We start from the raw sequence: 55339 nt of genomic DNA, 5'->3' as shown, positions 1-55339 counted from the left end.
GGTGACGTGCTCGCCGGTCCGGGGGTCCGGGACTCCGGCGTCGGCGGGGACGGAGGGTGTGGGTGCGCTCATACCCTCCAGACTAGAACGTGTTCCTGTTGTAGGTCCAGGTATTGACTCGGAGGACTATTCTCATCCCATGTCCGCTGACCCCTCCGGGGCCCGGGCGATCCGGGCCACCGATGACGACCGCACCGCGGTCATCACCGCGCTCGACTCCGCGTTGGCCAGCGGCCAGCTCGACCAGTTCGAGCACTACGAGCGGGTGCGGGCGGCCACGTCCGCGCGCGACGTCGACGAGCTGCGCCCACTGTTCGCCGACCTCCAGGGTGTGAGGGTCCGACTCCACGGCGACGCCGGTCCGACCTCCGCGTTGTCGCCCACGGGGGGCGTGACCTCGCGGTGGTCCGCGCCTGAATCGCGTCGGCGCCGACCGTGGGGCGCCCTCGCGGGGGCGCTCGTGGTGGCCGCACTGTTGACCGGGGCGTTCGTGGCGTTCTCCGCCTCCGACGACCCGGACCCGGCCGGACGTGAGGTGACGTCCGTCGACCGCCCGGGCCGTGACGGACAGGGCGAGGCGCGCGTTCTGGACGCTCCCGCCCCACTGTCCCCCGAGGGTCTCGAGCGGATCTTCTCGAGCGCCGGTCGGGCATCGGGGTCGGAGCTGGCGACGAGCCTCGTGGTGCACCCCGAGCACGCGGTACTGGCCTGGACCGACCCGGAGCACCCCAGTCGGACGCTGCGCCAGATCTACCGTGGCGGCTGGTCGGGGTGGGCCGACAGCCCCAGCACCCGCGAGCAGCCGTTCCGGCTGGCCGACCTCGATGCCACCGTGATCGCGCCGGTCGTCGCCGGAGCCGCCGAGACCCTCGGGATCGCCGGGGAGACCGACGCCTTCCTCAGCGTCGCCGCGGACGACGCCGGCCGGCCGAGCTACACCGTCCACGTGCGCAACGACGTTCACCAGACCGGGTTCCTCGTGGTGGATTACGCCGGCGAGCCGGTGCGCATCACGCCGCCCGGCTGACAGACCGGATCAGTCGATAAGCCGGCTCAGTGACTCGATCTCCTCGACCGAGCGGGCCGTGACCACGAGCATGGTCACGCCCGCGGCCTCCCAGTCGGCGATCTGGGAGCGCACCGAGTCCTCGTCACCGATGATCGCGGTGGCCTCGACCATCTCGTCGGGCACCGCCGCCGCGGCCTCCTCCTTGCGCCCGGAGCGGAACAGCTCGGTGATGCGGTCGACGTCGTCCGCGAAACCCATCCGGCGGAACGCCTCGGCGTGGAAGTTCTTCTCCTCGGCGCCCATGCCGCCGGCGTAGAGAGCGGTGAACGGCTTGTAGGCATCGAGCACCGAGCGCCTGTCGTCGGTGATGTGGAGCTGGCACAGGAACGCCACCTCGAAGTCCTCCCGGGTCCGCCGGGCCCCGGGGCGGGCGAAGCCCTCGTCGAGCCATGCGTTGAACTCGTGGGCGGTCCGCGGTGAGGCCAGGAACCCCAGCCACCCGTCGGCGATCTCGGCCGCGAGCGCGACGTTCTTCGGCCCCTCGGCCCCCAGCCAGATGGGCACGTCCTCGCGCAGGGGGTGGAGGATCGGCTTGAGTGGCTTGCCCAGGCCGGAGGCACCGGGGCCCTGGTACGGCAGCGCGTAGGCGGGGCCGTCGGAGGTGACGGGCGCCTCGCGGCGGAGCACCGCACGGATGATGTCGATGTATTCCCGCGTCCGGGCCAGCGGCTTGGCGAAAGGCTGGCCGTACCAGCCCTCGACCACCTGCGGACCGGAGACGCCCAGGCCCAGACAGAAGCGGCCGCCGGAGAGGTGGTCCAGGGTCATGGTGCTCATCGCGGTGGCCGTTGGCGTCCGGGCGGACAGCTGCACGACCGCCGTGGACAGGCGGATGCGCTCGGTGAGCGAGCCGTACCAGGCGAGCGGGGTGAACGCGTCCGAGCCCCAGGCCTCGGCGGTGAAGACGGTGTCGAACCCCGCCCTGTCCGCCGCCACCACGAGGTCGGCGTGGTTGGTGGGCGGCTGGGCGCCCCAGTATCCGAGCTGCAAGGCGAATTTCATGGGCCCCAGTGTGACCCACGCCGCCGCGGCGTGGGGCGAGCCCGCGAAAAGCAACACGCACCGCACTGGAACGTGTTCTACTTGTGGGGTGACATCCAGAGAGATCGTTGTGGACATCATCCCGCCCGACGAGCCCGTGCTCTCGGCACCGCTCGCCCCGTCCTTCGACTACACCCGATCGACCGGGCCGGTCCTCGGCGCGTTCTTCACCGGCCTGCGTGAGGGCCGCCTCGTGGGGACACGCGACTCCCGCGGCGCCGTCCACCTGCCGCCCGTGGAGTTCGACCCCCACACCCACGAGGCCCTGACGGAGTTCGTCGAGGTGGGCTCGGGAACCGGGATCGAGGGCGTCGTCGTCGTCTGGACCTGGGTTCCCGAACCCGCCGACGTCGCCCCGCTCGACTCGCCCTTCGCGTGGGCACTGGTCCGGTTCGACGGCGCCGACACCGCCATCCTGCTCCCCCTCGCCGCGGACGGTCCCGGGTCCGTGAGCTCCGGGATGCGCGTGCGGTTGCTCTGGTCGGCCGAGCGGACCGGGACCATCCACGACATCGCGTGCGTGGTCCCCGCGGACGCGGCGGGCGACACAGGTTCGGGCGACGACCAGCTGGCGCAGTCCTCCGGAGACGAGGCGGTCTCCATGCTCGTCACGCCGATCGGACTCTCGGTGACCCACACCGCCTCGCCCGCCGAGAGCGAGTTCCTCCGGGCGATCGTGCAGGGCCGGATGCTCGGGCGCAGACGCTCCAACGGGCCCGAGGTCTACGTCCCGCCGCGGGACTACTGCCCCTCGGACGGAGTGGCGATGGGTGAGTACGTGGAGGTCTCCGACGTCGGGACCGTCACCACGTTCGGCATCGTCAACGTGCCGTTCGCGGGCCAGGAGATCACACCTCCGTACGTCACCGCGTACATCCTCCTGGACGGGTCGGACGTCCCGATCCAGCACCTCGTACTGGGCTGCGAGGCGTCGGAGGTGCGCATGGGGATGCGCGTCCGTGCGATCTGGACGCCCGAGGCGGACCGCCCCGCCTCGATGAAGGCCATCACGCACTTCGAACCCACCGGCGACCCCGACGCCGACCCCGACTCCTACGCCCATCACCTGTAGAGGACACCCGTGACCCCCACCGCACCCCGGGACGTGGCCGTCGTCGGTTTCGCCCACGCCCGACACACCGAGTCCACATTCGGTACCACCAACGGCGTCGAGATGCTCGCGCCCGTCTTCGCCGAGTGCTACCGCCAGACGGGTCTGGACCGGACCGACATCGACTTCTGGTGCTCCGGCTCCTGCGACTACCTGGCCGGGCGGGCCTTCTCCTTCATCTCCGCCGTCGACACCATCGGCGCGGTGCCCCCCATCAGCGAATCGCACGTGGAGATGGACGCCGCCTGGGCGTTCTTCGAGGCCTACCTCAAGATCGCCACCGGACAGGCCGACACCGCACTGGTCTACGGGTTCGGCAAGGCCTCGGCGAGCACGGACCTCGACTCGGCCATGGCACTGCAGCTCGACCCGTACACGGTCGCGCCGCTCTGGCCGGGTCGGCACCACATCGCCGCGCTCCAGGCCCGCGCGGGGATCGACGCCGGCACGTGGTCGGAGGGCGCGATGGCCTCGGTCGCCGCCCGCGCCACCGGCAGGGACGAACGTGAGCTGCTCGCCGAGCCGTACGTGGCCGACCCGCTGCGCCGTCATGACTGCCCGCCGGTCACCGACGGAGCCGGCGCGATCATCCTCGCCTCCGGCGACCGGGCCCGCGAGCTGGTCGACACCCCGGCGTACGTCACCGGCATCGAGCACATCGCCGACTCCGCCGAGTTCGGCGCCCGCGATCTCACCGACTCCCCCTCGGCCCGCGCCGCCGCCGTACGCGCCACCCGGTCGTCGGGTGACCGGCCCGATCTCGGGGGCGTGACCGTCGCCGAACTGCACACCCAGTACACGCACCAGGAGCTGCTCCTGCGTTCGGCACTGGGCATCGGCGACCACGTGGCCGTGACCCCGTCCGGCGGATCGTTGCTGGCGGACCCGCTGTTCTCCGCCGGGCTCGAGCGCATCGGGTACGCCGCCAACGACGTCATGGAGGGCCGCACCGAACGCGCCCTCGCCCACGCCACCAGCGGACATCTGCTTCAGCAGAACCTCATCTGCCTCCTGGAAGGACGCCCCGCATGAGCGCCCACAGCCCCGGACTGCCCGCGGCCGTTCTCGGCACCGGCCAGACCCACCACGTCGCCCGTCGCACGGACGTCTCCATGTCCGGCCTCTGCCGCGAGGCGATCGACGCCGCCATGGCAGACGCCGGGGTGGGGTGGGACGAGATCGACGCGGTGGTCGTGGGCAAGGCCCCCGACCTGTTCGAGGGCGTGATGATGCCCGAGCTCATGATGGCCGACGCGCTCGGCGCGGTGGGCAAACCGCTCCTTCGCGTCCACACCGCCGGCTCCGTCGGCGGTTCCACGGCCGTGGTGGCCGCCTCGCACATCCAGTCCGGCCGTTACCGCCGTGTCCTGGCCGTGGCGTGGGAGAAGCAGTCCGAATCCAACGCCATGTGGGCCCTGAGCCTGCCCGTGCCGTTCACCGCCCCCGTCGGCGCGGGAGCCGGCGGGTACTTCGCCCCCCACGTGCGATCCTACATCCGTACCACCGGCGCCCCGGAGCACGTCGGCGCCATGGTGGCGGTCAAGGACCGACTCAACGGGTCCATCAACCCCCACGCCCACCTCAAGCAGCCCGACCTCACCGTGGACAAGGTGCTGCAGGGGCAGATGCTGTGGGACCCCATCCGCTTCGACGAGACCTGCCCGTCCTCCGACGGCGCGTGCGCGATCATCCTCGGGGACGCCGCGGCCGCCGAGGAGGTCGAGTCCACCGGCCGCCGTGTCGCGTGGGTGCACGCCACCGCGCTGCGCACCGAGCCCGGAACCTTCGCCGGCCGCGACTACGCCAACCCGCAGGCCAGTCGGGACGCCGCGGCGGCCCTGTGGGCCGAGGCCGGGATCACCGACCCGGCCGAGGAGATCGACGCCGCCGAGATCTACGTCCCGTTCTCGTGGTTCGAGCCCATGTGGTTGGAGAGCCTCGGGTTCGCGGCTCCGGGCGAGGGCTGGCGCATGACCGAGTCCGGCGCCACCGCCCGCGACGGGTCGCTGCCCGTCAACCCCTCCGGCGGGGTGATGTGCTCCAATCCGATCGGCGCGTCCGGAATGCTGCGCTTCGCCGAGGCCGCCCGGCAGGTCATGGGCCGCGCCGAGGAGCACCAGATCCCAGGGGCGCGCAAGGCCCTCGGCCACGCCTACGGTGGCGGGTCCCAGTTCTTCTCCATGTGGGTCGTCGGATCGGAACGCAGGCGATGAGCAACCCCTACCTGGACGAGGACGGCATGTACCGGCCGCTCGAGATGAGCGAGGCGGCGTCGGCGAGTCCCGCCTACGCCGCCGCGCGCCGTTCGTGGGCCGCGACCAACGCCGGCGACCGCGACGCCTGGATCGCCGGATGGAACCCCGAGGGCACCATCGAGGATCCCGTGGGGCCGTCGATGTTCGACGCCGAGGGCATCGGTCACACCGGTACTGAGCGGCTCCTGGAGTTCTGGGAGAAGGCCGTGGCCACCCCGGACCACATCGAGTTCCGGTTCGACCGCGGGATCGCCGCGGGCGACGAACTCCTCTGCGTCGGCACCATGCGGACCCACATGGGCTCCAGCATCATGGAGATCGACATCGCCGTGGACTACCGCGTCGACTCCCAGGGGCAGCTCGTGAACCTCCGCGCCTTCTGGGAACAGGACGTGGCCATGGCCTCAGGACTACGACCGCTGACCGACGACGACCTCGCCGCCATCGCCGGTGCCGTCAAGAAGGACGTCTGACATGCCACGTGTAGTGGACGCCGAGTTCTCCGTCCCCATCTCCTTCTCCCCGGTCGACCAGATCATGGACATCGCCCGCGGGGCCGAGGCCGCCGGTTTCGACCGGATCGTCCTGCCCGACTCGCTGTTCCACCCGCGGCGCCAGGACGAGGACTATCCGTACACCCCGGACGGCTCGCGGATGTGGGACGCCGACACCCAGTGGGTCGAGCCCCTCGTCGCGTCCGCAGCCATGGGCGGGGCCACCTCCCGCATCCGTTTCTGCCCGCAGGTGCTCAAGGTCGGCCCGCGCAACCCGCTGCTGCTCACCAGGCAGGTGGCGTCGGTGGCGCTGCTGACGGGGAACCGGCTGGATCTGGGCGTGGGGATCGGCTGGGACCCCAACGAGTTCGAGTGGTGCGGCGCGCCGTTCAAGGGCCGCGGCAAGCGCACGGACGAGTCGCTGGCGATCGTGCGCGAGGCCCTGCGGGGTGAGTGGATGGAGTTCCACGGCGAGCACTTCGACTTCGACGAACTGATCTTCACCCCCGCCCCCAGCGAGCAGGTGCCGTTCTACGTGGGCGGTCACACCGAGATCGCGCTCAAGCGGGCCGCGAGGGTGGGCCAGGGCTGGACCAGCGCCATGATGGGCTACGACGAGATCGTCACCACCGTCCGGCGGCTGGGCGAACTGCTCGAGGCCGACGGCCGCTCACTGGCCGACCGCGGCGACGGGAAACCCTTCGCGATCCAGGTGGTCTGCCTCGACCGCTTCGGCACGCGGGGTTTCACGGAGTTGGCCGAGGCCGGGGTCACCGACATCATCGTGATGCCGTGGATGATCGACGGCCACGGATTCGACTGCTCCACCCAGCAGAAGCTCGACTCCATCGCGGCCTTCGGGGAGAAGTACGGCCTCGGCTCCTGAGCTACTGACGGTCTCGTCAGCCCGCGGCCAGGCTGCCTGGCGGACATGCCCCCACGGTTGGCGGACTTGCCCCCGCGGTTGGCGGACATGCCCCCGGGGTTGGCGGACTTCTCGTGCGATTCCGGGCCGGTTTTTGGCACCTCCTGCCCGCCAGCTGAGGAAGCATGTCCGCCAACTCGGGGGAGCGGGTCCGCCCGGTCTGCAGGACCGCCACGTGAGCCAGGCGGACTGAACTCGTCGTGGTTCCTGTGAATCGTCGTCAACCCCGTCCACATTGACGTCGTCACCCGCCGGTCGACACGTGATGACCGGTCAGGATTGCCGACATGAGACGCGACCGGCGATTCCGAGACACCCGGCCTCCCACCCCGCTCCCCGCCTCGTTGGCGGATGCGGTTGCAGACGGGCAGCCATTCGCGGCGAGCCCGGCCCTCGAGACCGGACTCGTGACGAGATACTCGCTCCGATCGGCGTTCAGAATGATCGTTCCCGGTGTGTATGCCGCGAAGGGGGCACGGCTGAGCAGGTGGGACTTCATACGTGCAGTCGACATCTGGGCGCCTGCAGACGCGGTGATCGGAGGGTGGTCCGCCGCGTATCTCCACGGGGAACACTGGTACTCGACAGAGCGGGGCAACGGCGTCGTCGATGTCTTCACCTCAGCCGAGCCCCGCGTGCCGACCGGGGTTCGGGAGCGCAGGCTGCGGCAACCCATCCCGGCCGCGGACGCGTGCGAGATCGGCGGAATACGAATTACCGCACCAGCCCGAACCGCGGTCGACGTGGCAAGGTGGTCCACTGGCGCTGATCGGAAGATCTGCATCGTGGACTCCGTGTGCTCCGCCACCAACACCAGCGTTCGCGCGGTTGCCGACGCTGCAACGCGGATGCCCGGCCAACACGGGGTCTCGAGGGTGGTTCGACTGCTCGACGCCTGCGACGCGGACGCGCACTCTCCGCAGGAGAGCCTCCTCCGGCTCAGAATCGAGCGCTCTTCACTGCCTCAGCCTGTCTCGCAGTTCGAGATATGCGAACCGTCGGGACATCTCCTTACGATTGCCGACCTCGCGTACGCCCGCGAGAAAGTCGCGATCTTCTACGACGGCAAGCACCACGGAGATCCGGAACAGTGGCGCCGGGACCTCCGGATCACCGCTCGGTTGGCGGACCTTGGCTGGCAGGTCGTCCGTGTGACAAAGGGAATGCGCCCGGAAGAGGTCATCGGCCACATCGCGAGTGCCCTGACCCGCGCCCGACGAGACCTCCGGCACCTGACTTCATCCTGAACGAGCCCTCGCGTGGCAGCTGGCGGACACCCCTCGCAGCTGGCGGACCCGATATGCGAAAACCGGGCCTGAAACGAGCAAAGGGTCCGCCAGCCCGAAGAGCCTGTCCGTCAGCCCGAAGCTCTTGTCCGCCAACCAGGCTCGGAGCAGTCGAGGTGATTGCTGGAGAGGTAGTCGGATGCGAGCTCGGGCGGGGGCGGGGTGACATGCGCCTGCCGAGTGCCTCAGGCAGGAACGGAGGCCGCGATGTCCGCCAGGCAGGTGAGGATCTCCCGGTGGGTGTCCTCCGTCGCCTCCAGGTGCATGAGGTGCCCCGCCGGCGAGGAGATCGCGCGGACCATGCGGACGTCGTCGTGGTGTCGCCCGAGTTTCGAGAGCGGATCCCGTCCGTGGAAGCCCTCGAGGTCCGGGTCGTGCTCGGAGTAGAGGAAGTAGAACGGCACCGGGTTTGTCTGTCGCTTGAACTCCTTACGCGCTGACCAGGACACGTCCATCGCCCGATACCACTGCAACGGGCCGGCGAACCCCGTGCGGGCGTACTCGGCCTCGTAGACGTCCATCTCCTCGACCGAGAGCCAGCGCCACGGTAGCGGCGGCGCCTCGGGCAGCGCCTCGAGATAGGTCGACCCCGGGGGGTGCTGCCACACGTCGAGGTAGTGGTAGTCCGCCGACAGTGCGTAGAAGACCCTGGTGAGGAACTCCCGCTCGCGACCGGCGAGATCGGCCTCGGCCACTCCCGGCTGCGAGAAGTAGTGGAGGTGCAGGAAGTGCTTCTCGGCCATCATCGCCGAGCCCTCCAGCGGCGGGACCGTCCCGGCGGTACCCATGAACGGGTTCTCCATCCCGATCACCGCGCGGACCCGGCCGGGTTCCAGATGGCAGGTGTCGTACGCGACGCCCGCCCCGAAATCGAAACCTACCAGCACGACCCGCCCAGCCCCCTCGGCGTCACACACCGCGAGGACGTCGTCGACCACCTCGCGCGGCGAGTAGGCCTCCACGTCGGCGGGCGCGGCCGACCGTCCCATGCCACGCAGGTCCGGTGCGATGACCCGCCACCCCGCGGCGGCGAGGGCGGGGATCATGCGGTGCCAGGTGAACCAGAAGTGCGGGAACCCGTGGAGGAGGACCACTGTGCCCGGGGAGCCGGCCGTGGGGGCGGGCTCGGGGGCCGGCTCGGCGACGACGTAGTGCAGCCGAACGCCGTCCCGGTCGACGTGGCGGTGGTCGGACACGGAGCCGGACATCAGGACGACGAGCCCCGGGTCAGCGCAGGACCGGGCACTTGTAGTCGACCGTCCACTCGGTGATGCCGTTGAGCCACCCCGAACGGATGCGGGAGGGCTCGCCGAGCGCCTCCAGGTTCGGGAGGTGATCGGCGATGGCGTTGAAGATCAGTTCGATCTGCAGCCGGGCCAGGTTCGCCCCGATGCAGTAGTGCGGGCCGTTCCCGCCGAAACTCAGGTGCGGGTTGGGGTCGCGCAGGATGTTGAACGAGAAGGGGTCGGTGAACACGTCCTCGTCGAAGTTCGCCGAGCCGTACATGATGGCGGCGCGATCACCCTTCTTCATGGTCACGCCCCCGATCTCGACGTCCTCGGTGGCGGTGCGCTGGAACGACGTGATCGGCGAGGCCCAGCGGAGGATCTCGTCGTAGGCGGTCGCGGGACGCTCTGCCTTGAACAGCTCCCACTGATCGGGGTTGTCGAGGAACGCGACCATCCCGTGCGTCGTGGCGTTGCGGGTGGTCTCGTTGCCGGCGACGGCCAACAGCACCACGAACCAGCCGAACTCGTCGGGGGTGAGCCGTTCGCCGTCGATGTCGGCCTGGATGAGCTTGGTCACCAGGTCGTCTCGCGGATCGACCTCACGCTTGGCCGCGAGCTCCTGCGCGTACGACAGGACCATGGCATTGGCCATCTGCGACTCCTCGACCTTGCCGGGGACGTCATAGCTGGTCATCTGGTTGGACCACTCGAAGATCTGGTGGCGGTCCTCCAGCGGGATGCCGATGAGCTCGGCGATCGCCTGCAGCGGCAGTTCGGAGGCGACCTCGGTGATGAAGTCGCCGCTGCCCTTGGCCGCAGCGGTCTCGACGATGACCCGCGCCTTCTCGGCGAGGTGGTCGCGGAGCTTCTCGATGTTGCGGGGGGTGAAACCCTTGGAGATGGTGCGCCGGTACTTCCTGTGCTCCTCGCCGTCCTGGTTGATGAACAACAGGCGGGTCAGTTCGACGATCTCGCGCTCGGTGCCCGGTGCGAAGCGCGGGATCGCGGTGTTCTCGAACGTGGAGAACACCTCGTTGGTGCGGCGGGAGATCTCCTTGACGTCCTCGTGCTTGGTGACCACCCAGTAGCCGTCGTCGTCGAACCCGTCGGCTCCGGGCTCGTTGGCGCACCACCGGATCGGCTCGGTCCGACGGAGGTGGGCCCACTCGGGATGCGGTAGGCGCTTCTCGTAGAGCTCCGGATCCGTGAAGTCGAAACCCTCGGGGATGGTTACTGCCTGCACTTGGTACTCCTTGACCGCGTCGGATGCGTCTCGTGCTCGGCGACCGACGACCCCGGGATACTGCGAACCCGGGATCCGAGCGGTAATCTAGAACACGTTCCACCCACCATACTAGAACACGTTCCTCTCGGGCGCCCGATTCACTGTGCCCGTTCTTCCGGAAGGACCACCATGGGCAATCCCGTCATCGTCGAGGCCGTTCGTACCCCGATCGGCAAGGCGCGCGGCGCACTGTCGGGCCTGCACCCCGCACACCTGTTGGGGGCGTCCCAGAAAGAGGTCATCCGGCGCGCCGGGATCGACGCGTCGCTGGTGGAGCAGGTCGTCGGCGGGTGCGTCACACAGGCCGGCGCCCAGGGCAACAACGTCACCCGCGGCGCCTGGCTCGCCTCCGGACTGCCGTGGCAGACCGCGTGCACGACCATCGACTGCCAGTGTTCGTCGGCGCAGCAGGCCACCCATTTCATCGCCAACCTCATCCACGCCGGCGCCATGGACGCGGGCATCGCCTGTGGCGTCGAATCGATGAGCTGGATCGCGCTCCGCGCAGCCGTCGGGGACGGCTCCAACGGGATGCCCCGACCGGACGACTGGTCGATCGACCTGCCGGACCAGTTCACCGCCGCCGACCGCATCGCCCGGCGCCGCGGGCTGAGCCGGGAGGACCTGGAGGAGCTGGGCGTGCGGTCCCAGGCCAACGCCGCGCGTGCGTGGCAGGAGGGCCGGTTCGATCGCGAGACCTTTGCCGTCGAGGCCCCCGAACGCCTCAAGGACGGCACCTACACCGGCGAGACGGTGACCGTCACCCGGGACCAGGGCCTGCGTGAGACCACCGCGGAGGCGCTCGCCGGCCTGAAGCCGGTGCTCGACGGCGGCCTGCACACCGCGGGGACGTCCAGCCAGATGTCCGACGGCTCGGCGGCGGTCCTGCTCATGGACGAGGACGTCGCGAAGGCCCACGGCCTCACCCCTCGCGCGCGGATCGCACACCAGGCCCTGGTCGGCGGGGAGCCGGAGTACCACCTCGACGGCCCTGTCCAGGCCACCCAGCGCGTGCTCGACCGCTCGGGGATGTCCATCTCCGACTTCGACCTCTTCGAGTGCAACGAGGCCTTCGCCTCGGTACTGCTCAGCTGGGCCGCCGTGCACGGTCCGGACATGGACAAGGTCAACGTCAACGGGGGGGCCATCGCGATCGGTCATCCCGTCGGCAGCACCGGGGCTAGGCTCGTCACGACCGCCCTGCACGAGCTCGAGCGCACGGACGGCGAACGCGCCCTCATAACTATGTGCGCGGGCGGCGCCCAGGCCTCGGCGAGCATCATCGAGAGGATCTGACATGAGCAGCACCACCATCGAGACAGCCGCAGCCCGCAGGAACGAGGTCTTCTCGGCCATCTCCTCCGCCAATGGCACGGAGGACGCGGTGGAGGCGATCGCACACCTGCTGGCCGTGCCCGTGGACCAGGCGCGCGAGGTACTCAAGACCCCGCTCGAGGCATTCGTGGGACATACGACCGACCACCCGGTCGGGTCGGGGCCGCACGGTTTCAGCCTGTTCCCGTTCCGCGACACTGCAGATCACGCCGATCTGTACCACTCGCGGTCCTCTGATGAGACGTCGGCGACGGCCGGCGAGTGGGACCAGCAGAAGACGGAAGAGGAGCGGAAGGCCGGCCTGGCACGGGTCGAGGCCGAGTCCGCGATGTGGTTCGTGGCCGTGGACACCTCGCGCGACCAGCCGGTGGGCCTGGTCTTCGGCGAGCAGATCGACGACGGTGATGTCGACGTGGCCATCTGGATCCACCCCGAGGAGCGCAAGAAGGGCTTCGGCCTGGCGGCCCTGAAGGAGTGCCGGCGCGAGCTGGCGGCGTTCTTCCCGGGCAAGCACGTGATCGTCCGCGCGCCGCTCCCGGGCTCGAGGTGAGCGAGGAGCACCCCGGGGTGGAGACCGGCGTGGACGATCCCCGGCGCTCCAAGCCGTGGGTCCTCGGCATCATCAAGGTGATGTCCCGCGTTAACACCTGGACGTATCGCGTCTCCGGTGGCCGCATCGGCGGCAACTGGAGGGTGGGATCGGCGCTCTCGGCGCCGGTTCCGGTCTGCCTGGTAACGACGACGGGGCGCAAGTCCGGCGAACCGCGAACGGTGCCGCTGCTCCACCTCCCGGATGGCGACCGGGTGCTGCTCGTCGCCTCCCAGGGGGGTCTGCCCAGGCACCCCCAGTGGTACCTGAACATCCTGGCGAACCCGGAGGTCACCATCCAGGTGGGCCGGAGGACCAGGGCGATGACGGCGAGGGAGGCGTCCGCAGAGGAGCGCGCGGCGCTCTGGCCCCGCCTCGTCGAGCGCTACGCCGACTTCGCCTCGTACCAGGCCAACACGAGCCGGGTGATCCCGGTGGTGATCTGCGAACCGACCGGCTGACTTCGCGACTGCCGCCCCGGCCGGGGTCTCTCCACGCGAGAGGCCCCGGCCGTTGTCGTGGCTCTGGGTGTTTTCTTACCTCAGGTGGCCGATCTGACGACTGTTTATCAGTCCATTATCACCTCATTCGTCACTCCAGCACCATTTCCTGAGCAAAGCGTTGACACCCACTCAGCCTTAGAGGATTCTTATGCGCGTTAGATGTCCGGACCTTGGTCCACAGGATCCAGTCGTCCGAGGGGTCATACCACCGAAAGGACCTCCCCCATGAACAAGCCCACCAGGGCCGCCGCGGTCGCGGCATCAGTACTCCTCGCCGCGTCCGGCGTCCACGGCACGGCCAACGCGCAGGACCTGGGCAGCATCATCGATGCGCTCGGCCCGATCACCGGCTCCATCGGTGACCTCGACGGGGGTTCGGCGGGTCTGGATCCGCTCAGCGGTTCAGCCGATCTGCCGGCTCTGAGCTCCGAGCCCCTCGCCGGGTCCACGGCCCTGCCGGGCAGTTCGGACCCGCTCGGCGGATCCTCGGCCCTGCCGGGCAGCTCGGACCTGCTCGGCGGCTCGGCCGAGCTCCCCGGCAGCTCGGACCTGCTCGGGGGGTCGGCCGCCCTCCCGGGCAGCTCGGACCTGCTCGGCGGCTCGGCCGAGTTCGGCTCGACCGACATCGGGTCGCTCGGCATGATGCCCCTGTCGACCGAGCTTCTCGGCGGATCCGCCGAACTGCCCGCCTCCTCCGAACTGCCGCCGTTGTCCACGGACCTGCTCGGCGGGTCTGCGGCGCTCCCGGGCAGCTCGGACCTGCTCGGCGGCTCGGCCGAGTTCGGCTCGACCGACATCGGCTCGCTCGGCATGGCACCGCTGTCCACCGACCTGCTCGGCGGCTCGGCCGACTTCACCTCCTCCGACCTGGCTCCGCTGTCCACCCAGCTGGACCTGCTCGGCGGGTCGGCCGAGTTCGGCTCCACCGAGGTCGGTTCCGCCGGGATGGCGCCACTGTCCACCGACCTGCTCGGCGGCTCGGCCGAGTTCGGCTCCACCGAGGTCGGTTCCGCCGGGATGGCGCCGCTGTCCACCGACCTGCTCGGCGGCTCGGCCGAGTTCGGCTCGGCGGAGTTCGGCTCGACCGACGTCGGCTCGCTCGGCATGGCACCGCTGTCCACCGACCTGCTCGGAGGCTCGGCAACCTTCACCTCCTCCGACCTGGCGCCGCTCGTCGGCTCGGTGGGCATGGCCCCGCTCTCCACCGAACTGCTGGTGGGCTCCGGGGACGTGGGATCGACCGGCATGACGCCGCTGTCCACGGAACTCCTGGGCGGCTCGGCCGAGTTCGGTTCGACGGAGGTCGGTTCCCTCGGGATGACCCCGCTCTCCACGGAGCTCGATCTTCTCGGCGGTTCCGCCGAGTTCACCTCGTCCGATCTCGCGCCCCTCACCGGGTCCGAGGGCATGGGGTCGCTGGGGATGACCCCGCTGTCCACCGAGCTCAACTTCCTCGGTGGGTCCGCGGAGCTCCCCCCGTTGTCCGCCAACTTCCCGGACGGTTCGACGGCCGGCATCGGCGGCTCCGCTGAACTCGTCGGCGAGGGGATCGCCGGTTCGCTGACCAACGGTTCCGCCAATCAGCTCGCCGGCTCGGTGGAGAGCAACTCCGCCGACCCGATCATCGGGTCGATCGCCGAGGGCGGCATCCTGCCCGCGCTGTCCGGCTCCATCGAGGAGGTCTCCGGATCCCTCTCGGGCAACAGCGGCTCCACGGGCCAGAGCTCGGATCTCATCACCGGCTCGACCGGTGGCAGCGCCGAAGTCCTGACCGGGTCCTTCGGCGATCTCACCGCGGTCAACGGGTCGCTCACCGCGCTCACCGGTTCGCTGGAGAACGGGTCTGTCGAGAGCATGGGCTCGACCAACCTCGGATCGATGGTCGGCCAGGCCGGATCCCTGGAGGCCGCGGCCAGCCTGGGTGGCGAGAGCGGTTCGGGGGTCGCCCTCCTTCCGGTCCTCTCGCTGGGCGGCACGCTCGTGCTCGCCGGTGCCGCGATCAATGGTGGCGTGGCGCTGCCGGCCCTGCCGCCCCTGCCGGGCCTGCCGCCCCTGCCCACGATCTGCGACCTCCCGCAGGAGCAGGTCGACCAGCTCGCAGGCGCCGGATCGGTCGACGCTCAGAACTGCCCGGATCCCGAGAACTGAGCACCTGACCCCGGGCGTCGACCCGGGCACAGAGATGGAGCCCCGCACCGTGACGGTGCGGGGCTCCATCTCTTGATCCCGGAGGACGGCCCCGGGCCGAGCGATTCAGCGGGCGCCGTAGACGGGCACCGGCGACGGGGACGCGGTGAGCAGTCGCGGCACCACCGACCCGAGCTCTACCGGGTCCCACTTCGCACCCTTGTCCTCGGACGCTGCCCGCTGCCACCCGTCGCACACGGTGACCTTCCCGCCCTCGACCTCGAACACACGCCCGGTGACCTCGTCCGACTCCGCCGACCCGAGCCACACGACCAGCGGCGAGACATTGGCGGGGTCCATCGCGTCGAAGGAACCGTCCTCGGGTGCCGCCATCTGTGACGCCATGCCCTCCCCGGCGGAGGTGGTCATGCGAGTACGCGCAGCGGGAGCGATCGCGTTGGCGGTGACGCCGTACCCCTTCATCTCCGCGGCGGTCTGGATGGTCAACAGCGCGATTCCGGCCTTCGCGGTGGCGTAGTTACCCTGTCCGACCGATCCGAAGAGCCCGGCCCCCGAGGAGGTGTTGATGACCCTGGCCCGGCGGGGGCGGCCGGCCTTCGATTCGGCGCGCCAGTACTCGGCGGCGTGGCGCAGAGGCGCGAAGTGGCCCTTGAGATGGACGTTGATCACGGTGTCCCAGTCCTGCTCCCCCATACCGACGAGCATTTTGTCCCGGAGGAAGCCTGCGTTGTTGACCAGCACGTCGAGGCCACCGAAGTGGTCGATCGCCTGATGGACGAGTTCGCGTGCGCCCTCCCACGAGGAGATGTCGTTACCGTTGACCACGGCCTCACCTCCGGCTGCCCGGATCTCCTCGACCACCTGCTCGGCCGGGGACTCCCCCACGTCCGATCCGTCGAGACCGGCGCCGAGGTCGTTGACCACGACCCTGGCTCCCTCGGCGGCGAAGGCCAGTGCGTGTTCCCGCCCGATTCCGCGGCCGGCGCCGGTGACGATGACGACGCGTCCGTCGCAGATTCCCATGGTTCTCCTCGGATAGATGTTCGGTGATGTCAGGACGTCGTGTTGGCGTTGGACGCCGACAGGAACGCCGGCTTCTCGCCACCGCCGTGAACCAGGAGCTCGGCTCCGGTGATGTACGCCGCCAGTGGGGATGCCAGGAACGCGGCCGCCTGGCCCACGTCGCGTGGATCCGCCATCCGTCCCATGGGGATGGTGGCGTCGACCGCGGCCACCCCGTCGGCGTCCCCGTAGTGCATCTCGGCGAGCTCGGTCCTCACCGGACCCACCACGACGGAGTTGATCCGCACCGCGGGCGCCCACTCGACGGCCAGGGATCGGGTCAGGGAGTCGATCCCCGCCTTGGCCGCGCCGTAGGACGCCGTTCCCGGCGATGGACGGTGCCCGGACACCGAGGAGATGTTGACGATCGCCCCTCCGGCCGGCTGCATCACCCGGTTCGCCTCCTGGGCCACCGTGAGCGCGGACAACAGGTTCAGCGCGACGATCTTGGAGTGGAAGTTCGGGCTGGCTTCGGCCGCCAGGGCGAAGGGGGCCCCACCGGCGTTGTTGACCACCACGTCGAGCCGGCCGTGCCGATCCACGATGCGGTCGACCATCGCGCGGACCGCGCCGGGGTCACGGAGGTCGACCGAGTGGAACTCGAGATCGGCGACGTCGGACCCCTCGTCGGCGGGGCGCCGCGCGCAGGTGACGACGACGGCCCCGGCTTCGCGGAAGACCCTGCTGATCCCGGCGCCGACACCGCGGACGCCGCCCGTGACGAGGACGACCCTGCCCGCCAGACCCAGATCGATGTGCGACATGCGTGCTAGCCTACCAAGCAAGCGTTTGGTTAGTCACCCGGCCGCTGAACCACACAGCGTCGGCGTGCGAAGGGAGCACCATGGGCATCACCCTCGACAAGGGATCGGACGGCATCGCGACCGTCACCGTCGACTTCCCCCCCGTCAACGCCATCCCCTCCGCGGGATGGTTCGAGCTCGGCGAGCAGATCCTCGCCGCCGGGCGCGACCCGGAGGTTCACGTGGTGATCCTGCGGGCCGAGGGCCGCGGGTTCAACGCCGGCGTGGACATCAAGGAGATGCAGAACTTCGAGGGTTTCGACCACCTGCTCGCCGCCAATCGCGGCTGCTACGTGGCTTTCAACGCCGTGTACGAGTGCGCGGTCCCCGTGATCGCCGCGGTGAACGGCTTCTGTGTCGGCGGCGGGATCGGGCTCGTGGGGAACGCGGACTGCATCGTCGCCTCCGACGACGCGGTGTTCGGCCTCCCCGAGGTGGACCGGGGAGCGCTCGGAGCGGCCACCCACCTGGCCCGCATGGTCCCCCCGCACATGATGCGCACCCTGTACTTCACCTCCCGCAAGGTCACCGCGCAGCAGCTCCACCAGTGGGGCACCGTGTACGAGGTGGTCCCCCGCGACCAGCTCGACGCGGCCGCCCGGGGCCTCGCCGAGACGATCGCCGCCAAGGACACCCGGGTCATCCGCGCGGCCAAGGAAGCCATCAACCACATCGATCCCGTCGACGTGAAGTCCTCATACCGGATGGAGCAGGGCTTCACCTTCGAACTCAACCTCGCCGGCGTGGCCGACGAGCACCGAGACGAGTTCGTGAAGAGCGGGACGAACCTGGACAGACGAACTGATCGAGCCGAGAGGACGGGCGAGAACAAGTGACGACGACCCCCACCCCGCGCGACAAGCGCACCAGTCTCGACGAGGCCGTGTCGCGCCTGCGCAGCGGCATGACCATCGGCATCGGCGGATGGGGCTCACGGCGCAAGCCCATGGCGCTCGTCCGGGCGATCCTCCGCCGGGAGGACCTCACCGACCTCACGGTGATCTCCTTCGGCGGACCCGACCTGGGGCTGCTCTGCTCGGCCGGGAAGGTGTCGAAGGCCTATTACGGTTTCGTGTCCCTGGACTCCGCGCCGTTCTACGACCCGTGGTTCGCGCGTCGGCGCACCGAGGGATCGATTCTCTCCCGTGAGATGGACGAGGGAATGGTCCGGGCCGGCCTCACCGCCGCCGCGCACCGCCTGCCGTTCCTGCCCACCCGCGCCGGGCTCGGCTCGGACGTGTTCCGGTTCTGGGGGGACGAGCTCACGACCGTCGACTCCCCCTATCCGGTGGACGGCCGGACAGAGACCCTCGTGGCGATGCCGGCCCTGCGGATGGACGCCGCCCTGATCCACCTGGACAAGGCGGACAGGCACGGGAACGCCGCGTTCACCGGCGTCGACGGGTACTTCGACGACCTCTACGCCATGGCCGCCGACACCGTCCTGCTCGAGGTCGACGAGGTCGTGGACTCCGCCGACGCGCTGATGAACGAGGTCGGCCCGCAGCGCATGCTGCTCAGCCGCATGTTCGTGGACACCGTCTCCGAGGCCCCGAACGGCGCCCACTTCACCTTCGCCGGCGGATACGGCCGCGATGAGGCGTTCCAGCGCCACTACGCCACCGCCGCCAAGGACGACGCGTCGTGGGCGAGCTTCGTCTCCGAGTTCCTGTCCGGGTCCGAGGAGGATTACCAGACGGCAGTCGCCGCCTTCGCGGAGAAGGTCGCCGCCGAGAAGGCCGCCGCTGCCGCAGACAAGGGAGCCAAGTGATGACCGACCCCACCACACAGCCCGCTACCGCTCAGTCCATCAGCAGGGCCGAGTACTGCGCCATCGCGTGCGCGGAGATCTTCGCCGGTGCCGGGGAGATCTTCGCCTCGCCCATGACCCCGATGGCCACCATCGGGGCGCGGCTCGCGCGTCTGACCTCCGAGCCGGATCTGCTCATCACCGACGGGGAGTACCGCTTCCTCGGCCAGACCCCGCCGCTGGGCAAGGTCATCGATTTCGAGGGGTACATCCCCTTCCCCCGGGTGTTCGACGTCCTGCAGGCCGGCACACGCCACGTGGTGATGGGTGCCAACCAGATCGACCGCTTCGGCAACCAGAATCTATCCGCCTTCGGCGACGACGTTCAGCAGCCCACGCGGCAGATGTTCGGCCTGCGGGGTGCGCCCGGCAACTCGATCAACCACGCGACCAGCTACTGGGTGGGCAAGCACTCCACGCGCGTGTTCACCGAGGAGGTCGACATCGTCTGCGGCGTGGGTTACGACCGCTACACCCCGGGCGATCCGGCGTTCCGGTACCACCACCTGCACCGGGTGGTGTCCAACCTCGGCGTGTTCGACTTCGGCGGGACCGACCACGGCATGCGTGCGCTGAGCCTGCACCCGGGCGTCACCGCCGAGGAGGTCGCGGAGAACACCGGCTTCGAGATCGAGGGCCTGGCGGAGGCCGCGGTCACCCGAGCCCCGTCCGCCGAGGAGCTGCGCCTCATCCGTGAGGTGCTGGACCCCCGCGGGTTCCGCGACCGCGAGGTGCCGTCCGCATGAGTGCGCCGACCATCACCACAGCCTTCACCGAGCTCGTCGGGGTCGAGTACCCCATCGTCCAGACGGGCATGGGCTGGGTCTCCGGACCCGAACTGACCGCGGCCACCGCAAACGCCGGCGGTCTGGGGATCATCGCCTCGGCCACGATGACGTACCAGGAACTCGAGAACGCCATCGTGCGCACCAAGGAGCTGACCACCCGACCCTTCGGGGTCAACCTCCGCGCCGATGCCGAGGACGCCGCAGAGCGGTGCGAGCTGATGATCCGACACGGGGTGACGGTGGCGTCGTTCGCCCTCGCACCCAAGCCCGAGTTGATCGCGCGCCTCAAGGACAACGGCCTCGTCGTGGTCCCCTCCATCGGCGCGGCGAAGCACGCCGTCAAGGTGGCGTCCTGGGGCGCCGACGCGGTGATAGTCCAGGGCGGCGAGGGCGGAGGACACACCGGCCAGGTCGCCACGACGCTGTTGCTGCCGAGTGTCATTGACGCCCTCGGTGGTGCCGGGAACACCTCCATCCCCGTCATCGCCGGTGGAGGCTTCTTCGACGGCCGCGGCCTGGTGGCCGCGCTCGCCTACGGGGCCGCGGGCGTGGCCATGGGCACACGCTTCCTGCTCACCAGCGACTCCCGGGTCCCGGACGCGGTGAAGAAGCAGTATCTGGAGAAGGGACTGCAGGACACCGTCGTCTCCACCCGTGTCGACGGGATGCCGCACCGCGTCCTGCGCACCGGCCTGGTCAACGCGCTCGAGTCCGGCAGCCCCGTCAAGGGGATGCTGGCCGCGGTCCAGAACGCCAACAGGTTCAAGTCGATGACCGGCATGAAGTGGCAGACCCTCGCCAGGGACGGCCTCAACATGAAGAAGGCCTCCGAGCGAACCTGGCAGCAGATCGTCATGGCCGCCAACACCCCGATGCTGCTCAAGGCCGGGCTGGTCGAGGGCAATACCGAGGCCGGTGTGCTCGCGTCCGGCCAGGTCGTGGGGATGATCGAGGACTTACCCAGCTGCGACGAGCTTATCCAGCGGATCATGACGGAGGCGCACCAGCGGTTGAAAGCCCTGCGGGAGATGGACTAGTAACCCCACCAGAACCACGGGAAACTTCTTTCACCAACCCGCCGGCCGGAAACGCCGACGGGTGCGGTCGTGTTAGCCCAATCAGCACTTCCTCAGGACTTTCTTGGCCTACCCTGAGAGCCGTTGTCCCCCAATCGGGGACCCCGGCCCCGCACCCACAGGAGAACACGATGACCCCCCACCGCACCGCAGTCCGCGTCGCTGCCGCCCTCGGCGCCACCGCCGCCCTCACCCTCGCCGGCGCCGGCGCCGCGTCCGCCGCCACGGCCGCGAACCCCGTGGTCAACGGCAACACAGTGTCCGTCACCTTCGAGAAGGACTTCGTGGTCGACGCCGACACGTGTGTCGCCGCGGTGGTCCCGACGTCGAGCGCCCCGGCTCTCCTCACCCAGCTCGAGGCGCTCAACAACCTCGACCTCACCGCGATCAACAACCTGATCAACAGCATGGCCGACGTGACGTTCCTCCAGACCGGCGGCCTCGTGCCCAGCCCGATCGCCAGCGTGACGATCGCTGACGTCACGGTGTCGGCCACCGTGCCGTCTAACGTCTACGCCGTGGTCAGCTACTGCCTGCTCGGTGGGTCGGACATCGGCGGGCCCGTGCTCGTGGGCGATCCGCTCGATGCGATCCAGGGCAGCCTCGGCGGGCTGTCGACCGAGGACACCCTCGGCACCCTGTCCTCGGCGACCGGCGAGGGCGACGCCAGCGGACTCGGCAGCCTCCTCGGCCTGCTCGGCGGCGGCGAGGGCGGCGGCCTCGGCCTGGACACCCTCTCGGCCGAGGGCTGACCACGAGAGCAGGCCTCACGCGTCACAGGCCCCGCACCGGGTGGTGCGGGGCCTGTCTCGTGGTGCGGGGCCTCGGGGGCGGCGCGTCAGGAGTCGAGTCGCTCGATGATCGTCACGTTGGCGGTGCCGCCGCCTTCACACATCGTCTGCAGGCCGTAGCGGCCGCCGGTGCGCTCGAGTTCGTTCAGCAGGGTGGCGAACAGCTTCGCACCGGTCGCGCCGAGCGGGTGGCCCAGCGCGATGCCGCCGCCGTTGGGGTTCACCCGGGCCGGGTCGGCACCGATCTCTTTGATCCAGGCCAACACGACGGGGGCGAACGCCTCGTTGATCTCCACCACGTCGATGTCGTCGATCGTCAGTCCGGTCTTCTCCAGAGCCCACCGGGTGGCGGGGATCGGCGCGGAGAGCATCATCACCGGATCGTCACCGCGCACGGTCAGATGGTGGATCCGGGCACGCGGCGTGAGGCCGTACTTCTCCACCGCCTCGGCGGAGGCGAGCAACCCGGCGGACGCACCGTCGGAGATCTGCGACGCCACGGCAGCGGTCAGCGACCCACCCTCGGCCAGCACGGGTAGGGAGGCCATCTTCTCGAGGGTGGTCTCGCGCGTGGTCTCGTCGGCCTCGAGACCGGCGAGCGGGACGTATTCGTTCGCGAACCGGCCCTCGGCGATCGCGGCGCGGGCGCGGCCGTGGGACTGCAGCGCCCACTCCTCCATCTCCCCCCGCGAGATGTCCCACTTGTCGGCCATCATCTGGGCACCGTTGAACTGGGAGATCTCCTGGGAGCCGAAGCGGGAGACCCATCCGGTGGAGCCGGTGAACGGGTCGTCGAATCCGTACTCACGGCCGGCGAGCATGGCGGAGGAGATCGGCAGCGCGCTCATGTTCTGCACGCCCCCGAACAGGATCACGTCCTGGGTGCCGGACATGATCCCCTGGGCACCGAAGTGGATGGCCTGCTGACTGGAGCCGCACTGGCGGTCGACGGTGGTCCCGGGCACACCGAGGGGCATCCCGGCGGCGAGCCACGCGGAGCGCGCGATGTTGCCCGCCTGCGGGCCTATGGCGTCCACGCAGCCGAAGATCACGTCGTCGACCACCTCGGGGTCGATCCCCGTGCGCTCCACAACCGCGCTGATGACGTGCGCGCCCAGGTCCGCCGGGTGCTGGCCGGACAGGCTCCCGCCGCGCTTTCCCGCAGGCGTCCGGACGGCGTCGATAACGTAGGCCTCGCGGCCGGTCACGCTGGTCATGTGTCTCCTCGTGGATGGTGTCAGGTGGGTTCAGTCGACGGCCAGGCCGTCGAGCACGATGTGCAGGTACTGGTCCGCGATCGCGGCGTGGTCGTCGTCGTCCTCCGGCCTGTACCAGCGCACGGCCACCCACACGGTGTCGCGGAGGAACCGGTAGGTGAGCCTGATGTCGAGGTCGGGACGGAACTGGCCGGACTCGATGCCCCGGCCCAGCACGTCGGTCCACATCTCACGGAACTCGGTGTTGCGCTCGCGGAGGTAATCGAACCTGGGGTTGCCCCGTAGATGCTTGAGTTCGTCCTGGTAGATGGCCACCTCGTCCCTGTGACGGTGAATGGCCTCGAACGAGACGCGGACCAGCCCTTCGAGGGTCTCCCGGGGCGAGGAGCCCGCCTGAACGATCCGGTGATAGTCCCCGAAGAGGGAGTCGAGGAACCCGCGGAGGATCTCGTCTACGATCGCCTCTTTGGACGAGAAGTGGTGGTAGAGACTGCCGGAGAGGATGCCGGCGGCGTCCGCGATGTCCCGCACGGTGGTGGCTCGCAGGCCGCGCTCGGCGAAGAGCCCGGCGGCGATCGCCAGGAGCTCCTCACGTCTGGTCGTGCTGGTCATCCGGCCACTCTACCAACCAAGCACTTGCTAGGGACGGTCCGGTGGCCGCATGGCCGCGTCGGTCCACCCGTCGTCGACGCGTTCTGCCTAGACTCCCCCCATGCGCTCCACCGTCTTCTCCTCCCCTCGCTCCTCCGGCCCGCGCCGAGCGGGTCGCCGGGTCCTCGCGGCCTCGGCGGCCGTGGGCCTCACCCTGGGCCTGGCCTCCTGCACGATCGGCGAGAGCGGTGACGACGCGGCCCCCGCGGAGACCACGCCCGCGACGAGCGAGATGCGTCAGGAGCAACCCACCGGCGCGCCGGGTGCGCCCGAGGCCGGCGTGGATCAACTCGTCCTCAACGCCCAGGACGCTCCCGAGCTCGGTCTCGCCCCCGTCTCGGCCGAGGAGATCGCCGGAGGGGTCGGCGCCCTCGAGGACATCGCCGCCGGCGTCCGCGTGGACCCCGAGCGCTGCGCCGACTTCAGCCAGGACGCGTTCCTCGCCCAGGCCGAGCCGGGTGCGATCGCCATCCAGGCGGGCCAGAGCGAGAACACCGCGTACGCGGTGTCGGTGACGACGGTGACGGCAGGCCTCAACGATCGTGACCGGCTGATCGTCGACTGCCCCACCATGACCGTCACGATCCCGCTCGAAGGGACCGAGGTGACGACCCGCGCCGAGAACCAGCTCTTGCCCCTCGAGGCGCCGGAGGGCGTGGAGCACTTCGCGGCCATCACGCAGAACAACGCGATGGACATGATGGGCCAGGAGCTGCTCACCGGCAACGTCCTGATCACCGGGGTCGTGCGGGGAATCGGCGTGTCCGTCACGGTCGCCAACGCGGCGGGGCCGGTGTCGGACGCGGAACGGGACACGGCCGTCGACGCCTTTGCCAAGCAGGTCGAGAAGATCCGGAACGCCTGATCTCCTTCGCTCCCCCTCCCCGGGTGCCGCCTGCGGGTCAGGCCCGCTGTGACGAGATGGAGACGACCTCTCCGGTGAGGTACGTGGTGTAGTCGCTGGCGAGCATGGCGATGGTCGCGGCCACCTCCCAGACGTCCGCGGCGCGTCCGAAGGCCTCCTTGGCGGCGAGTTCGTCGAGGAGTTCGGCGGAGGCCGACTTCTCCAGGAACGCGTGTCGGGCGATGGAGGGCGCGATCGCGTTGATACGGACGCCGAAATCGGCCCCCTCGATCGCCGAGCACCGGGTCAGCGCCATCACGCCGGCCTTCGCCGCCGCGTAGTGGGCCTGCGCACGCTGGGCGCGCCACCCGAGCACGGAGGCGTTGTTGACGATCACCCCGTTGTGGGGCACGTCGCGGAAGTACCGCAACGCCGCACGGGTCGCGCGAAAGGTTCCGTTGAGCGTGATGTCCAGGACCCGGTCCCAGTCCTCGTCGGCCATGTCGACCAGTTCGCCCTCGCCGCCGAATCCGGCGTTGTTGACCAGCACGTCGATCCGGCCGAGCGTCCGTGCGGCGCCGGTGATCAGCCCGTCGACATCGGAGGTCGACTGCACGTTGCACGTGATGGCCTCGAAGCGCTGGTCGGGGAACTCGGCGGCGAGCGCGTCACGGGCCTCGTTCATCCGGCGCTCGTGGAAGTCGGACACCAGTACGTCGGCGCCCTCGAGCGCGGCGCGACGGGCGGCCGAGAATCCGATGCCCGTGCCCGCGGCGGCCGTCACCACGACCTTCTTGCCGGCCAGCAGACCGTGGCCAGGGGTCTCCTGCGGCACGGTGGCGAGGGGGGAGGTGGCAAGGGGGGACTTGTGCTGGGTCATGACGGCCTGGCCTCTCGGGGTAGTCCGAGCACGCGCTCGGAGATGATGTTGCGCTGGATCTCGTTGGATCCGCCGTAGATCGTGTCGGCGCGGGTGAACAGGAAGAGCCGTTGCCACCGCGCCAACTCGAGGTGCTCCGGGTCGTGGAGGTCGGTGGCCGCACCCTCGGAGTCGTGGGTGGGCCCGGTGAGCGACTCCGCCCCCTGCACGATCATCGCCAGTTCGCCGAGGTCGCGGTGCCAGGTGGCCCACAGGAGCTTGGCCGCCGAGGCGTTGCCACCGGAGGCGTCACGCTCGGCGAGTGTGCGCAGAGCGTGGGCGCGGATCACCCTGAGACCGACCCAGGCACGCGTGATCCGTTCACGCACGGCGGGGACGTGCGCGCTGCCGTTAGACCGGGCCATGTCCACGATCTGGTCGAGTTCGCGGGCGAAGCCGACCTGCTGGCCGAGGGTCGACACCCCGCGCTCGAACTCCAGCAGGGTCATGGCGACCTTCCAGCCCTCGCCGCGCTCCCCCACGATCATCCCGGCCTCGGTGACCGCGTCGTCGAAGAAGACCTCGTTGAACTCGGAGGTCCCGGTGAGCTGCTGGATGGGCCTGATCTCGACGCCCGGTTGGTCGAGGGGCACCAGGAGGAAGCTCAGTCCCTTGTGCCGACTGGTCCCCTCCTCGGTGCGGGCCACGACGAAGACCCACTGGCTCAGATGCGCCAGGGAGGTCCACACCTTCTGGCCGTGCAGATGCCACCTGCCGTCCTCACCCAGGCGGGCGGTGGTGGACACGTTCGCCAGATCGGACCCCGCTCCCGGTTCGGAGTAGCCCTGGGCCCACAGTTCGGTGACGTCGAGGATCCGGGGCAGGAAGCGGTCCTTCTGCTCCGGCGTGCCATGGGCGATGAGGGTCGGGCCGAGCAGCGTCTCACCGAGGTGCGAGACCCTCGCCGGGGCGTCGGCCTTCGCGTATTCCTCGTGGACGCGGACCTGCTGGCTGAGCGACGCCCCCCGTCCGCCGTACTCGACCGGCCACCCCACGCAGGTCCACCCGGCCTCGGCCATGTGCCGTTCCCAGGCCAGACGCCGCGCGAAGAACTGGTGCTCGCTGCCCGGCCCGCCGGTCCCCCTGATCTCGGCGAACTCACCGGTGAGGTTGGCGTCCAACCACGTGCGGAATTCCGCGGCGAACTCGTCGTCGGTCATCTCCGACGCCGGCCTGCGCGGGTCGGATGCCGTGCTCTGCGTCATTCCACCACACTACCAAGCACTTGCTTGGTTTGCCGGAACCGCCCGCCCCTGCGGACGTCGTCGGGTGTGATGGTCGGCATGAACACCCCTGACACCCCCCTGAAGGGCAAGGTCGCACTGGTCACCGGCGCCGCCCGGGCACAGGGCCGGGCCCACGCCGTCCGCCTCGCCTCGGAGGGGGCGGACGTCGTGGTGACCGACATCTGCGCCCCGGTGTCCGCCTCCGTCTCCTATCCGGCGCCCGGCCCCGACGACCTCGCCGAGACCGTCCGCCTGGTCGAGCAGGCCGGGGGCAGGGCCCTCTCGGCGGAACTGGACATCCGGGAGCTCGGACCGCTCCAAGAGTTGGTCGCCCGCACCATCGCCGAGTTCGGCCGGCTGGACATCGTCGTGGCCAACGCCGGCGTGCTGAACTGGGGCCGCCTGTGGGAGCTGCCGGAGGACGACTGGGACATGGTCATCGGCGTCAACCTGAGCGGTACATGGCGGACGATCCGCGCTGCCGTGCCGGCGATGATCGAAGCGGGCAACGGCGGTTCGATCATCATCGTCAGTTCCTCGGCGGGACTCAAGGCGACGCCGGGCAACGGCCACTACTCGGCCTCCAAGGCAGGTCTGGTGGCGCTGACCAACTCGCTCGCCCTCGAGGTGGGGGAATTCGGCATCCGCGTCAACTCGATCCATCCCTATTCCGTGGACACGCCGATGATCGACCCCGACGGGATGGCGGAGATCTTCGGCCGGTTCCCCTCATATCTGCACAGCTTCTCGCCGATGCCCCTGAAGCACGTACTCGCGGACGGCGCCAGCACCCTGGCCGACTTCATGCCGCCGGAGGAGGTCTCCGACATGGTGTCGTTCCTGGCCGGCGACGGATCCCGGTCCGTCTCGGGTGTCCAGATCCCGTTCGACCGGGGCGCCCTCAGGTACTGAGCGCGCGGGTCGACCAAGCAGGTGCTTGGTACCGTGGTGGAGGCCACACCCCGCAGCACCCGAGGAGTCCGCGATGACCGACCGCTCCGCCGCCACCCGCCCCGCCTCCGCCGACCGCGCCCAGACCGGCAGCGAGGTCGAGACCACGGTCGCGGCCCTGCGCCGGGCGGCGGCCCTCTGGCCCGATCGCGAGGCGGTGGCCGACGTCCAGCCCGGCCAGGACACCCGGTGGACCTGGGCGCAGCTGCTCGAGGAGACCCGCCGGTTCGCAGCGGGCCTCGTCGCGCGCGGGGTCCAGGCCGGTGACCGGGTGGTGATCTGGGCGCCCAACACCCGCCACTGGATCGTGGCCGCGCTCGGAGTGCAGTACGCCGGCGGGACGGTGGTCCCCGCCAACACCCGCTACACCGGTAGCGAGACGCTCGACCTGGCGCAGCGGACCCACGCGACCGCCGCGATCGTCGCGGGCGCCTTCCTCGGCGCCGAGCGGATCGCCGAGCTGACCACGGCTGCGGGCGGGTCGCTCGCCACGGCCACCGCACTGCGGACGATCGTGCGGATCCCCCTCGACGGCGGTGACACGGCGGGCGCCGACATCACCGTCGTCGACATCACCGCCCTCCAGTCGGAGGCCACCGCCGCCTCAATAGCGGAGGCGGACGCCCGGGCGGACGCGGTGACGGGCGACGATGTCGCCGACATCCTCTTCACCTCGGGCACCACCGGCAAGAGCAAGGGCGTGGTGGCGCTGCACCGGCAGACCGTCGCCGGGGCGCGGGCGTGGGGATCGAACGGCGGACTCACCGAGCGCGACCGCTACCTCATCGTCAACCCGTTCTTCCACAGCTTCGGCTACAAGGCCGGCTTCCTGGTCTGCACCCTCTTCGGCGCGGCGGCCATCCCGCTCGCCGTGTACTCCCCCACCGAGACCATGCGGCTCGTGCAGGACGAGGGCGCCACGGTCCTCCCGGGCGCCCCCACGATCTTCCAGACCATCCTCGACGCCCCCGACAGGGCGGAGTTCGACCTGTCCTCACTGCGGCTGGCGGTGACCGGCGCCTCGGTCGTCCCGGTGGTCCTGGTCGAGAGGATGCAGTCCGACCTCGGGTTGGAGACGGTGCTCACCGCCTATGGGCAGACCGAGACGATGGGCTTCATCACCACCACCACCTCGGACGACGACGACGTCACCGTGGCCACCACCTGCGGCCGGGCCTACCCCGGCATGGAGATCAGGATCGGTGATAAGGGTGAGATCCTCACCCGCGGCGAGATGGTCATGCAGGGCTACCTCGACGATCCGGACAACACCGACGCGACCATCGATGCCGACGGGTGGCTGCACACCGGCGACGTCGGCGAGATCGACTCCCGCGGCAACCTGCGCATCACCGACAGGCTCAAGGACATGTACATCACCGGCGGGTTCAACGTGTACCCCGCGGAGATCGAGCAGACCCTGGCACGCCTGGACGGAGTGGTCGAGACCGCCGTCATCGGCGTTCCCGACGACCGCATGGGCGAGGTCGGCAAGGCGTTCGTGGTGCGCCGCGAGGGCTCGTCGCTCACCGAGGAGGACGTCCTCGGGTTCTGCCGCGAGCACCTCGCCAACTTCAAGCGCCCGCGGGCGGTGGAGTTCGTGAACTCCTTCCCGCGCAACGCCTCGGGCAAGATCCTCAAGACCGATCTCCGATGAGCGGGGGCCTGCTGCCGGGGGCCGTCCTGGTCACCGGCGCGTCCGGCGGCATCGGCGGCGCGGTGGCGCGCCGTCTGGCCGTCGAGTTCCCCCGGTCCCCCCTGGTGCTGGGGTTCCGTTCGACCGAGCCGGTGGACCTGGCGGCGGAGCTGTCCGGGCCCGCGTCCGCCGATCCGGGACACCACCCCGGCGCCGCCCGACGAGGCGTGGAGTGCGTGAGGCTGGCCCCGGGGCGCGACGGGTCCGACGACGACGACGTGGCGGCCGCGATCGACGGCATCGCCGCCCGGCACGGCGGGATCGCCGTCCTCGCCCACTGTGCCGGGCCCCATGTACCCATGGTCCACCTGTCCCGGACCAGCCCGGCGGAGCTTCGCACACAGCTGGGTGCGGACGTCGCCGGGTTCTTCGCGATCGTGCACCCGGCGCTCCCGCATCTGCGCGAGGTGGGTGGCAACGTCGTCGTCGTCACCACCGCCGCCACCACCCGCTACCCGGTCCGCGACGGCCTGTCGGCGGCCCCCAAGGGGGCGGTCGAGCAACTCGCGCGGGGGCTGGCCGCGGAGGAGGGCCGCTACGGCGTGCGCGTGAACTGCGTGGGCCCGGGGATGCTCACCGACGGGATGGCCGAGCGGCTCATCGCCTCCGGCGACCTCGACGACCGCGCACTCGAGGTCACCCGCGCGAACATCCCCCTGCGCCGGTTCGGCACCGCGGACGACGTCGCCGAGGCCGTGGCGTTCCTCGCCTCCGACCGCGCGGGCTTCATCTCCGGCCAGAAGCTCGACGTCGATGGTGCTTATGGCGTCTGAACGACGGTGCGTACGGCGTCTGAATCCGATCCGGCGGGCGGGTCCGGTACAGTACCAACCAAGCACTTGCTAGGTGAGGAGAGTCCCAGCTCATGACCGACGCGCCCATCCCCCCGGTCCTCGGCGTCCACGACCTCGGCCCGGACACGCACCCGGTCGCCTACGAGGTCACGGGCGGTACCGCCTACGTCACCCTCAATCGGCCGGACTTCCGCAACGCGCAGAACTCGGTCATGACGTACTCCCTGGACAACGCCTTCGTCCGGGCCGTCGAGGATGACGCGGTCAAGGTCATCGTCCTGCGGGCCAACGGCAAGCACTTCTCGGCAGGCCACGACATCGGCACCCCCGAGCGAGACCACCACGTGGAGTACCCCAACCGCGCGGCGCTCTGGTGGGACCACACCACCCGCGGCGGCGGAGACCGGCGCCTGGCCCGCGAGACCGAGGTCTACGTCCAGATGTGCCGCCGCTGGCGGGAGATTCCCAAGCCGATGATCGCCCAGGTGCACGGCGCGTGCATCGCCGGCGGGCTCATGCTGGCATGGGTCTGCGACTTCATCGTGGCCTCGGACGACGCGTTCTTCTCCGACCCCGTGGTCAAGATGGGCATCCCGGGCGTGGAGTACTTCGCCCACGCCTTCGTGCTGGGCCCGCGGCGCGCGAAGGAGATCCTCTACACCGGTCGCAGGTTCGGCGCGGCCGAGGCGCTCGAGTGGGGGATGCTCAACCACGTCGTCCCGCGTGATGAGCTCCAGGCCAAGGTCGACGAGATCGCCGGGGAGATCGCCGCGATGCCCGCCTTCGGACTGACGCTCGCGAAGAAGGTCATCAACTCCAACGAGGACCAGATGGGCCTGCAGACCTCCCTCGACACGGCCTTCGGCTGGCACATGTTCGCCCACTCGGCCAACGCCGAGCCCGACGACACCGACTCGTTCTCCGCCTCGCTCGGCGGGATGGACGCCCGCTCGATGCGCGACAGCGCGAACACGGGCTCGACCGGCGGCCCTGCCTCGACCGGCGGCGCTGCCTCGACCGGCGAGCGGAAGGACTGACGACGTGGATCTGGATCTGGACGCCTCGACACAGGAGTTCCGCCTCGAGGTCCGCGAGTGGCTCGCCGAGAACGTGCCCGCCGAGCCGCTCCCGCACATGGACACCCGCGAGGGCTTCGAGGCCCACCGACAGTGGGAGCGGACGATGGCCGACGCCCGTATGTCGGTCGTGTCGTGGCCCGAGGAGTACGGCGGCCGCGACTGTGGGCTGGTCAACTGGGTGGTCTTCGAGGAGGAGTACTTCCGCGCCGGCGCCCCCCTGCGCGTGAGCCAGAACGGCATCTTCCTGCTGGCCCCGACCCTCTTCGACCACGCGACCCCCGAGCAGCTGGCGCACATCATGCCGCGCATGGCCCGCGCCGACGACATCTGGGCGCAGGCCTGGTCCGAGCCCGAGGCCGGCTCCGACCTCGCGTCGCTGCGCTCGACCGCCCGGAAGGTCGACGGCGGCTGGGTCCTCAACGGGCAGAAGGTGTGGTCGACCCGCGCTTCGTTCGCCGACAAGGGCTTCGGACTGTTCCGCACCGACCCCGACGAGCCCCGCCACAAGGGCCTGACCTACTTCATGTTCGACCTGCGGGCCGAAGGCGTGACCGTGCGCCCGATCGACCAGCTCGACGGCCTACCCGGCTTCGCGGAGCTGTTCCTCGAGGACGTCTTCGTTCCCGACGATCCGGCGAACCCGGCGGAATCGGGAGTGATCGGCGAGGTCAACCAGGGCTGGAAGGTGGCCATGTCCACCGCCAACAACGAGCGCGGGCTCTCCCTGCGCTCCCCCGGGCGGTTCCTGGCCACCACCGACCGCCTGCTCGAACTGTGGGGATCCTCCGCACCGGACCTGGACGACCGGGCCCGGGGCTCGCTGGCCGACCGCGTGGTCGACGCCTGGATCGGCTCCCGCGCGTACGAGCTGAGCACCTGGAACACGGTCACCACGCTCACCGCCGGCGCCAACCTGGGGTTCGAGTCCTCGATCAACAAGGTCTTCTGGTCGGACTGGGACATCGCGACCCACGAGACCGCCCTGGACCTGCTCGGCACGGCCGGTGAGCTCGCCGGTGAGCAGTGGATGGACGGGTACCTGTTCGCCCTCGCCGGGCCCATCTACGCGGGAACGAACGAGGTCCAGAAGAACATCATCGCCGAGCGTCTCCTCGGCCTGCCGCGCGGCTGAGAACGGGGTTTCCATCATGCAGTTCGCACTCGATCCCGAGGTCGTCGACTTCGCCGCCAGCATCGACTCGCTGCTGGCCAAGTCGGACATGCCCTCGGTGATCCGCTCCTGGGCGGCCGGTGACACCGCACCCGGCACCGCCGTGTGGGGCCGGATCGCCGAGACCGGCGTCACCGCGCTTCTCGTGCCGGAGGCATCCGGTGGGGCCGGCGCCACGGCCGTCGAGGCGGTCGTCGCCCTCGAGGTCCTGGGCCGCCACGCCGTGCCCGGGCCGGTGGTGGAGTCCGTCATGGTGGCACCGCGCATCGCCGCCGGGCTGGGTCGCCACTCCGGCGAGGGCGGCGACCCCGCCGGCGAGGACGTCGCCGGGTCCGTCGCCTCCGGCACGCTGGCGTCGGTCGCCGTGCCCGGTGTGTCTCCGTTCGCACCCGACGTCCACGTGGCGGGGTACCTGTGGGTGGCCGACGACGACGAGGTGTTCGCCGCCGAGCCCGGTGACGCCCGTCGCTCGGTGGACCGGGCCCGCACGGTGTCCACACCGACAGCCGGCGCCCGCGTGGCCGCGGTGAGCACCACCGACCTGGTCAACCACGGCGCGCTCGGGACGGCCGCCCAGCTCATGGGCCTCGGGCAGGCGATGCTCGACATGAGCGTCGCCTACGCCACGCAGCGGTCCCAGTATGGCAAGGTCATCGGCCAGTACCAGGCGCTCAAGCACCAGCTCGCCGAGGTCGCGATCGCGCTCACGATGGCCCGCCCGCTGCTGTGGGCGGGCGCGCTGGCGATCGCCGAGAACCCGGACGACCCGGTGGCCGCGGCCCGCGACGTCTCGGCCGCCCGCGTGGCCGTCGCCGACGCCGCCTACCTCTCGGCCCGCACGGCGCTGCAGATCCACGGTGCGATCGGCTACACCCTCGAGCATGATCTGGGCCTGTGGTTGACCAAGACCCGCGCGCTGCAGACGGCCTGGGGCACGCAGGGTCACCACCGCCGACGCGTGCTGGACCGTCTGGAGAACGCCCGATGACAGAACCCGCGTCGCCCGGCGTCGACACCGAGGAGCAGGCCGCGCTCCGGCAGTCGGTCGCCGCGCTCCTCGACAAGAGGTCCGACCCGGCGGCCGTGCGGGCCGCCATCGCCTCCGAGCACGGCCACGACCCCGCCCTGTGGTCGATGCTCGTCGAGCAGATCGGGGCGGCGGCGCTGTCGATCCCCGAGCGGTACGACGGCGCCGGCGCCACCTGGGTGGAGACCCACCTGGTCTGCGAGGAACTGGGCCGGCGGCTCACGCCCTCCCCCCTGCTCGGGTCGGCGGTGCTCGCCGCCCAGGCGGTGCTCGCCTCCGGAGACGAGGCGGCCTGCGCCCGGATCCTGCCCGGCATCGCCGCCGGTGATCAGGTGGCCCTGTGCTGGGCGTCGCAGGACGGGTGGGCGTCCCCGGGAGTCGGGGCGTCCGGTGGCGACGGCGACCATCCCTCCCTGAGCGGCACGGCCCATCACGTCCTGGGCGCCGACACCGCCTCCACGCTCCTCGTCGTCGCGATCACGGGCGGGCAGGTGGGGCTGTTCGAGGTCCCGTCCGGCGCCGCCGGCCTCACCGTGACCCGGGTACCCGTCATGGACCCCACCCGGACGATGGCCCGCGTCGATTTCGAGTCCGTGTCCGCGACCCCGATCCGGACCCGCCCTAGTTTCCTGGCCCGGCTCCGCGCCGCGGGGTGGGCGGCGATCTCCGCCGAACAGGTCGGCGCCGCGCGGGCCGCTCTCGACGCGACCGTGAGGTACACGAAGGAGCGCACGCAGTTCGGCCGGGCCATCGGGTCGTTCCAGGCGCTCAAGCACCGCATGGCCGACATGTACGTCAGGGCGGAGACCGCGGCGTCGCTGTCCTATTCGGCCGCGGCGAGGGTCGCGCAGGCGCAGGCGCTCGGGGAGGGGCCGGAGGCCGACGAGGCGGCCTACGCCGCGGAGATCGAGGCCGCCGCGGCCAAGGTGTACTGCTCCGAAGCGGTGCAGTGGATCACCGGGGAGGCCATCCAGCTCCACGGGGGGGTCGGGATCACCTGGGAGTACGACGTCCAGCTGTACTTCAAGCGGGCCCACGGCACCGCGCAACTGCTCGGTCAGCCCCACGAGATCCTGGCGGCGCTCGAGGTCGCCGCGGGCCTCTAGAATCACCTGTATGAGCCCCTTCCCCGAGCACGGACGGACCAACGACCAACGACTCGCCGAGGACCTGGCGGCACAGGCCGGACGGCTGCTCACCGATCTGAGGGTCTCCCGCGTGGCCCCCGAGGAACTGGGCGACTTCGCCGAGGGCGAGGCCCGGGCCGTGATCGTGGACCGACTCGCGGTGGCCCGTCCCGACGACCTGGTCTTCGGCGAGTGGAACCCGGAGTCGCGGGAGCGCCTGGAGGCCGAGCGGGTGTGGATGATCGACCCGCTGGACGGCGTCAGCTCGTACTGCACCCCGGGGCGCCCGGACTGGGCGGTCCACGTGGCGCTGTGGGAGCGCGGCCCCGACGGCACCGGCGGGATCACCGCGTGCGCGATCGCCATGCCCGCGTACGGGCGGGTGATCACCGGCCGTGGTGCCACCACGTACCAGCCGATCTCCATCATCCGCGGGCCGCGCCCGGGTCCCCTGGTGCCCCCGCGGGAGGACGACCGCCTGCGCATCGCCGTCTCCGAGGCCGATCCACCGGCCTTCGCGGAGGAACTCGCCGAGTCCCTGGGAGCGTCGCTGGCCCGCCTCGGCTCGGGTGGTGGCAAGACCGCCACCGTGGTGGAGGACGAGTGCGACGCCTACATCCACACCAGTGGCCACCACCAGTGGGATTCGGCCGCCACCTACGGAGTGGTACGCCAGCGCGGACTGCACGCCAGCCGACTCGACGGGTCAGAACTGGTCTACAACGTCGAGCAGATAGATTTCCCGGACCTGCTCGTGTGCAAGGAGGACGTCGCCGACCGCATCATCGAGGGGGCCCGGCAGTACCTCTGATCCGGCTCCGGACCGACGTGCCTGGCCTCGCGACCCCGCCTGGTCGTCGAGGACCCGCCTAGTCCTCGAGGCCCCGGTAGCCGGCGAACCGCTCGGCGATCTGGTCCTCGGTCACCCCGTAGTCGGCGAGTGTGTAGCGGTGTGCGGGTGCGCGGTCGCCGGACAGGCTCCTGGCGTTCTCCGCCTCGACCGCGTCCCGCACGTCGTCGTCGAGCCCCGCGCCGGCCGCGGCGTACACCCGTTCCACCACTCCCGCCGGGTCCTCGATCAGTTCCCGGTGGTTGACGTCGACGAACGTCGCCTGCGAGCCCGGGTCCGCCTCGTGCCGTGAACGGACCGCGTCGAACTCGGCCACGCCCCGCGCCCACAGGTCGAGCTGCGAGGACCCGATGTAGTCCGGGGTGAAGCGGGTCGACCAGTCCGCGGCGGTCCGGTGCGCCAGCGAGAACATCGACGCCATGGACTTCCGCGGATCACGGTGGGTCTGCACCACCACGGCGTCGGGGTACACCTCGAGGAGTGCGTCCAGCGCGAACAGGTGGCTCGGGTTCTTGAGCACCCAGCGGCGATCGGGGTCGTCCGCACCGATCAACTGAAGGTTCCGCTTGTGCCGTCGGTACGCGGGGACCCAGTCCACGCTCTGCAGCCATGTCGAGTACCCGTCGAGCCTGACGAGACACTCGTACGAGGCCGACGTCGCGGACTGGCGCAGCAACTGCCAGCACTCCTCCAGGTCGTCGGCGGAGATGTAGTGCACTCCTCCGTAGTCGGGATTCTCCGACATGAACCCGGCGTACAGGTCGCGTAGTCCCCGGTAGGTGGGGTCGTCCTCCCACTGGTCCCGCGGCGGCCTCGGCTTGGGCACCTCCGTGAGCCACAGCTCGAGCCCCTGGTTGGCGGGGTCGGCGCCGAGGAGCCGGTGCAGCGCCGTGGTCCCGGTCCGGGGCAACCCGGTGACGACGACGGGCCGCACGATCTCGATGTCCGCCTGGGCCGGGTCCGCGGTGAAGCCCGCCTGCGAGACGAGCCGCGCCACCATCGCGCCCTTGAGCACGGACCGCCAGTACTTGCTCCCGGCCGGGGTGAGCCCGGCATCGGAGTGCAGGGAGTCCAGGAGGACGCCCAGTGCCTCGCGGTGGTGGTCCTGCCCATCGCCGAAGTCCTCCAACCCGATCGCCCGGGAGGCGCTCGCGTGGAGGTCCTCGACGGTCCCGACGTGCACCCGCTCGTCGTCGGTCACGGTCGATCCGGTCATGAGAGTCCTCTCCGCGCGAACGCGTCCTGCCGCGCGGCGATGCGCTCGCGCCACTGCTCGGAGCTCACCCGCTGGTCGTCGTAGCCGGGGACCTCGCTCGCGAGCTGGTCGAACGGCACCACTGTGACCGCCGGACCGAGCTCCGGGGTGATGGGCTCGCTCACCCGCTGCCACCGGAACTGCATGATGCCCTCGCGGTGCCCCAGGGTCTCGATCCAGTTGGCCAGACCGGGGTCGCGGTCGGCCACGACGAGGTGGATCATGCCGTCCTCGGAGACGTGCGCCTGGTCCGCGGTGAGGCTCGTCTGGTGATGCACGTAGTCGAGCGAGGCGTACCACATGCTGCCCAGCTGGAACCCCTGGTACGGGACCCCCGCGACGGGAACGGAGATCACCATGGCCTCATCGGCCCCGAGCTCGAAGACCCCGGCCGAGGAGAACTGGGTGGTGAGCCCGCCGGGGGTCTGCCGGGGCTCGTTCAGTGTGTTGCGCTCCTGGTCACCGAAGAACCACTCCGGGAACGCCAACCACGTCCGCAGCCTCCCGACCAGCGCCTGCGCGAGCTTGGCGTAGAACTTCTCCTGCCCGGCGAGCGTCACCGGTTCCGGCGCGGTGCCCACCGTGTCGACCCTGCGGAGGATCGCCGACCCGGCCACCTCCCGGCTCCAGTCGGAGTACACCTCGCGGACGGCGATCATGGACGACCCCGGGTGCAGCACCACGTAGCCGGAGTCGCCCTCGTCGTCGTCATGCCGTGGTGGCCCCAGGCGGAAGCGGTACCGACCGTCGTCGTCGATCTCGAGAGCACGGTCGTCGAACGCGGCGTGCGACGCGGCGCGTTCGTCGGCCGAGTACGTCCCTGCCATGACCTGGAACGACAGGTCCGCGGTGGTGCCGCGACGACCCTCGATCACGTACTCGGCGCCGTCGGCGAGGTTGGCGTAGAAGTACAGGGTGTCCGGGTTGTCCAGGCCCATCTTGGTGTACGGACCCGTGGCCTGGAACAACTGAGGGTGTGTGCGTCCGCGGTGCTGGCCGGTCTCGATGGCCCCGCGGATGGTCCCGAGCAGATAGTCGAGCCCCTCCGCGACGTCCTCCTCGGTCCGCACGTGCGGCGCCGACCGGATGATCTCCTCCGCCTCGGCCAGCGCCCGCGCCAACGGCGCGGTCGCCCCTGCTGCCCCGTCCACTGCTGCCCCGTCCATCGCGCCGCTCACAGCCACGTGTACGAGTCGGCGGACGTGATGAAGTTCTCGAGCTCTTCCTGTTCGGGCGTCGGATCCACGATGTCCTCCTCGATACTCAGATATGCGCCGCGGTAGAACAACAGCGGCCGGACGTCCCGCTCGGTCGGTCCGAGATGGGCGACCCGGCCCAGGACGATCCAGTGGTCGCCACCGTCGAGGACCTGGTCGATCTCACAGTCCAACCAGGCCATCACGCCGTGGATCACCGGCGAGCCGAGCGGGCTCGGTGACCAGTCGATCGACGCGAACTTGTCGTCGCCGCGACGGCCGAAGGTGGAGGAGACGCCCTCCTGTTCCTCGGAGAGGATGTTGACGCAGAACCTGCCGGCCGCCTCGATCCCTTTCCACGAGCCGGACGTCTTCATCGGGCAGAACAGCACCAGGGGTGGTTCGAGGGACAGGGCGGAGAAGGACTGGCACGCGAAACCGACCGGCGCGTCCTCCGTGACCGCCGTGATGACGGTGATCCCGGTACAGAACTGGCCGAGCGCGTCGCGCAGGTCCCGGCTGGAGAAGCTCTGTCCCTCCGGGGGGTGGTCGGTGCTGCTCATGTGAAGTCGGTCCTCCCTGGACTGGGGTGGTGCGTGGGCGTCATCGCCTCCCGGGCGGTCCCGCCCGGGAGGCCAGCCTAGGCTTCTACTTGAAGCCGACGGAGAAATCGTGTCCCCACAGGCTCACCGCCGTGGACTCCCGCGCGACCCAGTCCGCATCGTCGACCTGCACGCCCTCGCAGCCGTACTCGCAGTCGAAACCACCGGGCGTCTTCATGTAGAAGCTGAGCATCTTGTCGTTGACGTGACGACCGAGCGAGGCCGACATCCTGACCTTCTTGCGCAACGCCCGGTCCAGCGCCAGCCCCACGTCGTCGGCCGACGCGACCTCGACCATGAGGTGGATGATCCCGGTCGGGTTGGGGAAGGGTGTGAACGCCAGGGAGTGGTGGCGGGGGTTGCACCCGAGGAAGCGCAGCCAGGCGGGCTCCCCGTCGGCCGGTCGACCCACGATCTCCGGCGGCAGACTCATCGAGTCGCGGAGGGAGAATCCCAGGACGTCGCGGTAGAACTCGAGCGCCGCGACCTCGTCCGGGGTGGAGAGCACGATGTGGCCGGCACCCTGGTCCCCCGTGACGAACTCGTGGCCGTAGGGCGTGGGGATGCGGCGGTGCTGTAGCGCGATGGTGTGGTAGATCTCCAGCGTGAACCCGGCGGGGTCCTGGCACGTGATCAGTCCGCGGACCTTCCGGTCCCGCTTCAGCTCGTCCGAGCCCTCCTCCCAGGGGACCCCGGCGTCCTCGAGACGGCGCCTGACGTCGTCGAGTTCCGCCTCGTTCGCACACTCCCAGCCCACCGCGGCGAGCGTGTCCTCCGGCCCGGGGACGATGATCCACCGATGCGGGTTCTCGTCCATACGGAAGTAGAGCGCGTCGGGGTCGTCGCCCTTGCCCTCGACGAACCCGAGCACCTTGGTGCCGTACTCGCGCCAGGCCTCCATGTCGGTCGCGTAGATCCGCACATACCCGAAGTTGCTTATCGCCATGCCAAGTCAGTCCTCTCGATCGGCTCCGGCGGATCAGACCATGGAGTCCGCGACCTTCTCGCCGAACTCGTTCTGTCCGTACATGATGTACGCCTTGGTCGCCTCGTTGGCCGCGTGGACCCGACCGGCGTTGGCATCGCGCCAGAACCGCTGGATCGGCGAGGTGTCCTCGAGCGCGCGGGCGCCCGAGTTCTGGAACAGCAGCCCGATCGCGTCGATGGCCCGCTGGGTCGCGCGGACCTGGTCCCGGCGGGCGCGGGTGCGGATGTCCATGCCCGGGAACTCGCCGGCCTTGATCAGATCCATCTCCTCGCGGACGTTCCGCATGAGCTGCAGCCATGCGGCGTCGATGTCGCCCGCCGCCTCCGCGAGCCGCACCTTGGCGAACGGGTCGTCCTTGGCCTTGGTGCCGAACGCGGCGCGGACCCGCGCGCGCTGGTGCTCGCGGTGCACCTCGTAACACCCGAACGCCATCCCGACGATCGGCGTGGAGATGGTCGTGGGGTGGATGGTTCCCCACGGCATCCGGTAGATCGGGTTGGTGTTGACCTCGAGACCCGGGCTGGTCGTGTTGGCCATGTCCCCGAAGGACAGCACGCGGTGCGCGGGGATGAGCGCGTCCTTGATCAGGATGTCGTTGGACCCGGTGCCCTTGAGTCCGGCGACGTGCCAGACGTCGAGGATCTCGTACTGCGACTTCTCGACCAGGAAGGTGCAGAAGTCGATCATCTTGCCGTCTGCGTCCAGCACCGGACCGCCGACGAACACCCAGTCGGCGTGGTCACAGCCCGAGGACCAGGACCACTTGCCGTTGAGGAGATACCCGTCGTCGTTCTTCGTGGCCGCACCCATCGGGGCGTAGGACGACGAGATACGGACTGTGGTGTCCGACCCCCACACGTCCTCCTGCGCCTGCTGGGGAAACAGGGCCAGGTGCCAGTTGTGGATCCCCAGGATGCTGGCGCACCACCCGGTGGACGGGCACGCGGAGGCTATGGTCATGGCCGCCGTGTAGAAGGCCTCCATGTCCGCCTCGTACCCGCCCCACTGGGCGGGCTGGCAGAGCTTGAAGAAACCGGCCTCGTCGAGCTCCGCGATGTTCTGCGGATGGACCCGGCGTAGGTCCTCGGTCTCCTGCGCACGCTCGGCGAAACCGGGCAGCAGCGCTTTGATCCGGTCGATGACCTCGTGGTTGGCGTGCTCGCTCATGTGATCCCTCTCTGGCTTTTGTAGGCCGCTTGACCCTAGACTAGAACACGTTACAGTTTTGCACCAGACTGAATACCCCCGAGTGCAGGCTATGGCACCCCGTGCCAGCGCCGACGGGGATTGGTTGTGACCGGCAACCCGATTCTATAACCTGTTCTCATCCGGCTCATGCCCTCAGGAGGATCATCATGACCGCAACTGGCTCGGCCCCCGGAGCCGTCCGAGAGATCGACACGGGTGAGGCGCGGGAACGCTACGCGCGCGGCTGGCACTGCATCGGCACCGTCAAGGAGTTCAGCGACGGCAAACCGCACTCCATCCAGGCGTTCGGCACCAAGCTCGTCGTGTGGGCGGACGACCAGGGCGAGGTCAAGGTCCTCGACGCCTACTGTCGCCACCTCGGAGGCGACCTCTCCGACGGCGAGATCAAGGACGGCAACATCGCCTGCCCGTTCCACGACTGGCGGTGGGGTGGCGACGGCAAGTGCAAGGGCATCCCCTACGCCAAGCGGGTCCCCCTGCGCGCCAGGACCCGCGCGTGGACCACGAACATCCAATCCGGTCAGGTCTTCGTCTGGCACGACCACGAGGGCAACCCGCCCCGCGACGAGGACGCGATCCCGGTAGTCACCGAGTACGGCACCGACGAGTGGACCGACTGGGAGTGGAACCGCCTCGTGATCGAGGGGTCGAACTGCATGGAGATCGTCGACAACGTCGTCGACATGGCGCACTTCTACTACATCCACTTCGCGTTCCCGACGTACTTCAAGAACGTCTTCGAGGGCCAGACCGCCACCCAGTACCTCAACACCAAGGGCCGGCCGGACCACGACCCGACCGGCGGCAAGTACGGGGACACCCTTCTGGAGTCCGAGGCGTCCTACTTCGGCCCCGCGTACATGATCAACCCCCTCAAGCAGAAGTACGGCGACTTCGAGACCGAAGCCATCCTCATCAACTGCCACTACCCGATCGACCAGAACTCGTTCGTGTTGATGTACGGACTCTCGGTGAAGAAGCCCGCGGGCTTCGACGACGCGACCTCCGCCAAGATGGCCGCGAAGATTGCCACGTTCTTCGGCGAGGGGTTCCTCCAGGACGTCAGGATCTGGCAGCGCAAGTCCCAGATCGCGAACCCGCTGCTGTGCGAGGAGGACGGACCCGTCTACCAGCTCCGCCGCTGGTACGAGCAGTTCTACGTGGACCGGGACAAGGTCGAGCCCGAGATGCAGGAGCGTTTCGAGTTCGAGGTCGACACCACCGCCGCCAACACGTACTGGGAGAGCGAGGTCGCCGAGAACCTCCGCAAGCAGGAGGCGGGCGAGGCCGAGACCTCGGACGAGCAGACCCAGTACACCGGGATGGCCGAGGTCGCCGGGGAGGCGAACGCCTCCCGAGCGGAGACCTGATGTTCAAGCAGCACGACGCCCGGCGCGCCCCCACCTGGGATCGGTCCGACCCGGCGCGCGCCGCGCGTCTGCACGGTGACACGGACCTCGACCGCGAGACCTACACCCGGGCGGGCTTCCAGCCCGTGGAGTGCCGCACGTGCGGGACCTGCGCGTCCGTTCGCAAGAACAGCGAGAAGCACACCTCGATCCAGTGGACCGCGAACAGTGACCGCGCCTGCCCCGTGCTCTCCGAGTGGCGGGCGGGCGGGGAGCGGCCCCAGGGCGAGGACACGTGCCCCCGGATGCTCGCGAGCATCCGGTACGCCTACGCGGAGGGCCTGATCACGCTCGCCGACGGCGTCGATCCCGCTGACACCGATCACATGGTCAACCCTCTGTTCGTCCCGGAGTAGGACGTCCCGGAGTGACCTCCCGAACCGCCGCACGCAAGCGATAGGCTCCCAACCCATGACCGCCACCCCACAACTCGGCTCCTTCGTGCGCGAACTCTCGATCGCCGAGGTGATCGAGGAGACGGCCGACGCCAAGTCGATCGTCTTCGAGATCCCGGCCGGCGCGGAGGACGATTTCCGATACACCCCCGGCCAGTTCCTCACCCTGCGGATCCCCAGCGACCGGACCGGGTCCGTGGCGCGGTGCTACTCCCTCTCCAGTTCCCCCACCGAGGACTCCCGTCTCAAGGTGACCGTCAAACGCACCGTGGACGGCTATGGATCCAACTGGCTGTGTGACAACGCCGAGGTCGGCATGTCCATGCACGTCCTGGCACCGTCGGGCATCTTCACGCCCAAGAATCTCGACCAGGACTTCATCCTCCTGGCCGCCGGCTCCGGAATCACCCCGGTGATGTCGATCCTCAAGTCGGCGCTCTCCCAGGGCACCGGGCACATCGTCATGGTCTACGCCAACCGCGACGAGAAATCCGTGATCTTCAAGGACGAACTGCAGACCCTGCAGCGGGAGAACCCCGACCGGCTCACCGTCCTGCACTGGCTCGAATCGGTGTCGGGCATCCCCTCCCCCGAGATGATCGGGAATCTGCTCCACCCGGTGGCCACCAAGCGCCAGTCGTACATCTGCGGCCCGGCACCGTTCATGGAGACCGTCAAGGACGGCCTCCGCCGCGCGGGTGCCGACATGCACCTCATCCACACCGAGGCCTTCTCCTCGATCGAGGGCGACCCGTTCGCCGAGATCGTGATCGACGACTCGCCTGGCGATGACGGCGCCGGGCCGGCCACGGCGATCGTCGAACTCGACGACGAGACCCACGAGGTCTCGTGGCCCCGCAACACCCCGCTGCTCGACGTCCTGCTGTCGAAGGGGATCAAGGCTCCGTTCTCCTGTCGCAAGGGCGAGTGCTCCGCCTGCGCCTGCGTCCTGAAGTCCGGCGAGGTCGAAATGATCCACAACGGCATCCTCGACCCGGAGGAGGTCGAGGAAGGGTACGTGCTGAGTTGCCAGCTCCTGCCCAAGACCGATCGTGTCGAGGTGTCGTACTCCGAGTGACACACTCCAGGATGTGAACCACCCCCTCGTCACCTTCACCTCCCGCTACGGCTCCACTCGTCGCTACGCGGACGCACTCGCCGAGAAGCTCGGCACTCGCGCCGTGGAACTCGACTCGCCGGGGCACGCAGCCGCCGCCGACCCGTTGATCGTCCTGGCTCCCCAGTACGTCGCGACCATCCTCGGGCGGCGGCGCATCATCCGGGCTATCCGATCGGCTCCGGGCCCCACGGCGCTCGTCGTCGTCGCCCTCTCCCCCGCCGACGACCCCGGGCGCGGCACCCTCGCGCAGAAGCTCGTCACGGCCACCGGCCGCGCGGTCACGGTCTTCCAGTTGCGCGGAGACCTGGACCCGGACCGGCTGCGGTGGTCGGACCGGGTGCTCATGGCCGCGCTGCGCAGAGAATTGCGCAAGACCCCGGACGAACCGATGGCCCGGCTGCTGCTGCCACGGGAGCGAGTGGAGCTGGTCGACGAGTCCACGCTGGGGCCCGTGATCACGTGGGCGATGCGGCCGCCGTCGACCCCGGACTGACCGCCGGTCAGCCCCGCATCGCTCCGACCCCCACGATCACAGGGCCACCACCATGCCGAGACCGACGGCCAGGGCGACAGGGACCAGCAGTCCACCCAGGGCCGCGGCGAACCTCCCGCCTCCCAGACCGCCGGCCAGAACGAGCTTCACGCCGAGGTTCGTCAGGAGCCCTACACCGACGGCCAGTGCGGCCGCGCTCACCGACACGGCGCCGGCCGACGCGGCCGACGCAGCCGCGATCGCGGCGGCGTGCGCATCAGCGAGCCCACCGATCGCGGAGACCACGATCAGGCCCGCGCCGCCGAACTCGTGTGAGGCCACCCGGGTGGCCATCAGGAGCAGGGCGAGGATCACGGCCAATCCGACCGCGGCCCATAGGGACATCGGTCGGCCGTAGTCCCGCGCGGGGCCGTCCGGATCCGAGGCTCCCACCGTCGCGACACCCCGCCGTCCGGCGCGCAGGAGCAGCGCCACCTCCAGGACGAGAACGGCGATCCCCGCCACCGCCCCGGCGAGGACGATCCGGGCGGTGTCGCTGTCGATGAACCACGTGACGACCACCGCCTGCACCAACGTGGAGACGTTCACCACCACTGCGGCGCCGAGCGCGTCCCGGCGGGCTGCGACGTCGCCGCGCCCCGCCCTGGCCGCGATGGCCGTGGACGCCGTGCCGGACACGAAGCCCCCCGCCAGCGAGGTGACGAACAGACCCCACTTCCGGCCGAGGAGACGGGCGGCCACGTACCCGGCCCAGCCGATCCCGGTGAGGAAGACCACGAGGATCCAGATGGTGCGTGGATTGAGTGAATCGTACGGGCCGAACGCCCTGTCCGGCATGAGCGGGAGCACGAGGAACGCCACGACGAGCAGGGTGATGGCGTCAGTGACGTCCCGGTCGTCCAGGGCGTGACGCGCGAAGTCATGCAGCCGGTGCTTGGCGGCCAAGAGCATCACCACCACCACCGCCAGGGCCACCGCGAGTGCGGGATCGGCCACCGAGAGCGCCCCGAGCAGGGTGGTGACGATCGCCGCCGCCATCGTCGTGATCCCCACATCGTCGGCACCGTCATCCACCCTCGCGGGTGCTGTGACGCGCCAGTACCAGGCGAGGATCGCCGCCCCGGACACCGACAGGGCGACCGCGAGACCGACGGGCCCCAGGAGGGCCCCGATCGCACCCGCGAGGGCGAACAGTGGGAACGTCCGCGCCCCTATCCGACGGGACCGGTGCTCAGGACTGCGTTCCCGCTCGATCCCGATCGCGAGACCGAGTGCCGCCGCTGTGAGCAGCGGCAGCACTTCGTCCACGACCATGACATGAGCCTAGGCGTTCGCCTGCTCCTTCTGGATCTCCAAGGCGATGTCGATGAGTTGGTCCTCCTGACCGCCCACCAGGCGGCGCTCGCCGGCGCGGATGAGGATCTCCGACGACGGCACGCCGTAGCGGTTCGCGTGTCCCTCGGCGTGCTTGAGGAATGACGAATAACAGCCCGCGTAGCCGAGCATGAGCGCGGACCGGTCGACCACGCACTCCGTGGGCATGAGCGGTCGCACCACGTCCTCTGCGGCATCGGCGATCTTGAAGAAGTCCACGCCGGTGGTGATCCCGAGCTTGTCGCACACGCCGACCAGCGCCTCGACCGGGGTGTTCCCGGCACCGGCGCCGAAGCGGCGGGTGGAGCCATCGATCTGCTGAGCCCCGGCCCGGATGGCCATGATCGAGTTTCCTACGCCCACATCCAGGTTCTCGTGGCCGTGGAATCCGACCTGGGCGTCGTCGCCGAGTTCGGCGACCAGCGCGGCGACCCGGTCGGATACCTGGTCCATGACGAGCGCGCCCGCCGAGTCGACGATGTAGACGCACTGGCATCCCGCGTCCGCCATGATGCGGGCCTGCTTGGCGAGCACCTCCGGCGGCTGGGTGTGGCTCATCATGAGGAACCCGACGGTCTCGAGGCCGAGCTCGCGGGCGTAACCGAAGTGCTGGATCGAGACGTCGGCCTCGGTGCAGTGCGTGGCCACCCGGCAGATCGACCCACCGTTGTCGCGTGCGGCGAGGATGTCGTCCTTGATCCCCAGTCCCGGCAGGGTGAGGAATGCGATCTTGGCCTGCGTGGCGGTCTCGGCGGCGACCTTGATGAGGTCCTGGTCGTAGGACTTGGCGAAGCCGTAGTTGAATGAGGCACCGCCGAGCCCGTCACCGTGGGTGACCTCGATGACGGGGACCCCGGCGCCGTCGAGCGCGGTGACGACGTCGCGGACGTCGTCGACCGAGAACTGGTGGCGCTTGTGGTGAGAGCCGTCGCGCAGCGACGAGTCGGTGATCCGGATGTCGAGTTCCGAGCTGTAGGCACGGGCGTCCGCGTTGTACGGGTTGGTCCTGTCCATGGTCCTCACACTCCGGGCGTCGTGGTGGCGGGCTCGGTCCTGGCGAGCCTGGTCCTGGCGATGTCCTCGCCGACCTTCGTGGCGGCGGCGGTCATGATGTCGAGGTTGCCGGCGTACGGCGGGAGGAAGTCCCCGGCGCCTTCGACCTCGACGAAGATGGCGACCCGCGCCATCCCGCCGGTGATCTCGGTGGGCGGGTCGAACTGTGGCTCCTGGAGCAGCCGGTATCCGGGGACGTACTCCTGGATCTCCTTCTCGCGCTTGCGGATGGCGGTGGTGATGAGGTCCTGGTCCGCGTCCTCGGGGATCGCGCAGAAGATGGTGTCGCGCATGATCATCGGCGGTTCGGCCGGGTTGAGGATGATGATCGCCTTGCCCCGCTTGGCGCCCCCGACCTTCTCGATGGCCAGCTTGGTGGTCTCGGTGAACTCGTCGATGTTCGCCCGGGTGCCCGGCCCCGCCGATTCGGAGGAGACGGAGGCGACGATCTCGGCGTACTCCACCGGGACGATCGAGGAGACAGCGTGGACCATCGGGATGGTGGCCTGGCCACCGCAGGTGACCATGTTGTGATTGGGCGCCTCGACGTGCTCGTGCAGGTTCGCGGGTGGGATGACCATGGGGCCCACCGCGGCGGGGGTGAGGTCGACGGCGATGATGCCCGCGGCTTCGTAACGGGGGGCGTAGGCCTTGTGGACGTAGGCGCTGGTCGCCTCGAACAGCAGGTCCGGCTTCTCGCCCCCCGCCTCGATCGAGTCGAGCAGTTCGTCGGCCCCACCCGACATGCACGTCAAACCGTGGTCGGCAGCACGCTTCATCCCCTCGGACTCCGCGTCGATACCGATCATCCACTTGGGCTCGATGAACTCGCTGCGCTCGAGCTTGTACATGAGGTCGGTACCGATGTTTCCCGATCCCACTATCGCCGCGGTGAGCTTGGTCTTCGCTGTCATGCCGTCAGTCTCTCGGTGCCGACCGGCCACCACAATCAAGCGTGCCGTTCAGCGGAACACGCGAGAGTGGCGGGTGCACGGTGACCCTGTCAGGCGGGGTGGGGGCGGTGGGTGCCGGGTGGGTTGGTGAGGTGGCCGTCGTCGGTGATGAGGCGGTCGAGGTGGTGGCGCCATCGGTGGTCGAGGATCCGGTCTCGGGCCTGTGCCAGGGGGCCGTGTGGGGTGGTGCGGTGTTCGTGTCCGGTTTCGGTGATGATGGTCAGTTCGCCCAGGGGTCCGGGCCGGTAGGCGCAGTGGCCGAAGGTCTTCTCGCGGTGATGCGTGCGGCACAGGCAGATCAGGTTCCATTCGGCGGTGGGTCCGCCGAGTTCGGGACGCTGGTGGTCGAAGGCGATGACGTGGTCGATGTCGCAGTCGTGGGCGTCGACCGTGCACCCGGGGTGGCGGCAGGTGCCGTCGCGTAGCCGGATCCGTTCGGCCAGGGCGGGAGTGATGAAGTACTTGAGCACCGCGTCGGGCAGGTCGAGCACTCCGGGTTGGGGGTCGATCAGTTCGAATCGCACGGTGGCGTCGCCGCTGCAGAGTAGTTCCTCGCACAGCCAGTCGAAGCTGGCGTAGGCGCCGGTGACGAACTGCACGCGGTTGGGCAGGCCCTGGGCGATGCTGTCGATGACCGAGATCCGCACTGGTTGCTCGGTGCCCCAGGACGCCCCGAGCCGCGGCCCGCCCGCACCGGCAGCATCGTCGGCGGCGCTGTCGGCGGCGCTGTCGGCGGTGTCTTCGGCATGGCGTACGGGGGTGCAGATGTCGTCGGTGTTGGGGTCCCCGAGGGCGCACAGGGCGTCGGCGCGCAGTTGGTTGCGTGTGCGGGGATGGCCGGCCTGCCAGGCGGTGCGGGCGGCGGCCTCGATGCGGCGGCGCAGTTTCTCGGCGTCGCTGCTGGGCAGGTGGGCCCACATGCTGGTCATGCCGTTGCGGCCGGGGCGAAACCGGACGGTGCGCTGTTCGGCGGCGTCGGCCACGGCGTGTTCGGCGGCCCGGGGGTCGCGGCGTTGGCGGGCGGCGTCGACCGCGGTGTCCAGGGCGGTGCGGCTGGGTCGGTGGCCCCCGTCCAGGTCCCGGGCCAGGGCGCCGACGACCTCCGATTCCACTGCCGCGATCATCTGGTCGGGGATCTCGGCCAGCCGGCAGGCGGTGTCGATGGCCAGCTGTTCGGGCAGCAGGCCCCGGTCGACGGCCTTGCGCAGCAGGGGCAGGCGGGTGTGGATCTGGGTGCCGGCGGTGACCAGGCGCGCGGCGTGCCAGCAGGTCAGGGACATCGCCGCGGCCAGGTGGTCACGGGCCCGGTCGGCCGGGTCCAGGCGGGCGAACGCCGGCCGCGGGCTCGCCCCGTCATCGTGCGCCGCCTCATCCAGCCGCGCCATCGCCTCGACGAGGTGATGGGCGGCCCGCAACCGGGTCGCCGCCGCGAGGTTCTGCGCCAGCGTCGCCGACCGCGCCACCTCACTGAGCGCCTCGGCGCCCAGCGTGTCCAGGGCCTCCGGCACGGCGCGCAGCGCCCCGAACGCCGCCGAGCTCGTCGTCGTGACCATCGGAACACCCCGCCTTCGTCGCCACCCCTGAATCGAACGTCTATTCGATGATAACCGGGAGCGCCTATTCGCGCAAGTGTTCGATGTCATCGAACCGCCCTGACGGTGCTCCGCGCTACACTCGCCGCATGAACGAACCGCCCGTATCGCCCGTCGACCGCGCCTTCGACGTGCTACGGGTGACGGCCGCGGGCACAGGCTTGACGCTGAGCGAGATCTCCCGCGAGGCCGGCCTGGCCAAGTCCACGACCCTCCGACTCCTGACCGCGCTCGAACGGAACGACGCGGTGACCCGGATCGGGCAGCGCTACCGGTTGGGACCGCTGGTGCACGAGCTGGACCCGATACCCTCCTCCCCGGCGTACGAACGAACCCGCCGGGTCCTGACCCCGTTCCTCGCGCACCTCTTCGAGGCGACGCGGGCGACGGTGCACCTGGCCACGCTGCACGGCGACGAGGTGGTGTACCTCAACAAACTGCACGGTCCGCGACCGATCCCGTCCCCGTCCCGGATCGGCGGAGGGCTGCCGGCCTATTGCACCGGCGTGGGCAAAGCGATGTTGGCGTTCGATGACGCGGCCGCCGAGCGGGTCGCCCGGGGCCCGCTGGTCGCATGGACCGACACCACCCTCACCTCGCCGGATGCGCTCGCGGTGGAGTTGGCGGAGATCCGGCGCCGCCGGCGGGCGGTGGATCGCGCCGAGCTCACGCCCGGCCTCTACTGTGTGGCCGCACCGGTGTTCGACGACGACGGCGCCAGCGGCAACCGTGCGGTGGCCGCGCTGTCCGCGAGCGCGGCAGACAGATCGGCACTCGCGCGACTGGAACCGTTGGTGACCAGGGTCGCAGCAGCCGCCAGCCGCGCGATGTCGACGGCCGGGAACGAGTAACGTGTCCGCAGCTTCAGCTGAACTCCATGGTGACCTCGCCCAGACCCGCGAACTCGGCGCGGAAGGAATCGCCCGGAGCGGCGTCCATCGCCCGGATCGCGGTGCCGGGCAGGATCACGTCGCCCTTGCGAAGGCGCACGCCGAACTTGGCGACCGTCGAGGCCAGCCACCCCACCGAGTTGAGCGGGTTACCCAGCACCGCGTCGGAGCGACCGGAAGCGAGGAACTCACCGTTCTTGTAGAGGGTCGCATCGATCGCTGCGACGTCGAGGTCCGCCAGCCTCACCCGCTGTGAACCGACGACGTACCCACACGACGAGGCGTTGTCCGCGATCGTGTCAGGCAGGCTGATCTTCCAGTCGCGGATGCGGGAGTCGATCAGCTCGATCGACGGCACGACCCACTCGATCGCGGCAGCGGCCTCCTCCTGTGAGCACCCCTCCGGAGGGATGTCGGCACCGAGGATGAACCCCACCTCGACCTCCACGCGCGGGAAGCAGAACCGCGCGGCCTCGACCGGCTCGCCCTCCGGATACTCCATCGTGTCGAGGAGATGGCCGTAGTCCGGTTCGTCGACGCCCATCATCTCCTGCATGGCCTTGGAGGCCAGACCCACCTTGTGGCCGGTGACGACCGCGCCGGCCTCCAGCTTTCGACGGATGTTGACGAGCTGGATCTCGAAGGCGTCGTCCGGGGTCATCCCGGGATGGTCGGCGGTGAGCGGCGCGATGGGCGCCACGTCGGCCTCGGCATCCCAGAGTCGCTGTGCGAGTGTGGCGCGGGTCTCCTCGGTGAGCATGACGGGGATGCTACCTCGATCGTCTGGCGCTCGAGCCCCCGGTTCTATAACGTGTTCTACATGGCAGACCAGGAGTTCGACGTCGTCGTCGTCGGTAGCGGTGGAGCAGGCATGACGGCCGCCCTCGCAGCAGCGAAGAAGGGCCTCAGCGTGGTCCTCGTGGAGAAGGCGCCTCACTACGGTGGCTCCACCGCCCGGTCCGGAGGCGGCGTGTGGATCCCGGGGAACTCCGTCCTCAGGCGGGACGGGGTCCAGGACACCCCGGAGGCCGCCCGCACCTATCTGCGCTCGATCATCGGCGACGTCGTGGCCCCGGAGAGGATCGACGCGTACGTCGACCGCGGCCCCGAGGTCCTCGACTTCGTCCTCGCCAACTCCCCCCTCGAGCTGGAGTGGGTGGTGGACTACTCCGACTACTACCCCGAGGCGCCGGGGGGACGACTCGGTGGCAGGTCCGTCGAGCCCAGGCCGTTCGACCTCCGCCGGCTGGGCTCCGAGGCGTCGAGGCTCGAGCCCCCCTACGCCAAGGCCCCGGCGAACATGGTGGTCAAGCAGTCGGACTACCGCTGGCTCAACCTGCTCCAACGCCCCACCACCAAGGGCTTCCGACGCTCCGTCCGCGTGACGATGCGCATGCTGGTGGCCAAGGCCCGCGGCGCCAACATGGTGGGCATGGGCCGCGCCCTCATCGGCGCCCTGCGCAAGGGCCTCCTCGACGCCGGCGTCCCGGTGTGGCTCGACACCCCGATGACCGGACTGGTCACCGAGGGCAGTGGCCTGGAGGAGCGGGTCGTGGGCATCACCGTGACCCGCGGCGGGGAGGAGCAGACCCTCCGCGCCCGTCGGGGCGTGATCATCGGCTCGGGAGGGTTCGAGCACAACCAGGAGATGCGGGACAAGTACCAGCGTCAGCCCATCCCCACCTCCTGGACGGTCGGCGCCGCCGGCAACACCGGCGAGGGCATCGAGTTCATGGAGAAGGTGGGTGCGGAGCTGGCCCTCATGGAGGACGCCTGGTGGGGTCCCACGATCCTGCTCCCCCGCGGCCCGTGGTTCGCGCTCGCCGAGCGGTCCCTGCCCTGCTCGTTCCTCGTCAACTCACGCGGCGAGCGGTTCATGAACGAGTCGCTGCCGTACGTCGAGGCCGGCCACCGGATGTACGGCGGCGAGTACGGTCAGGCCCCGGCCGGCCAGGAGGGGGCCGAGGGCGAGAACGTCCCGGCCTGGCTCATCTTCGACCAGGAGTACAAGAACCGGTACCTCTTCGCCGGACTACAGGCGAAACAACCGCTGCCGAAGAAGTGGCTCGAGACGGAGAACTTCCACAAAGCGGACACCCTCGCCGAACTCGCCGGCCTGATCGGGGTCCCGGCCGACGCCCTGGAACGGACGGCCACGCGGTTCAACGGCTTCGCCGAGAAGGGCGTCGACGAGGACTTCCAGCGCGGGGTCTCGGGGTACGACCACTACTACGGCGACCCCACCAACAAGCCCAACCCGAGCCTCGGGCCCGTCCGCAAGGCCCCGTTCTTCGCCGTCAAGATGGTGCCCGGGGACCTCGGGACCAAGGGCGGCGCGACCACCGATGTCCACGGCCGGGTGCTCCGGTCGGACGGCTCCGTGATCGAGGGGCTCTACGCGGCCGGAAACGCGTCGTCGCCGGTCATGGGGCACACCTACGCCGGGCCCGGGGCGACCATCGGTCCCGCGATGGTGTTCGGTTACCTCGCGGTCGAGCACATTCTGGCCGGCGCCACAGCCGACTCCACCGCCGCCGCCCCCACCACCATCGACAAGACGGGAGTCTGACCGTGCCGATCGACCTCTCGACGGCCCTGGGAGCCGAACTCCCCTCGCAGGAGTTCTCCTGGACCGCCTCCGACGTGGCGCTGTACGCGCTCGGAGTCGGTGCCGCCGGTGACCCCATGGACACGGCCGGGCTGCGGTACGTGGACGACACGAACCCGAAGGTGCTGCCGTCGTTCGCCACCGTCGCGGCCACGATGAACGTCACCGAGGCGCCGAGGGTGTCCTTCCCCGGGGTGGAGATCGACCTGGCGAAGGTCGTCCACGGAAGCCAAGCGGTCCGCCTGCACCGGCCCATCCCCGCTGCCGGCACCGCCGTCACCACGACCAGGATCGCCGAGATCCAGGACAAGGGCTCGGCGGCCGTGATCATCCAGGAGTCCGAGACCGTCTCCGCCGACGGTGAGAAGCTGTGGACCTCGCGGTCCGGGATCTTCGCGCGCGGGGAGGGCGGATTCGGGGGCGAGCGAGGAACCTCGGAGAAGGTCGAGTACCCCGAGCGGGAGGCCGACCACACCATCGAGGTCGCGAGCCTGCCCCAGCAGGCGCTGCTCTACCGCCTCTGCGGCGACCGCAACCCGCTGCACTCGGATCCGGCGTTCGCCGAGGCGGCCGGGTTCCCGAGGCCGATCCTCCACGGCCTGTGCTCCTACGGGATGGTGTTGCGTGCTGTCGTGGACCACGTCCTGGAGGGGGACGTCGAGCGGGTCAGCGGCTACGGCGTGACGTTCGGCGGCATCTTCTTCCCGGGCGAGACCATGCGCATCCGGGTGTGGGAGGACGCCTCGCGCCTGCTCGTCGCGGCCACGGTGGCCGATCGCGACGACGCTCCCGTCCTCAAGAACGTGGTGGTCGACCTCGCCTGACCACGACCCGGTCAGCAGAGATCGCGGAACCGCTCCACCAACCGGATCCGACCGGCGGCGTCCATCGCCATCGGGACGACCGTGAGGGTCGTGGCCCCGGCCTCACGGAACGCCCCGACCCGCTCGGCCACGTACGACTCGGGGCCGATCAGTGAGACCGACCGGACCAGCTCGTCCGGCACCGCCGCGGCGGCCTCGTCCTTCTTGCCGTCCAGGTACAGGTCCTGGATGCGGGCGGCCTCGGCCTCGTAGCCGTAGCGGCACGCGAGTTCGTTGTAGAAGTTCTTGCCCCGGGCGCCCATCCCACCGATGTAGAGGGCCAGGTGCGGCCGCACGAAATCGAGGTAACCCGGCACCTCGCTCTCCTCGCAGATCGCCAGCGGCGGCCCGGCGTAGACCTCGAGGTCACCGAGCGAGGGATCACGCTTCGCACGTCCCTTGGCCAGCGGGTCGCCCCACGCGAGGTGTGCCTTCTCGGGGTGGAAGAACAGCGGCTGCCACCCGTCGGCGATCTCGGCGGCCAGCTCGACGTTCTTCGGTCCGAGCGCCGCCAGCACGATCGGGATGGACTCCCGCACCGGGTGGTTGATGAGCTTGAGCGGCTTGCCCAGGCCGGTGCCCTGGTCTGCGGGCAGCGGGATCTGGTACTTGGCCCCGTCGTGCACGACCTTCTCCCGGCGCCACACCTTGCGGCAGATCTCGATGACCTCGCGCGTCCGGGCGAGCGGGGCGTCGTAACGCACGCCGTGGAATCCCTCGACGACCTGCGGACCCGAGGCACCGAGGCCCAGGGTGAAGCGGCCGTCGGAGACGAAGTCCAGGCCGGCGGCGGTCATGGCGGTCAGGGTGGGCGTGCGCGTGTAGATCTGCAGGATTCCCGAGGCCAGTTCCATGGTCGAGGTCTTGGCCGCGAGGTAGCCGAGCTGGCTCACCGCGTCGAACGAGTAGGCCTCGGGCACGAACGCGATGTCCAGCCCCGCCCGCTCGAGGTCGGCGGCCTCCGCGGCCGTCTCGGCGAACCCGCCGCTGTAGTTGAGAGCCATTCCGATGCGCATGGGCGCAACGCTACCGGGGGGTCGCGTCGCCGCGGATCACGGCGTCCACCTCTCCCCCGGCCCGCACGAACACCCCCACGCGTCGACGCAGCGGGGAATCGGTGCGCTCATACCCCAGAAACCGCATCCCCGCCTCGGTGGCGACGGCCAGGACGGTGGACTCCGGCAGATCGACGTCCGAGGTGGGGACCACGACGAGGTCGGCGGACCCCAACATCCGCGACAGCCGCCGGCGTCGCGCCTGGTCGTCCCCTCGGCGTCGCAGCGCCCGGCGTCCGGCCACCGCTGCGAGGGCCACCAGCCACGCGGCGATCGGCAGCAGCGCCACCAGGACCAGCGCCCATCCGACGCTCATCGCGGATCCGCCGAACCGGCGCCGTCCGACCGGACGAAGCGCATCGGATCCGACCACGGCCCGCGTCTCGCGAGCTCCCCCGGGACGCCGACCGGCTCCAGCCCCCTGCTCCGGGCCGCGGCGAGGATGACCGTCCTGGGCAGTCGTACCTCCCACGGGCGGACGACCACCTCGTCGTCGCCGCCGTCCAACAGCGCCGCGAGCGCGCGCGCCCGGCGGCCGTGCCGCCCGCGGTACGACCGCGCGGGATCCACGCTCCTCAGGCCGCGGATGCGCTCCGTCGGGCCGGTTTTCCACATGCAACGGATCGTACTGGCCCGTAGGCTCGCCCCCATGTCTCCGATGTCGCGCCACCGGGCTGACCAACTTCATGCCGACCCACACCAGGCCGACCCGCACCCGTCCGATCCCCGGCACCCCGATCCCCGGCACGCGGAGCCCGAGCTCACCGACGACGGGCACGTGGTCGAGCCCAGCGCCGACAGCTACCGGCACGCGGCCGAGCTCGAGATCGATCGAGACTGGTACAAGTCCGCGGTCTTCTACGAGGTCCTGGTCAGGGCGTTCAACGACTCGGACGGCAACGGCACCGGAGACCTGCGCGGGCTCACGGAGAAGCTCGACTACCTCGAGTGGCTCGGGGTGGACTGTTTGTGGCTGCCGCCGTTCTACGACTCGCCGCTGCGCGACGGCGGATACGACATCCGCGATTTCCGCGCCGTGTTGCCCGAGTTCGGCACCGTCGAGGACTTCGTCGAATTCCTCGACCAGGCCCACCAGCGGGGCATCCGGGTGATCACCGACCTGGTGATGAAC

General features: G+C 70.0%; 56 protein-coding genes (2 of these 56 only partly in view). 33 read left to right on the top strand and 23 right to left on the bottom strand.

All coding sequences use genetic code 11. The features are described from left to right. Positions 1-72 carry the 5' end (the start) of an acyl-CoA synthetase gene (locus CT688_RS03375; RefSeq protein ID WP_197431467.1) on the bottom strand. It extends 1533 nt beyond the left edge of the window, so only the first 72 of its 1605 coding nucleotides appear in the window; its start codon is at positions 70-72; its stop codon lies off the left edge, out of view. Between the two features lie 67 nt (positions 73-139). Here CT688_RS03375 and CT688_RS03370 point away from each other — a divergent pair, with 67 nt between their 5' ends. Beyond that, positions 140-1027, top strand: a complete 888-nt coding sequence (locus tag CT688_RS03370; RefSeq protein ID WP_107755762.1) for a DUF1707 domain-containing protein — start codon at positions 140-142, stop codon at positions 1025-1027. Between the two features lie 9 nt (positions 1028-1036). Here the strand turns inward: CT688_RS03370 and CT688_RS03365 are convergent, their stop codons facing one another. Then, entirely contained in the window at positions 1037-2071 is a 1035-nt protein-coding gene (locus CT688_RS03365) for an LLM class F420-dependent oxidoreductase (protein WP_017835348.1), read from the bottom strand. Between the two features lie 88 nt (positions 2072-2159). On the opposite strand from CT688_RS03365, the gene CT688_RS03360 reads away from it, so the two are divergent. The 6 genes from CT688_RS03360 to CT688_RS03335 all read left to right on the top strand — a co-directional run bounded on the left by CT688_RS03360 (position 2160) and on the right by CT688_RS03335 (position 8142). Continuing rightward, positions 2160-3182 carry a Zn-ribbon domain-containing OB-fold protein gene (locus CT688_RS03360; protein WP_231750477.1) on the top strand — a complete coding sequence of 341 codons (1023 nt, stop codon included), beginning with the start codon at positions 2160-2162 and terminating at the stop codon, positions 3180-3182. A 9-nt stretch (positions 3183-3191) separates the two neighbouring features. Continuing rightward, positions 3192-4253 (top strand): thiolase domain-containing protein, encoded by a 1062-nt coding sequence (locus tag CT688_RS03355; protein WP_017835350.1) that lies wholly within the window; start codon positions 3192-3194, stop codon positions 4251-4253. Beyond that, entirely contained in the window at positions 4250-5434 is a 1185-nt protein-coding gene (locus tag CT688_RS03350; protein ID WP_107755761.1) for a thiolase domain-containing protein, read from the top strand. The genes CT688_RS03355 and CT688_RS03350 overlap by 4 nt, the downstream gene beginning before the upstream one ends. Beyond that, on the top strand, positions 5431-5949 hold the full coding sequence (locus tag CT688_RS03345) for a nuclear transport factor 2 family protein (protein ID WP_107755760.1): 519 nt from the start codon (positions 5431-5433) through the stop codon (positions 5947-5949). The genes CT688_RS03350 and CT688_RS03345 overlap by 4 nt, the downstream gene beginning before the upstream one ends. 1 nt (position 5950) lies before the next feature. Further along, on the top strand, positions 5951-6856 hold the full coding sequence (locus CT688_RS03340; RefSeq protein WP_107755759.1) for a TIGR03619 family F420-dependent LLM class oxidoreductase: 906 nt from the start codon (positions 5951-5953) through the stop codon (positions 6854-6856). Positions 6857-7302: 446 nt separating this feature from the next. Next, positions 7303-8142: a type IV toxin-antitoxin system AbiEi family antitoxin gene (locus CT688_RS03335; protein ID WP_156607092.1), complete on the top strand. Its 840-nt coding sequence runs from the start codon at positions 7303-7305 to the stop codon at positions 8140-8142. Between the two features lie 224 nt (positions 8143-8366). Here the strand turns inward: CT688_RS03335 and CT688_RS03330 are convergent, their stop codons facing one another. Further along, a complete protein-coding gene (locus CT688_RS03330; RefSeq protein WP_231750476.1) occupies positions 8367-9389 on the bottom strand; it encodes an alpha/beta fold hydrolase in 1023 nt (340 codons plus the stop codon). Positions 9390-9408: 19 nt separating this feature from the next. Then, positions 9409-10653 (bottom strand): cytochrome P450, encoded by a 1245-nt coding sequence (locus CT688_RS03325; protein ID WP_107755757.1) that lies wholly within the window; start codon positions 10651-10653, stop codon positions 9409-9411. 171 nt (positions 10654-10824) lie between these two features. Between CT688_RS03325 and CT688_RS03320 the strand changes: the two genes are divergently transcribed. The 4 genes from CT688_RS03320 (at position 10825) to CT688_RS03305 (ending at position 15270) form a co-directional block, all read left to right on the top strand. Continuing rightward, positions 10825-11991, top strand: a complete 1167-nt coding sequence (locus CT688_RS03320; protein WP_107755756.1) for a steroid 3-ketoacyl-CoA thiolase — start codon at positions 10825-10827, stop codon at positions 11989-11991. Between the two features lies 1 nt (position 11992). Further along, complete coding sequence (locus CT688_RS03315; protein ID WP_017835358.1) at positions 11993-12580, top strand: GNAT family N-acetyltransferase; 588 nt, start codon at positions 11993-11995, stop codon at positions 12578-12580. 80 nt (positions 12581-12660) lie between these two features. Continuing rightward, on the top strand, positions 12661-13080 hold the full coding sequence (locus tag CT688_RS03310; protein WP_197431498.1) for a nitroreductase family deazaflavin-dependent oxidoreductase: 420 nt from the start codon (positions 12661-12663) through the stop codon (positions 13078-13080). A 267-nt stretch (positions 13081-13347) separates the two neighbouring features. Continuing rightward, a complete protein-coding gene (locus CT688_RS03305; protein WP_107755754.1) occupies positions 13348-15270 on the top strand; it encodes a hypothetical protein in 1923 nt (640 codons plus the stop codon). A 105-nt stretch (positions 15271-15375) separates the two neighbouring features. Here CT688_RS03305 and CT688_RS03300 read toward each other — a convergent pair whose 3' ends face one another. Together CT688_RS03300 and CT688_RS03295 are read right to left on the bottom strand one after the other, a co-directional pair. Next, positions 15376-16293, bottom strand: coding sequence for an SDR family oxidoreductase (locus CT688_RS03300; RefSeq protein WP_095718843.1), 918 nt, complete (start codon positions 16291-16293; stop codon positions 15376-15378). Between the two features lie 29 nt (positions 16294-16322). Further along, complete coding sequence (locus CT688_RS03295; RefSeq protein ID WP_107755753.1) at positions 16323-17096, bottom strand: SDR family oxidoreductase; 774 nt, start codon at positions 17094-17096, stop codon at positions 16323-16325. 80 nt (positions 17097-17176) lie between these two features. Between CT688_RS03295 and CT688_RS03290 the strand changes: the two genes are divergently transcribed. The 5 genes from CT688_RS03290 to CT688_RS03270 all read left to right on the top strand — a co-directional run bounded on the left by CT688_RS03290 (position 17177) and on the right by CT688_RS03270 (position 21561). After that, a complete protein-coding gene (locus CT688_RS03290) occupies positions 17177-17971 on the top strand; it encodes an enoyl-CoA hydratase family protein (RefSeq protein WP_107755752.1) in 795 nt (264 codons plus the stop codon). After that, positions 17968-18906 (top strand): CoA transferase subunit A, encoded by a 939-nt coding sequence (locus tag CT688_RS03285; RefSeq protein WP_107755751.1) that lies wholly within the window; start codon positions 17968-17970, stop codon positions 18904-18906. Before CT688_RS03290 ends, CT688_RS03285 begins: the two co-directional genes overlap by 4 nt. Then, positions 18906-19691, top strand: coding sequence for a CoA-transferase subunit beta (locus CT688_RS03280; RefSeq protein WP_107755750.1), 786 nt, complete (start codon positions 18906-18908; stop codon positions 19689-19691). Before CT688_RS03285 ends, CT688_RS03280 begins: the two co-directional genes overlap by 1 nt. Next, positions 19688-20770 carry a nitronate monooxygenase family protein gene (locus tag CT688_RS03275; protein WP_107755749.1) on the top strand — a complete coding sequence of 361 codons (1083 nt, stop codon included), beginning with the start codon at positions 19688-19690 and terminating at the stop codon, positions 20768-20770. Before CT688_RS03280 ends, CT688_RS03275 begins: the two co-directional genes overlap by 4 nt. Positions 20771-20940: 170 nt before the next feature. Further along, positions 20941-21561, top strand: a complete 621-nt coding sequence (locus CT688_RS03270) for a hypothetical protein (RefSeq protein ID WP_095718838.1) — start codon at positions 20941-20943, stop codon at positions 21559-21561. Positions 21562-21647: 86 nt separating this feature from the next. On the opposite strand, the gene CT688_RS03265 is transcribed toward CT688_RS03270, so the two are convergent. Both CT688_RS03265 and CT688_RS03260 read right to left on the bottom strand, forming a co-directional pair. Continuing rightward, positions 21648-22817: an acetyl-CoA C-acetyltransferase gene (locus CT688_RS03265; RefSeq protein ID WP_107755748.1), complete on the bottom strand. Its 1170-nt coding sequence runs from the start codon at positions 22815-22817 to the stop codon at positions 21648-21650. Positions 22818-22847: 30 nt separating this feature from the next. Continuing rightward, a complete protein-coding gene (locus tag CT688_RS03260) occupies positions 22848-23429 on the bottom strand; it encodes a TetR/AcrR family transcriptional regulator (RefSeq protein WP_017835369.1) in 582 nt (193 codons plus the stop codon). Between the two features lie 100 nt (positions 23430-23529). Here CT688_RS03260 and CT688_RS03255 point away from each other — a divergent pair, with 100 nt between their 5' ends. Beyond that, the gene (locus CT688_RS03255) at positions 23530-24333 is read left to right on the top strand and encodes a hypothetical protein (protein WP_107755747.1); all 804 of its coding nucleotides are present in this window, start codon (positions 23530-23532) and stop codon (positions 24331-24333) included. Between the two features lie 37 nt (positions 24334-24370). Here the strand turns inward: CT688_RS03255 and CT688_RS03250 are convergent, their stop codons facing one another. Both CT688_RS03250 and CT688_RS03245 read right to left on the bottom strand, forming a co-directional pair. Beyond that, positions 24371-25192, bottom strand: coding sequence for an SDR family oxidoreductase (locus tag CT688_RS03250; RefSeq protein ID WP_107755746.1), 822 nt, complete (start codon positions 25190-25192; stop codon positions 24371-24373). After that, positions 25189-26436 (bottom strand): acyl-CoA dehydrogenase family protein, encoded by a 1248-nt coding sequence (locus tag CT688_RS03245; protein ID WP_176475111.1) that lies wholly within the window; start codon positions 26434-26436, stop codon positions 25189-25191. Before CT688_RS03245 ends, CT688_RS03250 begins: the two co-directional genes overlap by 4 nt. 78 nt (positions 26437-26514) lie before the next feature. Between CT688_RS03245 and CT688_RS03240 the strand changes: the two genes are divergently transcribed. The 8 genes from CT688_RS03240 (at position 26515) to CT688_RS03205 (ending at position 35113) form a co-directional block, all read left to right on the top strand. Then, positions 26515-27369, top strand: coding sequence for a mycofactocin-coupled SDR family oxidoreductase (locus CT688_RS03240; protein ID WP_107757975.1), 855 nt, complete (start codon positions 26515-26517; stop codon positions 27367-27369). A gap of 73 nt (positions 27370-27442) precedes the next feature. Beyond that, entirely contained in the window at positions 27443-29065 is a 1623-nt protein-coding gene (locus CT688_RS03235) for a FadD3 family acyl-CoA ligase (RefSeq protein ID WP_107755745.1), read from the top strand. After that, positions 29062-29877, top strand: a complete 816-nt coding sequence (locus CT688_RS03230; RefSeq protein ID WP_017835375.1) for an SDR family NAD(P)-dependent oxidoreductase — start codon at positions 29062-29064, stop codon at positions 29875-29877. Before CT688_RS03235 ends, CT688_RS03230 begins: the two co-directional genes overlap by 4 nt. Before the next feature lie 92 nt (positions 29878-29969). After that, positions 29970-30935 (top strand): enoyl-CoA hydratase, encoded by a 966-nt coding sequence (locus tag CT688_RS03225; RefSeq protein ID WP_107755744.1) that lies wholly within the window; start codon positions 29970-29972, stop codon positions 30933-30935. 4 nt (positions 30936-30939) lie between these two features. Next, positions 30940-32109 carry an acyl-CoA dehydrogenase family protein gene (locus tag CT688_RS03220; protein WP_107755743.1) on the top strand — a complete coding sequence of 390 codons (1170 nt, stop codon included), beginning with the start codon at positions 30940-30942 and terminating at the stop codon, positions 32107-32109. Positions 32110-32125: 16 nt separating this feature from the next. After that, positions 32126-33136 (top strand): acyl-CoA dehydrogenase family protein, encoded by a 1011-nt coding sequence (locus CT688_RS03215; protein ID WP_107755742.1) that lies wholly within the window; start codon positions 32126-32128, stop codon positions 33134-33136. Then, positions 33133-34281, top strand: coding sequence for an acyl-CoA dehydrogenase family protein (locus tag CT688_RS03210; protein WP_107755741.1), 1149 nt, complete (start codon positions 33133-33135; stop codon positions 34279-34281). The genes CT688_RS03215 and CT688_RS03210 overlap by 4 nt, the downstream gene beginning before the upstream one ends. Before the next feature lie 10 nt (positions 34282-34291). Then, positions 34292-35113 (top strand): inositol monophosphatase family protein, encoded by an 822-nt coding sequence (locus tag CT688_RS03205; protein WP_107755740.1) that lies wholly within the window; start codon positions 34292-34294, stop codon positions 35111-35113. A gap of 58 nt (positions 35114-35171) precedes the next feature. Here CT688_RS03205 and CT688_RS03200 read toward each other — a convergent pair whose 3' ends face one another. The 5 genes from CT688_RS03200 to hsaA all read right to left on the bottom strand — a co-directional run bounded on the left by CT688_RS03200 (position 35172) and on the right by hsaA (position 40360). Next, positions 35172-36368 carry a sulfotransferase gene (locus CT688_RS03200; protein WP_107755739.1) on the bottom strand — a complete coding sequence of 399 codons (1197 nt, stop codon included), beginning with the start codon at positions 36366-36368 and terminating at the stop codon, positions 35172-35174. Continuing rightward, complete coding sequence (locus CT688_RS03195; protein WP_107757974.1) at positions 36365-37573, bottom strand: hypothetical protein; 1209 nt, start codon at positions 37571-37573, stop codon at positions 36365-36367. The genes CT688_RS03200 and CT688_RS03195 overlap by 4 nt, the downstream gene beginning before the upstream one ends. An 8-nt stretch (positions 37574-37581) precedes the next feature. Beyond that, the gene (gene hsaB / locus CT688_RS03190; protein ID WP_107755738.1) at positions 37582-38166 is read right to left on the bottom strand and encodes a 3-hydroxy-9,10-secoandrosta-1,3,5(10)-triene-9,17-dione monooxygenase reductase subunit; all 585 of its coding nucleotides are present in this window, start codon (positions 38164-38166) and stop codon (positions 37582-37584) included. 85 nt (positions 38167-38251) lie between these two features. Then, positions 38252-39151 carry an iron-dependent extradiol dioxygenase HsaC gene (gene hsaC, locus CT688_RS03185; RefSeq protein WP_107755737.1) on the bottom strand — a complete coding sequence of 300 codons (900 nt, stop codon included), beginning with the start codon at positions 39149-39151 and terminating at the stop codon, positions 38252-38254. Positions 39152-39184: 33 nt separating this feature from the next. After that, on the bottom strand, positions 39185-40360 hold the full coding sequence (gene hsaA / locus CT688_RS03180; RefSeq protein ID WP_107755736.1) for a 3-hydroxy-9,10-secoandrosta-1,3,5(10)-triene-9,17-dione monooxygenase oxygenase subunit: 1176 nt from the start codon (positions 40358-40360) through the stop codon (positions 39185-39187). Positions 40361-40548: 188 nt separating this feature from the next. Here hsaA and CT688_RS03175 point away from each other — a divergent pair, with 188 nt between their 5' ends. Genes CT688_RS03175 through CT688_RS03160 form a run of 4 tightly spaced genes read left to right on the top strand, consistent with a single transcriptional unit; the run spans position 40549 to position 43819 of the window. Further along, positions 40549-41772, top strand: a complete 1224-nt coding sequence (locus tag CT688_RS03175; protein ID WP_107755735.1) for a Rieske 2Fe-2S domain-containing protein — start codon at positions 40549-40551, stop codon at positions 41770-41772. After that, positions 41772-42167, top strand: a complete 396-nt coding sequence (locus tag CT688_RS03170) for a hypothetical protein (RefSeq protein WP_107755734.1) — start codon at positions 41772-41774, stop codon at positions 42165-42167. The genes CT688_RS03175 and CT688_RS03170 overlap by 1 nt, the downstream gene beginning before the upstream one ends. A gap of 55 nt (positions 42168-42222) precedes the next feature. After that, entirely contained in the window at positions 42223-43284 is a 1062-nt protein-coding gene (locus tag CT688_RS03165) for a ferredoxin--NADP reductase (protein ID WP_107755733.1), read from the top strand. Between the two features lie 13 nt (positions 43285-43297). Then, positions 43298-43819, top strand: coding sequence for a flavodoxin domain-containing protein (locus CT688_RS03160; RefSeq protein WP_107755732.1), 522 nt, complete (start codon positions 43298-43300; stop codon positions 43817-43819). 36 nt (positions 43820-43855) lie between these two features. Here CT688_RS03160 and CT688_RS03155 read toward each other — a convergent pair whose 3' ends face one another. The 4 genes from CT688_RS03155 to CT688_RS03140 form a co-directional block, all read right to left on the bottom strand. Continuing rightward, positions 43856-45133, bottom strand: a complete 1278-nt coding sequence (locus tag CT688_RS03155) for a DUF4010 domain-containing protein (RefSeq protein ID WP_107755731.1) — start codon at positions 45131-45133, stop codon at positions 43856-43858. Between the two features lie 9 nt (positions 45134-45142). Then, the gene (dmpG, locus tag CT688_RS03150) at positions 45143-46207 is read right to left on the bottom strand and encodes a 4-hydroxy-2-oxovalerate aldolase (protein WP_107757973.1); all 1065 of its coding nucleotides are present in this window, start codon (positions 46205-46207) and stop codon (positions 45143-45145) included. A gap of 5 nt (positions 46208-46212) precedes the next feature. Beyond that, positions 46213-47160 carry an acetaldehyde dehydrogenase (acetylating) gene (locus CT688_RS03145; RefSeq protein WP_107755730.1) on the bottom strand — a complete coding sequence of 316 codons (948 nt, stop codon included), beginning with the start codon at positions 47158-47160 and terminating at the stop codon, positions 46213-46215. An 89-nt stretch (positions 47161-47249) separates the two neighbouring features. Continuing rightward, positions 47250-48752, bottom strand: coding sequence for an HNH endonuclease signature motif containing protein (locus CT688_RS03140; RefSeq protein ID WP_107755729.1), 1503 nt, complete (start codon positions 48750-48752; stop codon positions 47250-47252). A gap of 128 nt (positions 48753-48880) precedes the next feature. Between CT688_RS03140 and CT688_RS03135 the strand changes: the two genes are divergently transcribed. Beyond that, the gene (locus CT688_RS03135; RefSeq protein ID WP_107755728.1) at positions 48881-49642 is read left to right on the top strand and encodes an IclR family transcriptional regulator; all 762 of its coding nucleotides are present in this window, start codon (positions 48881-48883) and stop codon (positions 49640-49642) included. 13 nt (positions 49643-49655) lie between these two features. Here the strand turns inward: CT688_RS03135 and CT688_RS03130 are convergent, their stop codons facing one another. Next, positions 49656-50441 carry a 2-keto-4-pentenoate hydratase gene (locus CT688_RS03130; protein ID WP_107755727.1) on the bottom strand — a complete coding sequence of 262 codons (786 nt, stop codon included), beginning with the start codon at positions 50439-50441 and terminating at the stop codon, positions 49656-49658. Between the two features lie 60 nt (positions 50442-50501). Here CT688_RS03130 and kstD point away from each other — a divergent pair, with 60 nt between their 5' ends. Beyond that, positions 50502-52250 (top strand): 3-oxosteroid 1-dehydrogenase, encoded by a 1749-nt coding sequence (gene kstD / locus CT688_RS03125; protein WP_231750475.1) that lies wholly within the window; start codon positions 50502-50504, stop codon positions 52248-52250. A 2-nt stretch (positions 52251-52252) separates the two neighbouring features. Then, positions 52253-53113 carry a MaoC/PaaZ C-terminal domain-containing protein gene (locus CT688_RS03120; RefSeq protein ID WP_107755725.1) on the top strand — a complete coding sequence of 287 codons (861 nt, stop codon included), beginning with the start codon at positions 52253-52255 and terminating at the stop codon, positions 53111-53113. Between the two features lie 11 nt (positions 53114-53124). Here CT688_RS03120 and CT688_RS03115 read toward each other — a convergent pair whose 3' ends face one another. Genes CT688_RS03115 through CT688_RS03105 form a run of 3 tightly spaced genes read right to left on the bottom strand, consistent with a single transcriptional unit; the run spans position 53125 to position 54822 of the window. Continuing rightward, positions 53125-54168 (bottom strand): LLM class F420-dependent oxidoreductase, encoded by a 1044-nt coding sequence (locus CT688_RS03115; RefSeq protein WP_107755724.1) that lies wholly within the window; start codon positions 54166-54168, stop codon positions 53125-53127. A 10-nt stretch (positions 54169-54178) separates the two neighbouring features. Next, entirely contained in the window at positions 54179-54523 is a 345-nt protein-coding gene (locus tag CT688_RS03110) for a hypothetical protein (protein WP_107755723.1), read from the bottom strand. Beyond that, entirely contained in the window at positions 54520-54822 is a 303-nt protein-coding gene (locus CT688_RS03105) for a hypothetical protein (RefSeq protein ID WP_197431466.1), read from the bottom strand. Before CT688_RS03105 ends, CT688_RS03110 begins: the two co-directional genes overlap by 4 nt. 43 nt (positions 54823-54865) lie before the next feature. Between CT688_RS03105 and treS the strand changes: the two genes are divergently transcribed. Then, positions 54866-55339, top strand: the beginning of a protein-coding gene (gene treS, locus CT688_RS03100; protein ID WP_228549585.1) for a maltose alpha-D-glucosyltransferase. It continues 1368 nt past the right edge of the window; only the first 474 of its 1842 coding nucleotides appear in the window; its start codon is at positions 54866-54868; its stop codon lies off the right edge, out of view.

This window comes from Dietzia sp. JS16-p6b (genome assembly GCF_003052165.1).
In the GTDB taxonomy this organism is placed as follows: domain Bacteria; phylum Actinomycetota; class Actinomycetes; order Mycobacteriales; family Mycobacteriaceae; genus Dietzia.
This window is presented reverse-complemented; position numbering and strand designations above follow the sequence as displayed.

What these genes read in the sequence shown, in the direction of transcription:
- CT688_RS03370 (WP_107755762.1), top strand. Translation starts at nt 140, where the DNA reads ATGTCCGCTGACCCCTCCGGGGCCCGGGCGATCCGGGCCACCGATGAC.
- CT688_RS03365 (WP_017835348.1), bottom strand. Translation starts at nt 2,071, where the DNA reads ATGAAATTCGCCTTGCAGCTCGGATACTGGGGCGCCCAGCCGCCCACC.
- CT688_RS03350 (WP_107755761.1), top strand. Translation starts at nt 4,250, where the DNA reads ATGAGCGCCCACAGCCCCGGACTGCCCGCGGCCGTTCTCGGCACCGGC.
- CT688_RS03345 (WP_107755760.1), top strand. Translation starts at nt 5,431, where the DNA reads ATGAGCAACCCCTACCTGGACGAGGACGGCATGTACCGGCCGCTCGAG.
- CT688_RS03340 (WP_107755759.1), top strand. Translation starts at nt 5,951, where the DNA reads ATGCCACGTGTAGTGGACGCCGAGTTCTCCGTCCCCATCTCCTTCTCC.
- CT688_RS03330 (WP_231750476.1), bottom strand. Translation starts at nt 9,389, where the DNA reads ATGTCCGGCTCCGTGTCCGACCACCGCCACGTCGACCGGGACGGCGTT.
- CT688_RS03320 (WP_107755756.1), top strand. Translation starts at nt 10,825, where the DNA reads ATGGGCAATCCCGTCATCGTCGAGGCCGTTCGTACCCCGATCGGCAAG.
- CT688_RS03315 (WP_017835358.1), top strand. Translation starts at nt 11,993, where the DNA reads ATGAGCAGCACCACCATCGAGACAGCCGCAGCCCGCAGGAACGAGGTC.
- CT688_RS03310 (WP_197431498.1), top strand. Translation starts at nt 12,661, where the DNA reads ATGTCCCGCGTTAACACCTGGACGTATCGCGTCTCCGGTGGCCGCATC.
- CT688_RS03305 (WP_107755754.1), top strand. Translation starts at nt 13,348, where the DNA reads ATGAACAAGCCCACCAGGGCCGCCGCGGTCGCGGCATCAGTACTCCTC.
- CT688_RS03300 (WP_095718843.1), bottom strand. Translation starts at nt 16,293, where the DNA reads ATGGGAATCTGCGACGGACGCGTCGTCATCGTCACCGGCGCCGGCCGC.
- CT688_RS03295 (WP_107755753.1), bottom strand. Translation starts at nt 17,096, where the DNA reads ATGTCGCACATCGATCTGGGTCTGGCGGGCAGGGTCGTCCTCGTCACG.
- CT688_RS03290 (WP_107755752.1), top strand. Translation starts at nt 17,177, where the DNA reads ATGGGCATCACCCTCGACAAGGGATCGGACGGCATCGCGACCGTCACC.
- CT688_RS03280 (WP_107755750.1), top strand. Translation starts at nt 18,906, where the DNA reads ATGACCGACCCCACCACACAGCCCGCTACCGCTCAGTCCATCAGCAGG.
- CT688_RS03275 (WP_107755749.1), top strand. Translation starts at nt 19,688, where the DNA reads ATGAGTGCGCCGACCATCACCACAGCCTTCACCGAGCTCGTCGGGGTC.
- CT688_RS03270 (WP_095718838.1), top strand. Translation starts at nt 20,941, where the DNA reads ATGACCCCCCACCGCACCGCAGTCCGCGTCGCTGCCGCCCTCGGCGCC.
- CT688_RS03265 (WP_107755748.1), bottom strand. Translation starts at nt 22,817, where the DNA reads ATGACCAGCGTGACCGGCCGCGAGGCCTACGTTATCGACGCCGTCCGG.
- CT688_RS03260 (WP_017835369.1), bottom strand. Translation starts at nt 23,429, where the DNA reads ATGACCAGCACGACCAGACGTGAGGAGCTCCTGGCGATCGCCGCCGGG.
- CT688_RS03255 (WP_107755747.1), top strand. Translation starts at nt 23,530, where the DNA reads ATGCGCTCCACCGTCTTCTCCTCCCCTCGCTCCTCCGGCCCGCGCCGA.
- CT688_RS03250 (WP_107755746.1), bottom strand. Translation starts at nt 25,192, where the DNA reads ATGACCCAGCACAAGTCCCCCCTTGCCACCTCCCCCCTCGCCACCGTG.
- CT688_RS03245 (WP_176475111.1), bottom strand. Translation starts at nt 26,436, where the DNA reads ATGACGCAGAGCACGGCATCCGACCCGCGCAGGCCGGCGTCGGAGATG.
- CT688_RS03240 (WP_107757975.1), top strand. Translation starts at nt 26,515, where the DNA reads ATGAACACCCCTGACACCCCCCTGAAGGGCAAGGTCGCACTGGTCACC.
- CT688_RS03235 (WP_107755745.1), top strand. Translation starts at nt 27,443, where the DNA reads ATGACCGACCGCTCCGCCGCCACCCGCCCCGCCTCCGCCGACCGCGCC.
- CT688_RS03230 (WP_017835375.1), top strand. Translation starts at nt 29,062, where the DNA reads ATGAGCGGGGGCCTGCTGCCGGGGGCCGTCCTGGTCACCGGCGCGTCC.
- CT688_RS03225 (WP_107755744.1), top strand. Translation starts at nt 29,970, where the DNA reads ATGACCGACGCGCCCATCCCCCCGGTCCTCGGCGTCCACGACCTCGGC.
- CT688_RS03215 (WP_107755742.1), top strand. Translation starts at nt 32,126, where the DNA reads ATGCAGTTCGCACTCGATCCCGAGGTCGTCGACTTCGCCGCCAGCATC.
- CT688_RS03210 (WP_107755741.1), top strand. Translation starts at nt 33,133, where the DNA reads ATGACAGAACCCGCGTCGCCCGGCGTCGACACCGAGGAGCAGGCCGCG.
- CT688_RS03205 (WP_107755740.1), top strand. Translation starts at nt 34,292, where the DNA reads ATGAGCCCCTTCCCCGAGCACGGACGGACCAACGACCAACGACTCGCC.
- CT688_RS03200 (WP_107755739.1), bottom strand. Translation starts at nt 36,368, where the DNA reads ATGACCGGATCGACCGTGACCGACGACGAGCGGGTGCACGTCGGGACC.
- CT688_RS03195 (WP_107757974.1), bottom strand. Translation starts at nt 37,573, where the DNA reads ATGGACGGGGCAGCAGTGGACGGGGCAGCAGGGGCGACCGCGCCGTTG.
- hsaB (WP_107755738.1), bottom strand. Translation starts at nt 38,166, where the DNA reads ATGAGCAGCACCGACCACCCCCCGGAGGGACAGAGCTTCTCCAGCCGG.
- hsaC (WP_107755737.1), bottom strand. Translation starts at nt 39,151, where the DNA reads ATGGCGATAAGCAACTTCGGGTATGTGCGGATCTACGCGACCGACATG.
- hsaA (WP_107755736.1), bottom strand. Translation starts at nt 40,360, where the DNA reads ATGAGCGAGCACGCCAACCACGAGGTCATCGACCGGATCAAAGCGCTG.
- CT688_RS03175 (WP_107755735.1), top strand. Translation starts at nt 40,549, where the DNA reads ATGACCGCAACTGGCTCGGCCCCCGGAGCCGTCCGAGAGATCGACACG.
- CT688_RS03170 (WP_107755734.1), top strand. Translation starts at nt 41,772, where the DNA reads ATGTTCAAGCAGCACGACGCCCGGCGCGCCCCCACCTGGGATCGGTCC.
- CT688_RS03165 (WP_107755733.1), top strand. Translation starts at nt 42,223, where the DNA reads ATGACCGCCACCCCACAACTCGGCTCCTTCGTGCGCGAACTCTCGATC.
- CT688_RS03155 (WP_107755731.1), bottom strand. Translation starts at nt 45,133, where the DNA reads ATGGTCGTGGACGAAGTGCTGCCGCTGCTCACAGCGGCGGCACTCGGT.
- dmpG (WP_107757973.1), bottom strand. Translation starts at nt 46,207, where the DNA reads ATGGACAGGACCAACCCGTACAACGCGGACGCCCGTGCCTACAGCTCG.
- CT688_RS03145 (WP_107755730.1), bottom strand. Translation starts at nt 47,160, where the DNA reads ATGACAGCGAAGACCAAGCTCACCGCGGCGATAGTGGGATCGGGAAAC.
- CT688_RS03140 (WP_107755729.1), bottom strand. Translation starts at nt 48,752, where the DNA reads ATGGTCACGACGACGAGCTCGGCGGCGTTCGGGGCGCTGCGCGCCGTG.
- CT688_RS03135 (WP_107755728.1), top strand. Translation starts at nt 48,881, where the DNA reads ATGAACGAACCGCCCGTATCGCCCGTCGACCGCGCCTTCGACGTGCTA.
- CT688_RS03130 (WP_107755727.1), bottom strand. Translation starts at nt 50,441, where the DNA reads ATGCTCACCGAGGAGACCCGCGCCACACTCGCACAGCGACTCTGGGAT.
- kstD (WP_231750475.1), top strand. Translation starts at nt 50,502, where the DNA reads ATGGCAGACCAGGAGTTCGACGTCGTCGTCGTCGGTAGCGGTGGAGCA.
- CT688_RS03115 (WP_107755724.1), bottom strand. Translation starts at nt 54,168, where the DNA reads ATGCGCATCGGAATGGCTCTCAACTACAGCGGCGGGTTCGCCGAGACG.
- CT688_RS03110 (WP_107755723.1), bottom strand. Translation starts at nt 54,523, where the DNA reads ATGAGCGTCGGATGGGCGCTGGTCCTGGTGGCGCTGCTGCCGATCGCC.
- CT688_RS03105 (WP_197431466.1), bottom strand. Translation starts at nt 54,822, where the DNA reads ATGTGGAAAACCGGCCCGACGGAGCGCATCCGCGGCCTGAGGAGCGTG.